Consider the following 55812-nt stretch of genomic DNA (forward strand, 5'->3'; position numbering starts at 1 on the left):
TCAACTCCAATGTCCAGATGAACAGTCGCCCCAACGGCCTGTTCGCCGCGGACACCTACATGACGGCGCTGGAGAACGGCGTCTTCAACGTCGACTGGTGGAACGTCCACAACGGGCCCACCAAGGTGGAGACGGTGGACGGCGACACCGACTTCAACGACTTCGGCCTGCTCTCCAGCGGCGGCTGCGTCGGCGACGTCTGCCAGCCGGCCGTGAACACGCCGTTCCACCCGTACTTCGGCATCAAGTCGCTGACGAAGCTGGGTCGTCCCGGTGACACGATGGTCGCCTCCTCCACCGACAGCGACCAGGTCTCCGCTCACGCCGTGCACCGGACCGACGGCACCCTGAGCGTCATGCTGATCAACAAAGACCCACTGAACTCCCGCACTGCGGACATCAGTTACAGCGGATACGCGCCCAATGCCCAGGCACCGATCGTGCACCGTTACGGCCGCGGCGACACCGATGTCACCCGGGTGCCCGCCACCGCCGGGGGCAATCAGGTCCTGCCCCCGTACTCGATCACCACGATCACCGTCGCTCCACACGCCACCACGGCCTCGGTCGGCGCACCCGGCACACCGAAGACCACCGCCGTGGGCAGCTCAACCGCCACAGTGAGCTGGACGGCTCCCGCGAACGGCAAGGCGGTGCGCTACGAGGTGTACGAACGCCTGGGGGCGAACTCCCAGTTGCTCGCCACCTCGACCTCCACCTCGGCGACGCTGAACAACCTGCCGCCGGGCTCCGAGCACATGGTCAACGTCCTCGCCCGGGACACCGACGGCCGCCTCTCGCGCCCCTCCGAGCCGCTGACCTTCGCCACCACGGCTCCGCACGACAGCAGCTGCCTGGTCAACTACCGGGTGGACAGCGGCTGGGGCAGCGGATTCGTCGCCACCGTCACGGTCTCCAACGTCGGTGACGCCCCGATCAACGGCTGGACCCTGGACTTTTCCTGGCCGTCCACCGGCCAGTCCGTGCAGAGCTCCTGGAACGCGAACGTCACCAGCTCGGGCAAGCGCGTCCATGTGACCGACAACGGCGCCAACGCCGAGCTGGCCCCGCGCGGTGGCTCCACCGCCACCTTCGGCTTCGTCGGAGCCAACGACGGCGCCAACCCCACGCCGACGACGTTCACCCTCAACGGGACGGTCTGCCGCACCCTCTGACCACCACCCGCGGCCCGGCCCGCATTCCGATTCTGGAGCAGCCCAGGCCTCTGATCACCTGGACCTGACCGGCACCTGCGCTGGAAGCACCGGGTCCGGCCGCAGCCAGTGACCGCCGGTGCTCCAGCCCAGCAGCATCCGTCCCTCGCCCTCGCGCGCCGAGCCGCCCTCCGCGACCTGGCGCAGGCCGGCGAGCGCGGGGACGAGCCGGGCCGCGACATGCCACGGGTGGCGGGCCGCCTCCTCCGGCAGCCATGCCAGGACGCGGGACCGCCCACCCGGCGTGCACAGCGACAGATGAAACAGCATCTGCCGCCAGGCGTAGGCGACGTCCTTGATCCCGCCCAGCGGCCGCGGGTTGTGGTGCAGGCGCGCGGTCAGCCGACACACGGTCGTGAAGGACCGCCGGGCCAGGTCGTCCCAGCCCGCCTCGGGGGCGATGCCCACCCGGTGCGCCAAGGTGGCCAGGTTGTGCGTGGTAAGGATCTGTGCCTGCTCGATCACCGTGCCGTTCGCGGCGACCCAGGAGCCGCCGCCCGAGCGGTTCCGCGCGCCGCTGTCCACGCCCGGCTGGAGCTGCGCCGCCCGCCGCTTGCACAGCTCGGCGAACCCCGGTGACGGACGCGCCCCGGACGAACTCCGGGCCGCCTCACCGGCCTCGACGATCGCGAGGTTGCGCAGGGCGCGGTAGTCGACGGCGTAGTAGCGCGCGTACAGGGACCCGCCACCCAGCAGCTCCGCGGCCACGCGCGCGGCGGCGAGAAACTTGGGCGCGAAGGTGCCCATAAAGATGTCCGAGGCCAGCTCCTCCACGAGGGGCGCGCCGAGGTCCGCCTGCCGGGCCAGCACGGACAGCTCCCTGACCAGCGGGTTCGGCAGGACCGTGGCCGGGAACGCCTGCACGGCGAGGCCGCCGAGTTGCCGCAGCGCGGCGGCGGCGACGTCCTTGGCCTCCCCGGAGACGCGGTGTGCGGCGACGGCCCGCACCCACAGCAGTTCCTCGGTCCGCACCTGCCGCTCCAGGTTGAGCAGCAGCAGCGAGCGCCGGTTGCGGAAGGCCCGATAGTGGGCGGTGGCCAGGGTGCGCAGCGCCGGGTCCGGGTAGGCTTGTGCGGTGGTGGTGGCCACGAGCTGCGGCACGAACGTGGCGAGTACCTCCGCCGACGACACGACGCCGCGCTCGACGAGCGTGCCGAGCGGCGCGCTCAGGGCGGCCTCCACAGGATGCCGTACCGCGGCTGGGACAGTCGTGCCGGCGGGCAGCCCGGTGCGGGACGCCTCGGGCTCGCTCACCTCCGCACCGACGAGATCGGTTCCCGCATCGAGGCCACGGCACCGCGCGTCGAGGCAGTCCTCGACGAGATCCACGCTCGCTCCCCGCACGCCCGGGTGCTGGTGGTCGGATATCCGGCGATCTTCCCCGACGACGGCACGGCCTGCCGGGAGACGGTCGCGCTCGCCGAGGGCGACTTTCCCTGGCTCCGGGACAAGGCGAAGCAGCTCAACACCACGCTCGCACGCCAGGCCGTACTGAATGACGCCTCATATGTCGACGCCGACGGCCCTTCCGTCGGGCACGACGTGTGCCGGCCGGCGGGCGTGCGCTGGATCGAGCCCGAGGACACCGCCGCGGCGGCCGGGTTCCACCCCAACGCCGCCGGGCACCGGAGTACGGCCGATGCGGTGCTCGCCGCACTCACCCGCTGACGCCCGCCTCCCGCACACCGCCGTCCGGCTCGAGACCCAGCCGGACCAGATAGTCCCGCACCAAATCCTCCATCGCCACGGCTTCCGGCTCCAGCAGCCACTGCGTCTGGAGCCCATCCATCAGCGCCAGCAACTGCCGTGCGACGACCGCCGAATCCACGGCGGGCGGCGGGTCGGCCGCCGCCCGCAGCGCCTCGACGAGCACGGTCAGCTCCTCCCGCAGGATGCGGTAACGCTTCTTGAAGTAGTGGTGGGCGGGGTGCCCCGGGTCGGTGGCCTCGGCCGACAACTTGGTGTAGAGAGCGACCAGGCCCGGGGTCGCGCTGTTACGGGCGACCAGCCCGACCAGCATCCGCAGCCGCTCGGCCGGTACCGGCTCGGGCGCGCCCGGATGCGTGATGCCGGGGAACACCGACTGGGCGTCCGTCCGGTCCCGGTGGCCCAGCACCGCGGTCAGCAGGGCCTCCTTGCCGGCGAAGTGGTGCAGCACTCCGGCGTGGGTCAGCCCCGCGTGCGCGGCGATGTCCCGCACCGATACGGCGTTGAAGCCGGCGCGGGAGAACAACTCGGCCGCGGATTCCAGGATGCGGGCCCGCGTCCGCTCGCCCTTGGAGAGGCGACGCGGGGCGTCCTCGGGTCGTGCGCTCACTGCGGCGGTCTCCTCCCGTCGTCACCGGTGGATCGCGGGGCAGCACGGCCCCGTGAGGATCCCCGGAAATTACCAGCCGGCCGACCGCACCGCGAGAAAAACCTACCAAGTGGTTAGTTCTGCGGTTAAGCTCACCGCCCATCTCGTCCGGGACGACCCACCCCCGGCCCTCCACACGAAGTGAACCTCATGACCAGAACCATCCGAACCGGGGCCGTGGCCGCCTGCGTCGCGGCATCGCTCGCCCTCGTGGGATGCACCGACTCCGGCACCGCCGCCACCGGCTCGTCGGCCCTGAACATCGCGACCATGACGTTTCCGCAGAGCCTCGACCCCGCCCAGGCGGTCGGCAGTGCCCTGCCGTTCTTCCAGGCCACGTACGACACCCTCGTCAAACGTGAGCCCGACGGCGAGTTCCGCCCCATGCTGGCCACCGCGTGGATGTACAACGCCGATCGCACCGAGCTCGCCCTCACCCTGCGCAAGGACGTGAAGTTCGCGGACGGCACCCCCTTCGACGCGGCGGCGGTGAAGGCGAACATGGAACGCTTCGCCAAGGGCGGCGGCGCCGACGCCAAGTGGCTGAAGGACCTGGAGTCGGTCGAGGTCGCGGACGCCTCGCACGCGACGCTGAAGCTGAAGCAGCCCAACCCCGCGATGATCTTCTACCTGAGCGACGCGGCCGGTCTGATGGCCAACCCGGCCGCCTTCGCCGGGGGTGACGCTCTCAAGACGACTCCCGACGGCACCGGCCCCTACCGTCTCGACAAGGCGAAGACGACCGTCGGCACCAAGTGGGTCTACCGGCGCAACCCCGACTACTGGGGCGATCACCTCCCCTACGAGACGCTGACCATGAGCTTCTTCGACAACGAGACGGCCATCGTCAACGGCCTGAAGACCGGCCAGGTGAACGCCGCTCTCCTGCAGAGCGCCGACCAGCAAATCAGCATCGAGTCCGATCCCCGCATGAAGACGACGAAGCAGGAGTTCGACTTCCAGGGACTGCTGCTCTTCGACCGGGGCGGCAAGCTCACCCCGGCGCTGAAAGACCCCCGCGTCCGCCAGGCACTCAACCTCGCCATCGACCGGAAGACGATGCTCGAGGTCACCTCCCAGGTCTTCGGCCCCGACACGCACGGGTACGACAAGACGCTGGACACCTATTACGCCCACGACCCGGCCAAGGCGAGGGAGTTGCTGCGGGCGGCCGGGTACGCCGACGGTTTCACGCTCAAGCTCCCCCGTATCGCGGCCATCGTCAACGACGCGCTCGCCGCCTCGCTGGCCGGCGACTTCGAGGCCGTCGGGGTGAAGCTGGTCTGGGACGACCTCGACGGTGCCTCGGCGGTGCAGAAGGTCTTCACCGACCGCGCGTACTCCGGGATGGTGATGAACATGGGCCAGTCCTCGTCGGACTGGGTCGTGGTCGACGAACTGGTCAACCCGGGTGCCTTCAACATGTTCGGCACCACCGACACCACCGTGCGGGAACTGCCCCCGCGGATCCAGTCCGGAACGGCCGGACAAGCCGGAACGGCGGTGCGCGAGCTGGGCGAGCATCTGGTGAAGGAGACGTGGTTCGTGCCCTTCTACCGGATGAGCTACCTGCACGTCTCGGACGGATCGGTAACCATCCGCCCGCAGTCCGGCATGGCCGTCCCGTCGATCTACAACTACTCCCCCGCCAAGTGACCCAAAAGTGCCCGGAGCGGTGCGGGCCGCCGACGCCCGCACCGTCCCTGGCGGCCCGTCACGGATACCGAGTGCCATGCTGAACTTCATCGCCCGCCGGATCGCCTCCGGCGTCCTGCTCCTGGTCGTCATCTCCCTGCTCAGTTACGTGCTGCTGTCGATCCCCGGCACCGACGTCGGCCGGCAGCTCCTCGGCCAAGGCGCCGATCAGGCCGCCGTCGACGCGAAGAACGCCGCCCTCGGCCTGGACCGGCCGGTGCTCCGCCAGTACGCCGACTGGCTGGTCCACGCCGTCCGCGGCGACCTCGGCACCTCGTGGTTCACCAGCGAGCACGTCACACAGGCGGTGCTGGGCCGGCTGCTGGTCACCCTCAGCCTGATGACCGGCGCCACGCTGGTCACCACGGTGGTCTCCTTCCTGCTCGGCATCCTGGCGGGAGTGCGGTGCGGCGCCGTCGACCGCTTCGTCCAGGTGCTGGGCGTCGTGCGCTACGCACTGCCCGGTTTCCTGGTGACGCTCGTCCTCGTGTTGGTCTTCGCGGTCCGGCTGAACTGGTTCCCGGCCATCGGCTACATCACGTTCGCCCCTCCCCCGGCGGCTGGCTGTCCACGGTCACGCTGCCGGTGCTGTCCCCGTCGGTCGCCTCCGTGGCCGGCGTCTCCCAGCAGGTCCGCGGCGCGGTGATCGACGTCCTGCGCCAGGACTACGTCCGTACGCTGCGCGCCCGCGGTCTGCCCGCCTCCCGGGTCGTCTTCCGGCACGTCCTGCGCAACGCCTCCGCCCCCGCACTGTCGGTTCTCGGCATGCAGTTCGTGGGCCTGCTCGGCGGCGCCGTCGTCGTGGAGCAGATCTTCGGACTGCCCGGCATCGGCAGCATGACCGTCACCTACACGACCCGCGGCGACATCCCCGTGATCATGGCGCTGGTCATGCTCACCGTGGTCGGGTCGTCCTGATCAACCTTCTGGTCGACATCATGATCGGCTGGCTCAACCCCAAGGCGAGGGCCGCATGAGCGAAAACCTTCCGGCCGACGTGCCCACCCCTGTCGCGAGCCCTCCCGACAGCGCTGCACGAGCCGCGGGTCCCGGGGCGGCGTCCGGTCGCCGCGTGCTGCGACGCCTGCTGCGCGACCCCCTCGGCGCGGGGTCCGCCGCCGTGCTCCTGCTGCTCGTCGCCGCGGTCCTCCTGGCGCCCTGGCTCGCACCGCAGGATCCCTCGGCCGCCTCGCTCGGCCAGGCCTTCGCCGACCCCGGCGGAGCGCACCCGCTGGGCATGGACTCCGCGGGCCGGGACATCCTCTCCCGCATCCTGTACGGCGGGCGCAACACCCTCGGCGGAGCGCTGATCGCCCTCGGCATCGCCCTCGCCGTCGGCGTGCCGGCCGGGCTGTACGCCGGTTACCGCGGCGGCCGGTTCGACTCCGCCGCCAACTGGACGGTCGACCTCGTCATGGCACTGCCCGCGATGGTGGTGCTCCTCGCCTCCCGCGCCATTCTCGGTCCCCGTGTGTGGGCGCTGATGGTCGTGCTGGGCGTGCTCGCCGCACCGAGCTTCTACCGCCTGGTGCGGGGCATCGTCACGGGCGTGCGCAAGGAGTTGTACATCGACGCCGCGAAGGTCTCGGGCCTGTCCGACACCCGCATCGTGGCCCGTCACGTCCTGATCGTCGTGCGCGGACCGGTCATCATCCAGGTGGCGCTCGTCGCCGGCGTCGCGATCGGCCTGCAGGCAGGCCTGGAGTTCCTCGGCATCGGCAGCGGGTCGACGGCGACCTGGGGCGCGATGCTCAACGAGGCCTTCCAGAACATCCAGCGCGCGCCCCTGCTGATGCTGTGGCCGGGCCTTGCCCTGGGGCTGACCAACGGTGCCCTCGTCCTGTTCGCCTCGGCCCTGCGCGACGGCTTGGAGGACCGCGTTGGCCGGCCGGCCGCCACCCGCCCGCGGGCCGCGCGCCGGGTCCAGGCGGAGGTCCTCGACCTGTTGCGCCGGCTGCAGCAAGACCGCGGACTCGGCGTCCTCCTGGTCACCCACGACCTCGGGGTCGTCGCGGATCTGTGCGACCGCGTCGCCGTGATGAACGGCGGCCGGATCGTGGAGACAGGCACCGTCGAACAGGTCCTGCACTCACCCGAGGACCCCTATACCCGCACTCTGCTCGATGCCGTCCTCGACGAGGCTCCGGCACGTGGCCCCTGGCAGCCCCGGGAGGCGAGGAGCACCGCCGTATGACCGCCGCCGACGTCACCGAGACCGCCGATCCCGCCGTCGCGGCGGACCCCCTGCTCCAGGTGCGGGACCTGCGGGTGTCCTTTCCCGGCCGCGGCCGGCGCGCCCCGCGGACCGAGGTGCTCATGGGAGTGTCCCTCGACATCCGGCCGGGTGAGACGCTCGGCCTGGTCGGGGAGTCCGGGTCGGGCAAGACCACCATCGGACGCGCCGTGCTCGGCCTGGTGCCGGTGCGGTCCGGCTCGATCAGCTTCGACGGAGAGCTCGTCCACGCGGCCGGCCGCGCCCGCCGCCGCGCACTGAGCCGAGACATCCAGGTCGTCTTCCAGGACCCGTATACCTCCTTGAACCCCTCGCTCACCGTCGGGGACACCCTCGCCGAGCCGCTCGTCACGCACGCTACGGGTCCGCGGGAGGCCCGGGACCGGGTCCGTGACCTCCTCGACCGCGTCCACCTGCCCGCGGACGCCGCCCACCGGCTGCCCCGCGAGTTCTCCGGGGGCCAGCGGCAGCGCGTCGCCATCGCCCGGGCGCTGGCGCTGCGTCCCCGGCTCATCATTTGCGACGAGCCGGTATCCGCACTCGACCTGACGACCCAGCGGGCCGTGCTCGACCTGCTGCTGGACATCCAGGAAGAGACCGGGACGGCGTATCTCCTCGTGACGCACGACCTGTCCGTGGTGCGCTTCATGAGCCACCGGGTGGCGGTGATCCACCGCGGGGAGATCGTGGAGACGGGTGACGCCGCCGATGTCACCCGGGCTCCCCGGCACGCCGACACCCGGGCACTGATGCTCTCCGCGCCCGTGGCGAACGTCGCCGCACAGCGCCGGCGAAGGGAGGCGGCGGAGAGCCTTGCCGACTGACGGGGGCGCCGAAGGTCCGGAAATCACTTCGACCGGGCTCGCCCGTCAGGTACCGGTCGCGGATGTTTTCACTGCTGGGAGCCGGTGAGCTTCGCGCGTGACCTTCCCGACGGTTCCCCGGCCGGAAGCAGGTTTCTTACGGCATGTCGTACCAGTGAGCTCGTGCTCGGTTGCCGTGACCCCGAGTTGCTGGCGCGGTTCTGGTGCGAAATCCCGGACTATGTCGTGCTGGATCGCGAGGAGGACGGCACGCTGGAGATCGGACCGCGCGACTCCAAGGGCTGCAGCGACGTATCGCCCTGCACCGGCGACGCCTGGGCTGATGTGATCTACCGCGGCGAGAACCCGTCATCGGCGCGGACGACCATCGGTTGGGGATGGGTCGACGGCGGCATATCACTCGACGGCATCAACCAATACGGCGTGACCTCAACGGCGCCCGCGGACACCAGTGCCCCGCTCCAGTCACGGTGGAACCGGCGGGCGCGTGGGTCGAGCCCGGCGGTGCCGGGCGGCGCGGTCGCACCAGAGGGGGCTCGTGCGGGGGCGCCCCCGGCTGAACGCAGCATGTAGCAGGGGCCGGTTAGCGGCACAACCCCGCCCCGCTGCTGGTGTCTTCCACGGTGCTGTACTGCGTCCGAGTGGCCCGAGCTGCGTGGGCGCCGGCCCCCGCGGGGCGCGCACGACCGGACCGCGGTGCGGCTGGGCATCGGGCACGGGCTGACCGTCATCGAGACCGCACTGGCGTTCCTGCAGGACGCCCCCCGCCGCGGCGGCCTGTGCCACCCCCTCGACTGGATCCCCGAAATCCACCACCCTCTCAGCGGCGGCGAGGGCGTCATCCCCGACGTCCCGCTCTACTACCGCAGCCGCAGCACCAGCAGGACGGACAACAGCGGAGACGGCGAGGACGGCGGGGCGATGCTGCGGGCCTTCGTGGAAGTCGACGGCGCCACCATGAGGTCGAGCCGTGCTGGATCGAGTCCGGGGCGGGACAAGGCTGGGTACTGGTCGCCGAAGCGAAGCTGCAGGAACACGTGCTCCCACTCGGCATCGAGAGAACATCAAGCCTTCGATGTCGATCATCGGCACACAGTTACACCAACGAGCCCCTTACCACATCCGTCACGCAGATGCGGTAGCAGCATTAGGCTGACCGGATGACAGCTGATCGCACAGCAGCCAAGTGCCGCCGCATCCTCGCCCTGGTCGGCGCGGCCGGGATCGCCGTTGCCGGCAACGCCTGTTCCTCGGCCGGGAGTTCCGGTGGGGCCGCCTCTGGCGGTGAGAGGCTGTCCTACGACCGGGTCGCCTCGACGGCGAAGCAGCTGACTGATACGTCGGCCTGCCCGTTCGCCCTCGACCCAGCGGCGGCGCTGAAGGCGGCCGGGGCCGAGCGGACCGTCACCCCGGCGGCTACCGGCGGCGACCCCGCGGCTCAGGGGACCGTCGACCCGGGCCGGCCGGCCCAGGCCTGGCCCAGCGGGCAGCCCACGCCGTCCGGGGTCCCCTCCATCCCCGCCGTCCCGCCGAACGCGTCCGTCGTCTGCAACTTCACGGCTTCGCAAGCCCCGGTGGAGATCGACCTCGTGGCCGTGTCCGAGGGCGGGGTGGCGGTGAACCTGGCGCTGCCGCAGATCGCCGCCCTCGGCAACCTCGGCGCCGACGAGGTGATGGCGTTCTCCAAGGACGAGCCCGGGATCGGCCAGACCAGGGTCACCCCGGGCCGGGGCACGGTCGCCGTCGCACGGGTGGCGGTGGCGGGCAAGGGCGACTTGGTGCTCGTGGTCTCCCAGGGATCGACCGTCACCAAGGCGGACCCGGCCCTGGCCGGCGAGTCGCTCAGGAAGGTCGCCGAGGCACTCGCGGCCCAGCTGGGGCCGTAGGCGGGACCTACGGTTCCTGGCTGAACTGGATCGAGGCCGAGTTTGCGGCCTTGCGCTACTTCGCGCTCAACGGCGCTGTTGTGCACCGCTCTCTGCCGGGGCAGCCGGTGGACCTGACCGAGTCCTCGGGCCAGATCCTCGAAGAAGTTCCAGGCCTCCAGCACCGCACCCGATGGGACGCGCCGGCGCATCGGATCCTCCAGCCAATGCTGGACACGGACGAGCTCCAACGTGTCGGCCTCAGAGGTGGCCAGTCCCCGTCCCCGCCGGCTCACATACACCCGTGCCTGCCGGGCCGGATGCCGAACAGAGCAGGAGTGAACAGGCCGCACGGGCCCATTTGAGCCTCACAACCGGTGTATCCCGTACGGCCGTTCTCGTGTCGCGGGCAAGTGGCACGGCACGCTTGATCGTCTTCTGAGCGGCGCCTAGGCTCCCATGCCCATGGAGATGGGGGAACCAGAGCGCGGGCGACGGGCATGGTATGGCGGGCTGGTCGGGCGGCGTGTAGTTGCAGCTCTGCTGGCCGGGGCGGGGCTGGTCGTTCTGGGCACGGTGTTCGTCGTACTGCCGGGGTTGGTGGTCGACCACGATCTCGCCGGGGCGAGCGTCGCCGCGCAGGATCGGCTGAAGGCGGTGAACGATGTGCGTACGACGCTTCTGCAGGTGGTCGGCGGCCTGGTCGTGCTCTTCGGCGCGTATGCCACCTGGCGGCAACTGCGGGTGAGTCAGGATGGTCTGCGCGCCACCCAGGAGGGCTACGTCACTGACCGATTCAGCCGGGCGGTCGACCAGCTCGGCAGCGACAAGCTGGATGTGCGCATCGGCGGGTTGCACGCGCTGTGGCGGATCGCGGAGCAGTCCGACCGCGACCGGGAGGCCATCATCTCCATCCAGGCCGCGTATCTGCGTACACACCTGCCCTGGCCGCCCGCCGGACCCCAATCACCGGCGGCAGACGTGCCCATCAACGACATCGCGCCCCTGGAGACCCGTGCCGCCGACGCCCAAGTGGCGCTGACCGCGCTCGGCGTACTGTGCCGGCACAGGGAGCAGTCCTGGGTGAATCTCAGCATCACCGACTTGCGCCGGGCCGACTGCGACGGTCTGTGGTTCCCCGAGGTCAACTTCGACCGCACCTGCATGGAGGCGGCGGGCCTGTACCACGCCAATCTGACCCAGGCGTCCCTGGTCTCAGTCAACCTGCGCCACGCCGACCTCACGACGGCGATTCTCCGCCGGGCTCGCTGCATTCTGGGCGACCTACGGGCCGCGAAGCTGGTCGGAACCGATCTGCGTGACGCCGACTTCACCGAGACCGACCTGCGCGAGGCAAACCTGCGTAAGGCCGACGCCCACGGCGCCGTCTTCCACCGCGCCGACCTCCGCATGGCCGACTTGCGCGGCACCGACTTGAGCACCGCCGACCTTCTCGAAGCCCGCCTGACCGGCGCCCTGGCCAGTGAGCAAACCCGCTGGCCTGCCGACTTCGACCACACGGCCGCCGGAGTCGTCGACACCGATGACCCCGGACCCGAGCCCTCGCCCCTACTCCAGCCACCCGGGATGACGTGGCAGGCACCGCCGCTGAGGTCCACTTCTTGACCAAGACGCGCCGGTCATGACCACGGCGACCGCAATCCGCCTGACCGGCTTCTCTCCTCGTCAGCGACATCCTCCCCCAACACTTCGGCGGCGCTCCAGCAGCTTTTCTCGAGCGGGTCGCTCCATGAACAACTCAAGGCTGCGACGAAATTACCCGGGCCGCCGCCTCCCTCATCCGCGACGCCCGGCGAGCCGCATACGGCCAGACCTGCTCAGCGAACGCGACATAGCCGCACACTTGCCCCACCCCGACCGTCACAGCCAATTGCCCGGACGGTGGCCCCGGGGCCGCGGGAGCACGGCCCGGCGCAGGCACGGATTCAGTCACCTCTCGACAGGGGGGTTCGCCGCCACCGACTGGCACACGGTTTTCAATCGTCAGCGACGTGCCGACGCCGTCCCTGAACGGCGGTCTTCTGCAGGCTCTCTTCCGCCACCGCCTGGCGCTCAAAGCGTCGGTCACAAAGCACGCATTTCGCCACCGGAAATCTGGCCGCCTCCATAGTCCGAGTTCTCGGCACCACTCAAGTCAGCGCGCAGGGCACCGCGTCCGCCCCAGCGTCACCCCCACCGTGGGGCGCCGACCGCACAGTCCGAGGTCCTGATCTCGTCAGCGATCCTTCTGAGGAGTGCAGGCGGCCGTGTCATAGCCGGCGTCAGAAACTCCTACACTGCCTGCGGTTGTCTCAACCAAGGGCCAATCCCTATCCACGGCGGCCTGTGGCCATGAGCGCGATGACATCGACGTGACCGCCGTTGCCTCCAACAGCCAAGCTCTCCAGTGCACACCACGGTCGTGGACGTGGCTTGTCCCCGCCTCGTCCGGCCAAGCCTGCCCGGCGTTTGTTCCGGCGGGGCGGAACGCTTTCGTGAGCGGGTATCTCTGCGCAGGACGAAGGGGGAAGGGTTGATGAGTGAACTGACGGCACCTGTCACGAGGCGGCGCCTTCCGGCAAAGCCTGTCTGGCGGCGCCAACCTCCCGTGCTCGAGTCACGCCGCTCAAAGAGTCTGGCCCCTGCACCCGCACCGGGCTCACCCTCTACCAGACCCTCGATGCCCTGGAGGGCATCGAGGGTCTGGACCGGCATCTCCACCACCTGCCACCAGCCCCTGCCCAGCAGACCGCACACGACGCCAAGATCCAGACAGACCTGACGGAGTCCTAGTAGGAGGGTGACGGTGTCGTTGGGGTGGCAGTCGGCGGGACGAGCACACCGTCGACGATGTATACCGTCGCGTTCTTCGTGGGGATGTTGCCGCAGGCGATCGGTACGCTGCCGTTCACCTTGAAGGAGTCACCGGAGCCAGTGGTGGTGAGGGTGCTGCCCTCAAGCGTGGTGAACGTGCCGTGAGGCAGTTGCGCCTTGGTGATCTTCTTGTGCTCGACCACATGGTAGGTCAGCACCCTTTTGAGCTGAGCGCTGTCGTTGAGAAGCGCGTCCCTCTTGGCGGCGCCGAGTTTGTTGAACGCGTCGTTGGTGGGCACGAAGACGGTGCTGTCCTTGAGACCATGCAGAGTGTTCGCCAGGTCGGTCTTCTTGATTGCATCGGCCAGCATGGACAGGTTCGGGTTGTTGGCCACTGCGGTTGTGATGTTCTCGTGCGCCATCTGTGCGGCACTTCCGTTGCCGCTCTGCGGCAGCATGGAACAGCCTGCGCCGAAGGGTTGCTCGCTCGGTGCCGGCGACGCTGTGTCGGGGGCACTCTGCGACGAATCGGAGGCCGACGCCTGGGACGCCAGTACGCCCAACGACAGCGGGAGGCTCAGCGCTGCTGCCGCTGTGACAGCGGTGCTACGAATGCGCACGGACTTCATACCAATTCCTCGTTCCCTATGAAGGAGGGCTTGGGCCTGGGGTCGACTGATCTACCGCGAGCCACCTGAAGAGGGCTTCGCGCGCCGGTTGGGAACACGCACCACACCGGCGGACCCATCGTTCCCATCTAAGCGCACATTACGTCACCCGGCACCTTCGAACCGGTACGGCTGACCTCAGCGGTTCGGGACAAGCGTGAAAGGCGTTGGACGTGCACCCGTCCGTCCAGGCTGCCATACGCCTCGCACCAGACCTGCCGGGTGCTGTCCCCGATTCGAGGGCCGCCCGCGAAAACGACATCGTCCACCCTCTCGCGGACTCCGGCGTCCTGCTGCATCAGCCGGGATACCAGCACCTCCGCCGCGTCCAAAGATGGCTCGCCTCATCGTTGCTCTTGCCTGCGTCGCTACTCTCGGAGGCCTCTCTCGCGCAAACTGGACACCGGTCCGGCCGCCGGTGCCGCTGCTGCCATTGGATCCGCCGGTGCGTGCGGTTGGACGAGCCCTCACCGCGTGACACGTATGCCGGTCAGGTGGCGGTGGGCCAGCCGCGGAGCACAGCGGCGATCTTCCCGGCCGTGCAGGCGGGGTCCACGAGCACGTCCTTGAGGGCGACGGCGTCCTCCCGGGCGGGTTTGACGGTGATCCCGGCGGCTTCCAGGTACATGACGCCGGTGGCGGCGGCGACCGCCAGGTTGGACCGCTCCAGCCAGCGGCAGCGCCCCAGCGTGTGCACCAGCGCGGCGGCCTTGGCGTACGGGCCGTCGTAGACGGGCTGCTCGAACAGCTCGGCCCGGTGCCGGGCGACCGCCGCGAGGGGAACGCCGTAGTCGTCGGGGGCCGGATCGTCCGCTCCGGCGGCTTCGGCGACCTGCAGGATCCAGGGGACGTCGATGTTCAGGTCCATCAGGCCGCGTGTGCTCCCCGAGCCGTTTCCGCCTGCCGGGCGTCCTCGGCGTCGTCGAAGACGGCCTGGTGTTCGGCCAGGAAGCGGGCGGCGGCGTCCACCGCTCGCGCACGCAGGCCGCTGGCGTCGTCCTGCACCAGGCGGGCGAGGTAATCGCCGACGCTCAGTCCAAGGTCGGCGGCGCGCTTCTTCGCGAGGTCAGCGATGTCCTCGTCCACACGGGCACCCAGTTGTGTCTTCGCCATACCCGGCATGGTAACAGCTGTTACCGGCCCGCCCCGAGGTGTGTCGGCTGCGCCAGGCCGGCCGAGGGCTCACCGCGCGGTGCGGGGACCGCGGGCGGCCGGTGTGGCGAAGGTCGCGGCCACCACGAGCGCGAGGACCAGGAGCAGGGCGTTGCGGAGCCCGAAGTGCTGGCCGAGGTGACCGAGCGAGGGCGGTCCGACAAGGAAGGCGACGTAGCCGACGGTGGCGGCGAGGGAGACCCGCGCGGCGGAGTTGTCGCCGGAGTCGCCGGCCGCGGAGAGCGCGACGGGGAACCCCAGTGACGCGCCGATTCCCCACAGGACGGCAGCGCCGGCCGCGACGGCCTGGTTGTCGACGAGGATCACGAGCGCGATGCCGAGGGCGCCGATCAACGCACTGGCACAGAGCGCGGCGGCGCGTCCGTAGCGGTCGACGAACCGGCCGCCCGCGAACCGTCCGACGGTCATGGAGGCCGCGAAGACGGCGTACACGGCCGAGCCGAGCGCGGCATCGAAGCCGTGGCCGTCGACCATGACCAGGGGCAGCCAGTCGTTCGCCGTCCCCTCCGCCATGGCGAGGGCGAGGATGACGCAGCCGATGAGCAGCAGCCGCGGTTCCCGCCACATCGCGGACCGCACCGCGTCCCGTCCCTGCTCCTTCGCCGCGGGGCCCGTCCTGCGCCCGACCCCTGCGGGCACGTACCGGATCACCACTGCCAGCACGGCCAGGACGACGACGGCGACGATGACGAGGTGCCACAGCACGGAGAAGGAAGCGGCGGTGAGGAGCATGCCGCCGACCGCTCCGACCACCGTGCCGAGGCTGTAGAAGCCGTGCATCGCGGGCAGGGTGGACCGGCCGAGCAGTCGCTCGACCTCGGCTCCCTCGATGTTGAGGGCCACCTCACCGCCTCCCATGCCCAGGCCGATGAGCGCGAGCCCGAGGGCCACGGCGAGGTCCGAGCCCGCCCCCGCACCGAGGCCTACGACGCCCGAGCCCGCGGCGGTCGCCAGCGTTCCGGCCGCGATGACGGGCCGGGCGCCCCAGCGGGTCACGAGCGGCCCCGAACACAGGATGCCCACCATCGACCCGACCGAGAGACCGAAGAGGACCAGCCCCATCCGGCCGGTGGACGCACCGAGCAGGTCCCGCACGTCGGGGGTGCGCGTCACCCAGGACGCCATGGCCAGGCCGGGCAGGAAGAACAGGGCGAACGCCGCGGTACGGCGCAGGCCGGGGCCGACAGTCACGGGAAGGTTCCTCCGGAGGACGCCGAGCAGAGTCTGTACGAGCGTACACACTCGCGGAAAGCGGCCCTGTGGCACATTGGGGCCGTGAGCGGCACACGGCGCGAAGTCCCCAACGACCCCGGGCGCAGGGACCGCATCCTGGACGCCGCCCTGGACGTCGTCGCCGAAGGCGGCGTCTTCGGGACGACCCATCGCAGGATCGCCGCACGGGCCGGGGTTCCGCTGGGCTCACTGACGTACTACTTCGACGGCATGGACGACCTGCTGGCCCAGGCCTTCGCCCGCCTGGCCGACACGATGTCCGCGCTCTACCGCCGTACCGTCCGGCGCGCCGGCTCCGTCACCGAGGCCGAGGAGGCGGTGGTCGAGCTGATCTGCGGGCCCGCCTACGCCACCGACCGCGACATGACGCTCATCTTCGAGATGTACGCGTACGCCAACCACAACCCCGCGGTACGGGCCACCACCCGTTCCTGGGCGGCCCGCAGCCGGGAGAGCCTCGCGCTCCACTTCACCCCGGGCGTGGCCCGCGCCCTCGACGCCCTGATCGAGGGCTGGCCCATGCACCGCCACTTCGACGACACCCCGCTCGACCGTCGGCTGGTGGCCGGCGTCGTACACGCCGTCGTCGCCGCCGCACCCCGCCTCCCCGACGTGGCGCCCTGACCGCTCCCCCGGAGGGCGGCGCCCGGGTGTCTCGGCGTGCCTTCGCTTGTCGGCGATCGACGGAATACTGTCGGACATGTGAGTACGCATGCCCCGGGCAGTGGCGGTGACGTGGCGTCCCTGGACGAGGCGCTCAGCGCCACGGTGCGCAGAACGGGGGCTCTCGCCGGTGGCGTGTACATGCTGTCGGCGCGGGAGCCGGTGCTCGTCCTGACCGCGGTCTGCGGCATGCCGGTGACGACCGTGGCGCCGTGGGCGCGGGTGGCGGTCTCGGCCGCGGGACCCCTGTCGGAGGCGTTGAGGGAGGACCACCTGGTCTGGGTGGGCCGTCAGGAGGACATGGCCCGGCTGTATCCGAACGCCGCGGCCGGGATGCCCTACCAGTTCGCGGTGGCCTTCGCTCCCCTGCACGGTGCCCGCCGCTACGGGGTCATGGCACTGGTGTGGTCGAAGAGCCACCCGCCCTCCCTGACGCTGCGCGAACGCGGGCACATCCAGTCCAGCGCGGGGCGCCTCACCCAGGTCCTGGACCAGGGGCCCGGCTCCTGGACCATGCCGGACCAGCCGCGTGCCGTACCCCTGCGCCGGCCCGGTCCGGCTCCGGACCAGGCCGGCCTCGCGGCCGTCGACCTCGTCCAGCGCCTGCCCCTCGGCGTCCTCGGCCTCGATCTGGAGGGACGCATCACCTACCTCAACGAAACCGCCGCCCGCCTGCTCGGCCGCAGCACCGACCGTCTTCTGGGCAACGCGCCGTGGCAGGCGGTGTCCTGGCTCGACGCCCCGGTCCACGAGGAGCACTACCGCGCGGCAGTCTTCAGCCGTGAGCCGGTCGCCTTCACCGCGCTCCGGCCTCCCGACCGGTGGCTCGACTTCCGGCTCTACCCCGACGAGAGCGGCATCAGCGTCCTCGTGGCCCCCAACCAGGACCAGCACCCGGCCGACGCCCCGCCGCCCCGGGTCACCGCCCCCCTCGCGACGCCGAGTGGGGCCGGCACGGGGCGAATCCACCAGCTGATCCACCTGTCGGCCGCGCTGAGCCAGACCGTCACCGCCTCCGATGTGATCAATGTGGTGGCGGACCAGATCCTGCCCGCCTTCGGCGCCCAGGGCATGGTCCTCTCCACGAACGACTCGGGACGCCTGAGGATCACCGGGCACCGGGGGTACGACCCGCGCGCCCTCACCCGCCTCGACGGCCTGCCGCTGGACACCGAACTCACGCCGGCCGGACATGTGCTGCGCAACGGTTCCCCGGTCTTCTTCTCCGATCCCGAGGAGATGGCCCGCGAGTACCCGAAGGCCTCCGGACTCAGCGACAAGCAGGCCTGGGCCTTCCTCCCGCTCGTGGTGTCCGCCGGGTCGGCTGCTGCGTCCTGTCCTACGACCACCCGCGCTCCTTCGGCGCCGGAGACCGCGCCGTCCTCGTCTCCCTGGGCGGTCTGATCGCCCAGGCCATGGATCGCGCCCTGCTGTACGACGCCAAGCACGATCTGGCCCACGGCCTGCAACAGGCGCTGCTGCCGACGACGCTGCCGCACGTCCCCGGGCTCGAGATCGCCGCCCGCTACCTGCCGAGTGCCCACGGCATGGACATCTGGACATCGGCGGTGACTTCTACGACCTCATCCGGCTCGGTGACACGACTGCCGCCGCGGTCATCGGGGACGTGCAGGGGCACAACATCAACGCCGCCGCCCTGATGGGGCAGGTCCGCACCGCCGTCCACGCCACCGCGGGCGCGCGCCCCGGCGACGTGCTGTCCCGCACCGATCGCGTCCTGGCGGACCTGGAGACGGACCTTTTCGTGTCCTGCCTGTACATCCACATCGACCTAGCCGAGCGACGCCTGCACCTGGCCAGCGCGGGACATCTCCCTCCGCTCCTGCGCACCTCGGTGCCCGCGGCGTCGACCGCCGTGCTCGACGTGGAGCCCGGCCCCCTGCTCGGCATCGGCGCGGCGGCCGACTACCCGGTCACCACCGCACCGCTGCCGGCCGGGTCGACCCTCGCCTGTACACCGACGGCCTCGTGGAGACTCCCGACTGCGACATCACGGAGTCGATCACCGCCCTCGCCCAGCACCTCACCGGGGTGGGCGACCGGCCGGTCGACCAACTGGCCGACGACCTGGTGCACCACGCCCTTCCCCGGCACACACACCGACGACATCGCTCTGCTGCTGTTGCACAGCCCGGGCGAGGGCGACGGGACGGCGCCGGGTGACGGACGCCGCCCGGGGTCACGCCCCGCGTGACGGTGCGGGCGCCCCGGCGTCCTCGCCGGCCGTGAACGCCTCGCCGCCCGAGGGCACCCCGACGCCGCGCCAGCGGAACGGCACACCGCGCGCCGTGTCCAGGTCCGGCCCGTCCATCAGCTGGAAGTGCACGTGCGGCTGGGTGGAGTTGCCGGAGTTGCCGCAGCGGCCGAGCACCTGCCCGGCGACCACCCGGTCGCCCGCCCGGACCCCGAGCGAGCCGCGCTGGACGTGCGCGTAGAGGGCATACGTCCCTTCACCCAGGTCGAGGACGATGTGGTTGCCCACGACACGGCGGGGCCCGCCGATCATCCTGCAGGCGCCCTCGATCAGCCAGAAGTACAGGACGCCGACGAGCGAGCTGCGGCTGAGGTGGTCGCGCTGGCCGTCCTCGGCGTGGGCGACGACGGCGTCGGCCACCGCGTGCAGGGGCGCCCCGAAGGCGGGGTAGGCCTGGTTGCGGTGGGCGACGGGCCAGAACCAGACGGGGGCCGGGCGGGCGGGCCCGTCCTCCGGCTCGGCGACGATGTCGATGGCGTAGGTCTGCCCGAGGTGGTGCGTTCCGTGGCTCGGCACCTTGTCGGCGGGACTGTTGAGGGCGGACCAGCGGCCGGTGACCGGGGGCGCGACCTCGACCGGCGCCGGGGGCCGTGTCACGGCCCGCCGACGGGCGGAGCGGGAGACCACCAGACCGACGGCGATCGCGCCGAGCGCGGGCAACCAGCTCACCCAGTAGCCGTACGGCAGGTCCACGAACGATCTGACGACGATCTGGACGAAGAAGATCAGCCACAGCCCGTGCCGGACCCTCGCAGCGATCTTACGTCGACCCTCGGACATGCTTCCCCCTTGTGCGGACAATGGTCAGGTGCCGGGGCGCGCGGCCGTGAGCACGACGAGCAGCGGAACCACTCGCCCCGCGGGGACCTCGTACCGGCCGCGCTCCGGCGTGTGCAGCCAGCCCGCGCCGGTCAGTTGGCGCAGGTGGTGGTAGATCTGGCCGGTCGTGCCGACGTCCTCGAGCGCGGCCAGCTCGGCCGCGGTGCGCAGGCCGCCCAGGATCTCCCGCAGCAGCCGCAGCCGAACGGGGTTGCCGAGGGCGGCGAACGACTCGGCTGCCTGCGGCCAGTCGTCCGCGAACAGCGTCTCCGTGAGGAGGCCGTACTGCCACTCGTACCGGTGTCCCGTGGGCACGCGCACCGCCCCGGTGAACAGCACCGCGCCGTCCGCCTCCCGCGTCACCGGGTGCCGAGCTTTCAGGGCGTCGAGAGCCCAGAAGTCGCCCTCTGCGACCGGGGGCGCGGCCGGGCCCGTGCTCTCCAGTTCCGTCACGCGTCGTTCGAGCGCGGCAACGCGCTCCTCGAGATCCATGTTGATGAGATTACGTAATTATGTAATTGCGTGCAAGGCTGCTCGCGCCATGCGAAGCCCCGTCCACGCGGCGGGCGCGGACGGGGCGGCTCGTGTTGTCGGGGCCGGACCGAGTCAACGGGTGCGACGCGGGACGCGGCGGAGACGGGAGCCCCCGCCACCGTCACGTACCGCTACGCGCGTCCCTCGAAGTCCCGGCGGACCGCGGCCCCCTGGTCCTCCGTCAGTCCGGCGTCGTCCGGGAGTTCCAGGACGGCTCCGCAGTGCTCGCACAGCTTTCCGTCTCCGGCGGGAGTGCCGCAGGCCTTGCAGAAGCGGTTGTGGCTCCGGTCCTCTGGTGTCTTCGTCATGATCTCTTCCGCGCGTCGGGACAGGACGGCGGACGAGTTCCCGCAACGGCCTCGTCGATGCCCGGCGCGCCTCACCGGACTCCCTGAGCGGGACCGGCCTCCTTATCGATGCGGCCGTTCGCCCGCGTCGGTGTGCGCAGCACCAGGAGGGCGACGTCGTCCAGGCCCGGCGGCTGAACCCGGCGCAGGAGTTGGTCGGCGAAGGACGGCAGCGGCCGGTGGGCGAGTGCCGCGGCGTGCTGGCGCAGCCGGTCCAGACCCTCGTCGAGGGTATGGCCGGGTACTTCGATGAGCCCGTCGGTGTACAGCAGGAGGGTGCTGCCCGGCGGCAGCAGGACCGTCGCGTCGGGACGGGACGTCCTGAGTCCGGTGCCGAGCAGGAGACTGTGGCCGTCGGTGAGGTATTCGGTCAGGCCGTCGCGGCTGACGAGCAGGGGCGGGGGGTGACCGGCGTTGGTCCAGGACAGTTTCCAGGTCCCGTCGTCCGTCTTGACGAGGCGGGCGAAGACGAGCGTGGCCATGGAGACGTCGGTGATGGGCATGATCGCCTCGTCGAGGCGCTCCACGACGCGACTGGCGGGCTCCTGCTGGGACCATGCGTAGGCACGGAGCATGTTGCGCAGCTGGGCCATTCCGGCCGCGGCCTCCAGGTCGTGGCCGACGACGTCCCCCACGGCCAGCGCGGTCGCGCCGTCGGACAGGGAGAAGGCGTCGTACCAGTCCCCTCCGACCTGGGAGGCGTCGGGAGCGGGCAGGTAACGGACGGCCATCTGCAGTCCGGGTACACGCGGCATCTGGGGCAGGAGGTGATTCTGCATGGTCTCGGCGACAGCTCGCTGGCGCTGGTACAGGCGCGCGTTCTCGAGTGCCAGGCTGGCGCGGCGAGCGATGTCCTCGATCAGGGGCAGGTCGGAGGTGGAGAAGTCACCCGGCTTGTCGGCTCGGCCCAGGGTGAGGGCTCCCAGGACCTCCCGGGTCCCCCGCAGGGGAACGATGGCGGCGGAGCGGATGCCGGTGGCGTCGAACAGGCGACCCTGTTCGACGGCGATGCCGGAGTCCGGGGCGCGCTGATAGGTGCCGGGTCCGGCCAGGGCGGAGGCGACGCCGCGCAGGGCGCGGGACAGGGGCATGGGTGATTCCTCGGGCACGGGCGGCATGGGCCCTTCGAGCTCCTCCCGGTGCACCAGGCGGCCCCCGTCGACGTGGACCACGGCGGTCCGCCACACTTCCTCGTGCTCGGTGATCAGGTCGATCACGGCCCAGTCCGCCAGCCGGGGCAGGACCAGGGCCACCAGTCGGCGCAGCGTCTCGTCGACGTTGAGGGTGGAGGCCACCTGCGTGGTGGTCTCGGCCAGCAGGGCCAGGCGCTCGAGTTCACTCATGGGTTCCGCGGACGGTTCCGTGCGCGGTCCGACGGACTGCGCCTCCTCACGCAGATGGAAGATGACGAGCGTGCCCGTGTCGTGGCCGTCCACGGCGTAGGGGACCATGAACCAGGAGATGGGCAGGACGGATCCGTCGGCACGGGCGAAATAGTCGTCCTCGCCCTGTGCCGGGTGCCCGGCGTGAAAGGCCAGCCGCATGGCGCACCGGGTGGCCGGCAGTTCCTCGCCGCGAGGTCCCCGGTGCAGCAGTTCGTGGGCGTCGTGGCCGGCCATGTCCGCGGCCCGGCGGCCCAGCAGCTCTTCGGTGCGTTTGTTGACGGCGACGATCCGGCCCTGCTCGTCGACCACGTACGCTCCGGCCCTGATGCCCTCGAGGGCCTCGACGACCTGTGCATGAGGCGCTTCCCGGAACTGCTCGTTGCCGGTGCCCGCTTCTTTCGCGCCTGCCATGTCCGGTCCTCCTCGTGGCCGCGCCGCCTCGGTCCCGCTCCTGCTGTGCGGCTGTCCGGCGGCGCCTGCCGGTCTGCTTGTCCGTATGCCCCATGGTGACGGACAACGCTCACGCCGTCCGTCGGATCACGTGAGCACCGCTCACTCCAAGAATTGCAGTGGCCTGCCGATGGGGCGACGCTGGGAACGCACAGCCCGAAGTGGAGCAGCCAGCTATGGGCAATCCGGTCGTGGTCGGGGTGGACGGCTCGGCGACGAGTCTCACCGCCGTGGAAGCAGCGGCCGCGGCGGCGGTACGGCGCGGTGCGGAGCTGCGTGTGGTGCATGCCGACAGACCGGTCAAGCCCAGATACATGGTGCCGGACCCGGCTCTCGGGGTTCTCGTCCACGAAGCGGCGGCCCACGCCTATCGCGTGGCGTCCGAGGTCGTGGTGACCAAGGCCGTGGTCACGGGTGACCCGGTGCACGTGCTGGAAGCCGAGTCACGGGCCGCGGACCTGATCGTCGTCGGCTCCCGGGGCAAGGGGGGCGTCGTGGGCCTGCTGCTGGGCTCCACCCCGACGGCCCTGGCCGCCCACAGCCACTGCCCGGTGATGACGGTCTGCGAAGAGCACCGCCCCACCGCCGACGCGGGGCCCGTCGTACTGGGGGTCGACGGCTCCCCGGACAGCGACAGGGCCGTCGACGTCGCCCTGGCCGAAGCCGCGCAGCGCCGGACCGAGCTGGTGGTGGTGCACGCCTGGCAGCCGGACGGGGCGGCCGGCGCAGACCCCGGGCCCGCGGCGCGGAGGCTGACCCGGGCCCTGGACGGCCGCCCGGACATCACCGTCCGGCGCGACCTGGTGCAGGGCAAGGCGCGTGACGTGCTGCTCGAAGCGAGCAGGACGGCTCAGCTGCTGGTCGTCGGCTCCCGCGGACGCGGCGGCATCGCCGGGCTGCTTCTGGGCTCGGTGAGCCAGGCCCTGATGACGCACGCCCACTGCCCTGTCGTCACCGTGCGCCGGGCGGCATGAGCGGACACGCGCGTCCGGCTCTCCGGTTCCCCCGCGCGTCGGGGCTCCTGCACCCGTACCGCGGCCGGGTGGCCGTCAGCCGGTCCCGGCCGGGACCAGGTGATCGCCGGGGATACCGGACTTCTCGGGGCGGTAGTAGTCTCTGATCCCGTCCGCCCAGGTGGACACGCGGATGCGGCCCTCCGCGTCCGGGCCGAAGGCCTGGAACAGCGCCTCGATGTTGGGCCGCGCGAAGCCGATCGCGAGCATCAGCGCGAGGAACTCGGGGCGGGCGACGAAGCCGTCGCCGTCCGGATCGCCCATCTCGGCGAGTGCGTCGGCGAACTCGTCCACGGTGGCGTCGAAGCGCTGCGGATTCAGGACGACGGAGGTGAACTCCGCGGGGCTGACGCGGCCGTCGCCGTTGGCGTCCAGTTCGGTCAGGAGGGTCTCACCGTAGCGGCGGAAGGCACCGGACAGCCTGGTCTTCGCGGCCTCGCCGGCTGCTGGTACGGCGGCCACGACGCGCGCGCTCATCAGGTCGAAGTCGGACTGCTCCAGGTATCCGTTCCCGTCCGCGTCGAAGAGGGAGAAGACCAACTCGACGCGGTCGGTCGCCTCGGTGGTGGGCGTCATGCGGCATCCCTGCCTTCCTGGTGGAACGTCACCGTCGGAATGCGCCGGGGACGGTGCCCGGCGGTTGCCCCACTATCCAGACGTTCCGACCACCGCGACGGGGAAGCCCGGTACTTCACACACGATCGGAGGGAATCGGTCCGTCCGTGCATGAAGCGGGGTCCGACGGGACAGCACCCCGCTCCGGACGCCGCGGGCGACGTCCCTGCCGGACGCCCGCCCACGGCGCGGAACTCGCCACGGGGCCGCCCGCGGCGTCCGTCATCCGGCGATCGGCACGGCGTGACCGGTGACGCGGACGCGGTGATCGTGCAGGTCCGCACGAACGGTGAGCTCGCTGGGCCGGCCCATGTCCTCACCCTGCCGGACGGTGAGCACGCCGGAGGCGGGCAGCGCGCCGATCGTGCGCAGGTAGCCGCCGAACGCGGCCGCGGCCGCTCCGGTGGCCGGGTCCTCAACCACACCTCCCACCGGGAACGGATCGCGCGCGTGGTACAGGTGCTCGTCCTCGCGCCGGACCAGGTGCACCGTCGTCCAGCCGTTCTTCCGCATGAGGGCGGCGAGCGCCTCGAAGTCGTAGTCGAGATCGGCCAGCCGGTCCCGGGAGCCGGCGGCGAGCACCAGGTGCTCGTTGCCCCCGAAGGCCACGTGCGGCGGCAGTTCGGGGTCGAGGTCGGCACTGTCCCAGTGCAGGGCCGACAGGGCCTCCTCGACCTCGTCGGTCCGCGCCGGCCGCGACCGGGTGGGCACGCTGGTGAGCGTCGCCCGCACCGCGCCGTCGGCGTCCGCCTCCGTCGTCACCGGGATCTCCCCGGCAGGGGTGTCGAAGACGAAGTCCCCGACGCCCAGACGTTCGGCGAGCGCCACCGCCGTCGCCACGGTGACGTGGCCGCAGAAGGCGACCTCGGCGAGCGGGCTGAAGTACCGGAGCGTGAACCGGCGCCGCTCCTCGTCCCGGGAGGTGACGAACGCCGTCTCGGAGTATCCGACCTCGGCGGCGACAACCCCCATGCGGTCGGGGCCGAGCAGCCCGGCGTCCAGGACGACACCGGCCGGGTTGCCCCCGTCGGGGCGGGAGGTGAAAGCCGTGTAGCGCAGCACGTCGACGACAGGCGATGAAGTGGTCATGCCCCCATCATTCCGCTCCGCGCTCATGGAATCCAGCGATGGTTTTTCATCACTGCCATTGGGTAATTCGATGGCACGGGTAGGGTGCCGTCATGGACACCCGACTGCTCCAGACCTTCGCGACGCTCGCCCGGACGGGCAGCTTCACCGGCGCCGCCGTCGAGCTGCGCCTCTCCCAGTCCACGGTCACCGTGCAGATCAAGTCGCTGGAGAAGGCGCTGGGCGCCCGGCTGTTCGACCGTATGCCGCGCGGCGCGCTGCTCACCGAAGCGGGACGCCGTCTCGTGCCGCTGGCCGAGGACGTCCTGGAGGCCGAGTCGCGCCTGCTCACCGCGGCCGGCGGCGAGGGTCCGGTCACGGGCGGCGTGACGGTGGGCGCCGGTGAGACCCTGTGCTCCGCCCACCTCCCCCAGGTCATAGCCTCGCTGCGCCGCTCGCATCCGGGGATCGAGGTGCATCTGCGGGCCTGCGGTACGGACACCGCGGTGGACGGGCTGAGGGCGGGCGTGATCGACTGCGCGCTCCTGCTGGAGGACCGCGTGGACCACCCGGACGTCGTCGAGGAGCGGATCGCGGGCCAGCCCCTGGTGCTGCTGGCCGCGCCCCACCACCCGCTCGCCGGACGTGAGACCCCGGTGGGCTGGCCGGAGCTCGCCGGGGCGGACTTCTTCCTCCACGAGCAGGGCTGTTCCTACAGCGACCGGCTCGCCGGCCGGCTGCGGGCCGTCGCGGGAGCACAGCCCCGCCTGACCCGGTTCGGCAGCATCGAGGCGGTCCGGTCCTGCGTCGCGGCCGGGCTGGGACTGACCGTGCTCCCCCTCGCCAACGCGGCCCCTTCGCTCCGCGACGGCACGCTCGCCGCCGTGACGGGCCCCGCCCTCCCGGACGTCCCGGTCCTCCTCGCCCGGCACCGGCGCCGTGGCCCCACGGCCGCCGCCGACACCGTCGCCGCGGCGCTGCGGCAGCACTTCCGCACCGCCTGACGGGCGGTCACGCGGTCACCGCGGCGCCCGGCGTCGGCGCCGCTCCGCCCGGCCGGGCGCCCGCCCCGACGTGGACGGCCCGGCACCGCGGGCGTGCGATGCCGGGCCGTCGGTCCGTCGTGTTGCCCCGTCAGCCCTGCCGGGCCTTGAAACGCGGGTCCTTCTTGTTGATCACGTAGGTCACCCCGCGCCGGCGCACCACCTGGGCGCCGGGCTTGGTCTTCATCGAGCGCAGGGACTTGCGTACCTTCATCGCGGTGCACCTCCGGGGAGCCGGGCGGGACCCGCCGTCAGCGGCGGGCGGGAGCGGCGGTGCCGTAGCGCCGCTCGAAGCGCTCCACACGGCCCGCGGTGTCGACCACGCGCGAGGTGCCGGTGTAGAACGGGTGGCTCGCCGACGAGATCTCCACGTCGACGACCGGGTAGGTCACGCCGTCCTCCCACTCGACCGTCCGACGCGCGTCGAGTGTGGAGCGGGTGAGCATGCGGAAGCCCGCCGCGCGGTCGCGGAAGACGACCGGACGGGAGACGGGGTGGATTCCGTGCCTCATTGGGTGCTGTCCTTCCTGGAGGCCGCCCACCGCGGGGCGGCGGGCGGGTGGAGCGGGAACCGCGATCGCCCGGGTCAGCGCGACTCGCGGAAGAGCACGTGCCCGCCGACGACCGGGTCGTACTTGCGCAGGACCAGTCGGTCGGGGTCGTTGAGACGGTTCTTGCGGGTCACGTAGGTGACGCCGGTGCCGGCCGTGGAGGTGAGCCGGACGACCGGACGCGTGGTGCTGCGTGCCATGGAGTGCTCCTGTCGCCACCGAGCGATTGACTCGGACATGTCATACGTGCGGTACAACGCCCGCGGCGGGTTCCGCATTCCCGACGAGGGTGGCGTGGAGGGCGGTCGCCTACGCGGCGGGAGGCTCCGCGGGGCTTCAGCCGGACGATCGTCCCCGCAGGCTTGAAGTGAGGCCCGGGGACACTGTCCCCTCCACGCTCACGGTGGCCACAACACGGCCGGACGCGCCGGCATTCCCGGTCCCGCGGGGGTCCGCCGGCGGGACCGGCGGGCGCGCCCGGACTCAGTGCGCCGCGTGCTCCGCCGGCTCGTGCGGCCGCGTCTCGGTGAACGAGTACGGCGGCCAGGGACCGAGGAATCGGACGCGCAGCCCGGGCCGGCCGGCCTGCGCGTCGCTGAGGACGGCACCGACGGCGTCGATGTCCTCGTGCCGGACGAGCAGAGCCGCGCACAGCACGTCCGTCTCGCCTGGGGCCCGGTGGGCCGGTGCACGGTCGCGGAAGTCCTCGGCGACCGTCAGCAGGCGGCGCCGGATGCCCGCGTGCAACGTGTCCGCGAGCTGTCCGGCCGCGTTCTTCTCGCGCTGCTTCCGCTGTTTGGCGAGCAGCCGGCGCAGGCCGGGCGACCGGGTGTCGCCCTCCGTCCCGCCCGGGTCGGCGGCCGGGCCGTCGGCCGTGGCGGCGGCCGCCCTGTCCAGGGTGATCTCCACGCGGAGTTCGCACCGTCCGGAGAGCGCCCTCAGCTGACCGGTGACGTCCTCCTGCTGTTCCCTGATCCAGTCCCCCAGCCGCTGCTCGGCGCTCCGGCCGGACGCGGCGTCGCCGTCGACCAGGACGTTGAAGGTCATCGGCAGCAGGCTGCCGGCGCGCTCCCAGACCGTGGTGACCGCTTCGCTCTGTTCCGCCACCCATCGCCGCACCTGGTCGTCGGCGCCCTGGAAGGGGGCCGGATCGGCGTCGTGCACCAGCGCGGCGACGCCGGTGCCCTCGACTGCCACCAGTCGCAACGGACGCCCGTCGAGTCCGGTGACGCCGTCGGCGGCGCCCTGCCGGTCCGGGAGCAGGGCGTACACGTACAGGGCGGTGTTCTCCTTCATCGTCCGGCCTCCTCCGCCCAGCGCTGCGGGTTGATCAGCTTGTCCACGACGTCGTCGACCACGTCGTCCAGCCCGCGGTGCAGGTCGGCGACCGAGGTGACGATGCCGTGGTCCTCCTTGATCTGTTCCATCGCCTCGTCCAGTTCCAGCAGGGCGTCGGCCAGGCGTTCGGCCTCCTCCGGGTCGAGGTCGCCGCCGTCGATGCGGCGCATGGCCTGGCGGTCCAGCGCCTCCTGGATCACCTCGACCAGCGTCACGACGAGGGACAGCACCCCGTGCTTGAGGCTCTTCTCGTCGACGGTCAACGGCATGTCGTCTTCCCCTCTGTCCACAGCACCGCTCGTCCTCCGTCCATGCCGCTCACGCGGTGGCCGCCACCGGGCCGGCAGCCGCGAGCCACCGTGCCCAGCGGTCCGGGTCGCCGGCGGCGAGCCGGATCTCGTCGCCCCCGGTGGTGAGGAGCAGCAGGACGCTCCCCTCGCCGCCGGGTCCGTATCCGGGCACCCGCCTCACCCCGGCCAGTTCGCTCGTGGGCAGCGCCAGCGCGGGCCGTGCGTCGACGGGCGACTTCCAGGTCAGCCGGCCGGCCGTGAGCCGTGCCCGGCCGCCGCGCCACAACGGGCCGGACCTGCGCGGTTCCTCGTACCACAGATGCCCCTCGGCGATCGGCGGCTCCTCCTCGGGGGCGGCCCCGGACGGCAGGGCGGGCGCGAGGCTTCCGGCGCGGGAGCGGACGAGCAGGTCGTGCAGTGACTCCGGCTCCCTGGCGGAGAGCAGTTCCCGCCGCCCGTCGGCCAGCGACACCTCCAGGCGCAGTCGTTCCTCCCCGCCGACCGTCCGCTCCGGCTTCAGCCTCACACCGCGTACGGCGTCCAGGCCGGTCTGCCAGAGCACTTCCCGGGGCTCCTCGCGCAGGACGACGAGGCGCTGGTCGGTGAGGTACACCGTGCCCGGCCGCCAGCCGCGGTACACGCCCTCGGTCAGCAGGTGGCCGCCGCTCATCCGGCGGACAACGTTCTCGCCCTCGCGCAGGTCGAGGGCGCGGCGAGCGACGGAGCGCTCGGCCCATGCGCGGGTGGCCTCGTCCCAGTGGCGCATCATGCCGTACTCCAGCATCGTCTCCATGCCGGCGATGGCCGCCCGCACCGAGACGCCGATCAACGGGACGTCGGCGACGGCGACGATGAGGTCCAGGTGCAGGACCGCGCCCTTGTTGAGCAGGACTTCGACGAGGTCGTCCAGGGTGACTCGCGGTTCCCGGGTGGGCCGCATCGGGGGCCGTTCAGTCACCGCTGCCGGCCTTCCGTCCGGCCTCGGCCCGATCGCGTGCTCCGTCGGCCTCGTCGTCCCCGCGGCCGTCCACTTCCTGACCACCCGTCAGCGCGGCCTGCCCGGCGCCGTCCCGCATCTGCGCCTGGGCGCTGCGCCAGCCGCACCACGGGCACCACTGGTTCAGCAGTTGCTCGACGGCAGCGCGCTTGCCGCAGGCCGGGCAGGTCTCTTTCTCCTCGCGGGCCTCGCGCCACGCGGCGGTCTCGGTGTCCGTGCCGGAGGGGAACTCCAGTCCGTAGCGGGCCGCCGTCTCGAAGGAGGCGAGCGCCGCCCGCAGCCGGATGCCCAACAGCTCGACCCCGGCGACCGAGACCATGATGTCGGCGTTCAGCACCAGTCCCTTGTCCAGCAGGGTCTCCACCACGTGCGCGAGGCTGCCCTCGCCGTCCCGGCGGGGTTGCATGGGGGCCGCGCTCACCGGTCGAGCCGACGGCTCACGTCCAGGGGCCACGGCGGGGAAACCGCCCTCGCTCGCCGTGGTGCTTCCGGTAAAGCTGCTCATTCCAGCCGCCTTGCCGCTCCTGGGACATTCACACCCGGCGGCCGCGCTACTGGATCAGTGAGTCCGCGGCGACGACGACGAGTCCGATCAGCATGTCCACCACTCCTGCCCGGCAGGAGGTCAGCCAGCCGAGGCCCGCGGTGCGGGCTGCCGAGGCTCCCAGGCAGAACAGGGCGGCGGTGTTGAACACCAGAGCCACCTCGACCGCGGTGTCCTCCGACCACCACCCGGCGACCGCCACGACCAGGAGCAGCACGGTGGGCAGCACGGCGACGGGCAACGGCCACTCGGCGGCCACCGCCCGCAGTCTGCCGGGGCCGGCCGTCCCTTCGGCGGCCGCACGCCGGGCGACGACGTGCGCGTACCCGTGGGCGGCGCCCGAGGCCAGCGCCGTGAGAAGCACCCACAGCGCGTCCTGACCGGGGTCGGCGGCCTCGCCCGGTACGTCCAGCGCGGACACCATGGCGCTGGCCAGCACCAGGCCGTAGATGCCCCGGAACAGCCACCGGTCCGCCAGCTCGGGCCGAAGGCCTCCCCTCGGCGCGTGGCCCCCGGGGCGGACGTTGTGGGCGCGGTCGGGCATCTCATCGCCTCGGTGCGGGAGGAGAACGGGGTCGCCCTATGCTCACCCGCGCCTCGTCCGCGGACGAGGCGCCACGCGGGTCGGGAGGGCCCGCGGCCCGTACCCGAGCGCGTCGCCGCTCCCCCGGCGCGGACCGCTCACGCGTCGCGGGCACGGTCACGCCCGTTCGGGCCCGGCCGCGATGACTTTCCGGTGCGGCCCCGGTCATATCGGGTAAGCACGCCTTGCGCACAGGAGGGACAGCTCGATGTCAAGCCTCATGGTGGACTTCATCATCTCGCTCGACGGTTACGCGTCCGCGGACGGCTGGCCCGGGCTCTGGGGCATGGGGGGACCGGAGTACCTCGCCTGGCTCGACCAGGAGGGCGAGAAGCGGCACACCACCCTCATGGGCGCCACGACGTACCGGCTGATGTCCGGGTTCGCCGAGGAGATGCCCGACGATCCCGGTTTCGCCGGGCTGACCGCGATGCCCAAGGTGGTGTTCTCCTCGACGCTGGATTCACCGCTGCCCTGGAAGAACAGCGAACTGGTCCGCGAGGACCCCGTCCGGGCCGTGCGGGACATGAAGCGGCTGGACGCGGGACACCTGCGCACCCTGGGCAGCCTGACCCTCTGCCGGTCGCTGCTGGCCGCCGGTCTGGTCGACCGTTTCCGCGTGGTCGTCTTCCCGGTCATCACCGGTGCCACCGGCAAGGAACGCATCTTCGACGAGTACCCCGACGTCGCTCTCGATCTGATCGAGAGCCGCACCTTCGACGGGCGGCTCCAGTTGCTCGAGTACGTGCCCACCGTCCTCGACGGACCGCCCGGAACCGGCGACTAGTGCCGCGGACCAGGACGACGGGGTCGCTACCGCTCCGGGCCCGGCCTGGACGCGAACACCCACCGGTTGCCCGCCAGTGCGTCGTTCCTGTTGTCGGGCAGCGGACCGCGTCCGTGCCGGTGTGTGAATTCGAAGGGGGTGTGGACCGAGGCGGACCAGCCGCTGCTCGCCAGCCGAGCCGCGGAGTCGGGCCGCTGCTCCCTGCTGAACAGGCTCAGCAGGTCGATGCCCAGCTGCTCGCGGGTCGACGTGTAGAGCGGGCTGGCGCGGTATTCCATCAGGTCCTTCTCGAGCTTGACCTCGTACGCCAGGGCGCTGCCCGCCGGGCTCAGCCGGTCCACCGTGCCGATCAGGTCGGTCTCGGCCGCGCCGGGCAGGTAGAACAGCAGCCCCTCGGCCAGCCAGGCGGTGGGGACCGCCGGGTCGAAACCGGCCGCTCTCAGCGCCCCGGCCCAGTCGGTGCGCAGGTCGGCCGCGATCGGCACACGGGGCGCCCTCGGCGCTGCCGACAGCGCCCCGAGCACTTCGTGCTTGAACGCGAGGACACCGTCCCTGTCGATCTCGAAGATCACGCAGTCTGGCGGCCAGTCGAGCCGGAACGCCCGCGCGTCCAGGCCCGCCCCGAGCAGCACCACCTGGCGGGCACCGCCGGTCCGGACCGACCGCAGCAGGAAGTCGTCGAGGACGCGGGTGCGCAGACCGAAGTAGCGGGCGAAGCGGCCCCACAGCGGGCTCGCGTCCCCGTCCGGGGCCTGGTCCAGGTGGACCGGCCAGTGCGCGGACGCCGGGGCGGAGCGCACGAAGTGCTCCGCGTAGACGTCCTGGGCGAGGCTGTCTGGGCGGTGGGTCTCGATCGCCCGTGCCGCGGCGACCAGGAGGGCGGTCAGGCCGACTCCTCCGTCCACGCCGTTCGCACCGGTGCCGCGCGGTGCCGTGTCGACCATGCGTTCTCCCTGGTTCGGGGGCCGGCGTCGCCCGGCGACGGCGGCTCGGGTGGGTGGTGTCGTGGAGCGCCGCGGTCACCGCCGCGTGGTGTCCGGGATCAGGACGGGTTTGACGACGCGGCCCGTGTCGCAGTCGTGTTCGGCCTTGTTGATGTCCGCGAGCGGATAGGTGCGGATCAGCTGGTCGAAGGGAAACCGCCCGGCCCGCCACAGCGCGATCAGCCGCGGGACCAGCAGTCCGGGGACGGCGTCGCCCTCGCAGATGTGGGAGATCCTGCGCCCGCGGTCCAGCGTTCCCGTCTCCAGCGGCAGGGCGGTGCGGAGCCGGGCCACGAGGCCGAGGTGGCCGGTCGGCCGCAGCGAACGGAGCGCGTCGTTGATCAGCCCGGCGGACCCGGTGGTGTCCAGCGCGTACATCACTCCGCCTCCGGTCAGCCGCCGGATCCGGTCGGGCAGGCCGGCCGGTGCGGCGGGGAGCGGACGGGCGCCCAGCCTCTCGGCGAGGGCCAGCCGTCCGGGATGCCGGTCGACGGCCACGGTCACCGCCCCGGCGGCGTGTGCCGCCATCACCGCGGCCAGTCCCACCGCTCCCGCGCCGAAGACGGCGAGGGTGTCACCGGGGCCTGCGCCGAAGGAGTTGAGGACCGCTCCGGCGCCCGTGAGGAAGCCGCAGCCGAGCGGTCCGAGCAGGTGCAGCGGCAGTGAGGGGTCGACCCGGACGGCGTTGCGGGCCGGGACCACCGCGTACTCGGCGAAGGAGGACTGGCCGAACCAGCGAGGAGCCAGGGCGGCACCGGTCGTGTCGGCGAGGCGTGCGGCGTGCTCCGTGCGCCCGCCGAAGAGGTTCAGCGAGGCGAAGGAGTCGCAGTAGGCGGGGGCCGCGGCCCGGCAGCTGTGGCAGTGTCCGCAGGAGTCGAAGCTCAGTACGACGTGGTCGCCGGCGTCCACGCCGGTGCCCGCGCCGCCCGTCTCCACCACGACTCCGGACCCCTCGTGCCCGAGGACGGCCGGCAGGGGCGAGCTGCCCGCCGATCGCCGGACCGCGAGATCGGTCCGGCACATGCCGCATCCCGCGATCCGGACCAGGATCTCGCCCTCGGCCGGCCCGTCGGCCAGCGTCACCTCCTCGATCGTGAAGGGGTCCCCGTACGAGCGCAGTACCGCCGCGCCGAACCGCACGTCAGGCCTCCTCGGGTCGGTGCACGACGAACGGTCCGAGGTTCCCGTAGAGCCCCCACGGTCCGCCCGCGACGCCCACTCCGCTGTCCTTGACACCCGCGAAGGGCTGGGCGAGGGACAGTTCGGCGTGGTGGTTGATCCAGGCGGTTCCGCACTCCAGGCGGTCGGCCACGGCGGCGGCCCGGTCGACGTCGGCACCCCATACCGAGCCGCCCAGGCCGAAGCCGGTCCCGTTGGCCGCCCCGACGGCTTCGTCGAGGGTCCTGTACGGCAGCACCGGCAGGACGGGACCGAACTGCTCCTCCGTGACCACCGGGCTGTCGGGAGGCACGTCGGCCAGGACCGTCGGCGCGAAGAAGTACCCCGGCCGGTCCAGGCGGTGCCCCCCGGCGGCGGCTCGGGCACCGTCCGCCAGGGCCCGGGTCGTGTACCGCTCGACGCGGGCCAGCTGAGAGGCGTTGCTGACCGGTCCCAGCCGGGTGTCCGGGGCGAGCCCGGATCCGACGACGGTCGTCCTCGCCCGGTCCGCGAGCGCCTCCACCACCCGTGTGTAGTGACGGACCGGGGCGTAGACGCGTTTGACCGCCATGCAGACCTGCCCGCAGTTGCGGAACGCCGCCCAGAACAACCGGTCCGCGATCTCCTCCACGTCGGCGTCGTCCAGCAGGACGGCAGCGTCGTTGCCGCCCAGCTCCAGGGTGACCCGCGCGAGCGAGGCCGCCGCGCCCGCGGCGACCTCCCGTCCCGTGGCCACTGAACCGGTGAAGGTCACGTGGCGGATTCCCGGATGCGACACGAGACGGGCGCCGAGCGGTTCCCGCCCGGTGACGACTGTCAGTACGCCCTCGGGCAGCGTGCCGGACAGGACGGACCCCAGTAGCCGGGTGGCGAGGGGCGTGTGCGGAGAGGGCTTGAGCACCATCGTGTTGCCCGCGGCGAGGGCCGGCGCGAACTTCGCCGACGCGAGTTGCAGCGGGAAGTTCCACGGGACGATCGCGGCGACGGGCCCGAGCGGTCGCCATCGGAGCTCGCTGTGCACGGGGCGGCCGTCCGTGATCGGCTGTGTCCCGGCGTCCAGTTCGGCGAAGTAGCGCAGCCGGGCGGCCGTACGGGCCACCTCCGCGTACGCCTCGGTCACCGGCTTGCCCTGCTCCCGGGTGAGCAGCGGGGCGAGATCGGGGGCGGCCTCCTCGACGGCGTCCGCCGCCGCGAGCAGCGCGTCCCGGCGGGCGTCCGGGTCGGCCCGCCAGCCGCGCCAGGCCTCGTGGGCCCGTTCGACGGCCGCGTCCAGTTCCTCCGGGTGCTGGTCGGGAGCCTCGTCGAAGCTCTCGCCCGTCGCCGGATCGACGACGTCGAGGTGCCCGCCCCGTCGTCCTGGCCCGGGACGGGGATGTCCGGTCGTCACGGTGCCGGTCAGCTCGCCGCGGCGGCGGCCGCGCGGTCCCGGACGTGCCGGTCCATCTCCGCCCGGAAGGCGGCCACCAGGTGCGGCTGGATCCGGCCCGCGTTGCGGTCCCCTCCTTCGCACACGGCCCCGCGCACCCCGACGATGTCCGTCCTGATGCGGGCCAGCTCGCCCAGGTCGCCGGGCTTCACACTGCCCGCCAGGGCTGCGAGGAGGCCGGACTCGTGGGCCCGCCGTACGAACTCGGCGCACACGTCGGGCGGAACGTGGTCGAAGAGCCGTGTCCCGTCCTTGACCGCCGTGTCGAGCATGGCGGCGTCGGCGCCGGAGCGCGCGGCGATGTCGGGCAGCGCGAGCGGGTTGACGCAGCCGACGCGGTGGGCGTCGGCATAGCCGGACGCGACGACGAAGGCGTCCGCCCGGTGCTCCTTCACGGCCCGGACGACCCCGCGCATGACCTCGACGGCCTGTTCGGGTGTCGTGCAGCCGTAGAGGCCGACCTTGATGTAGGTGGCGCCGGACACGGCCGCGCCGAGCGCCGCCTGGGCCACCGTGCCGGGCTTGTACGGGACGTCTCCCACGGTGGCGGAGACGGGTTTGTCCGCCGGGACCGCGTCGCGGATCTCCCGGATGACCCACGGGAAGTTGGCGCCGAGCGAGCCCTCGTCGGGCTTCTTGACGTCGACGATGTCGAGGTGCTCGGCCGCCTTGGCGCATTCGCGGGCTTCGTCGACACCGTCCGGAGAGATGAGAAGCAACAAGGTGGAATCCTTCCCCAGCAGGCCCACCTGCCGACAGCAGATGCGCGGATTCGCCTGGCTCACATGCGGTCCGCACATCATTTCCACGCTGGGCGGGCCCCGGCAGGGCGCGCGGCGTGACGAATGGGTCGTTGCCGCGAGGTGCCCGCGCCCGGCGCAACGCGCCGTCTGCGCTGACCCGGCCGCGCACGACGCACCGGAACGCGACCGGCCCGGTCTCCACGACGCCCGGCCGGCGGTCCGCCGCGGTGAGGCGGCCGGCGGGGTGCGCCGCCGGTCACCCCTGCGCGGTGGGGCGTACGGCGATCTCGCCGACGTCGACCTGCTCCGGCTGGCCGACGTCGTAGGCGATGGCGTCCGCGACCGAGGACGGGCAGCCGGCCGGCTGAGCCTCGCGTACGGCACGGCCGACACAGACGCCCCGATTCCGCTGCCCCGTGTTCGTACGGACGCACCGTGAAGATTCAGCGGCCGGCCGGGCGCCGGAAAGGAGGGTGCATGGCACGGTGCGCTGCGGGAACCCCTCCCCGGGCGGCGGAACAAGGCCGCGGTCCGTGGTTGCGTTCGTGGCACCCGCTGAGAGACGGTTGTCGGATAGCGACCGTGTCGCCCTTGAGGAAATTTGAGGGTTCTCCTCGGAGGTGTCCCTCGCATGTCAGCGTCCCCGGAAGATTCCCATATCGGCACCACCAGTGTGGTCGGTGCCGTCCCCTCCCCGTTTCCCGTGGTCGTCATGGACGCGGCCGGGCACGTGGTGGAGCTCAACGGTGCCGCGGGCGCTCTGCTGCCCCACGCCCGCGTCGGCGAAGCCCTGCTGTCACCGGACTGGCTCGCCGCCGCGCACCGCGACCCGGGCAACGGCCCGGTCAGCGGCACGGTGGGAGAGGCGTTCTTCTCGGCCCATCCGTCCGTCCTGTCCGGCGGGAGTACCGCGTGGTGGCTGATCGAGGAGACCGCCCACCGGACGACGGTGAAGGAACTGGCGGCGGAACGCGAACGCACGGACTTCCTGGCCGAGGCCTCCCATGCCCTGCTGGCGTCGCTGAACCTGGAGCGGTGCATGGAGGTCACCGCCCGCCTGGCGGCCGACCGGCTGGCCGACGCTGTCCTGGTCATCTCCCCGACCTCCGCCATGAAACTGCTCATGGTCCTCTGCGACCAGAACGGACGCCTGGTCCACGGCTCCGTCCCCGGTGCCGTGCAGCAGGTGCCGGGGCTGCCGGAGGCACTGCGGGGTTTCCCGCCCGCGCCTCCGCGCCGGATCGACCCCGCCACCGCTCCCGAGTGGCTGGTTCCCGACGGCTTCGGTGAGGTCGGCTCACTGACGATCGCGCCTCTTCCCGGCCACGGCGTGCCGGCCGGAGCCCTGATCCTGCTGCGCCGGGCGCCACAGGCCGCGTTCAGCAAGTCGGAGGAGGCCCTCGTCGGCCTGTTCGCCGCCCGGGCCGGCGCGGCGATGTCCGCCGCACGGCTGTACGCCGAGCAGAGCACGATCACCGACACCCTGATGCACGACCTGCTGCCGCCGCCTCTGCGGCAGGTCGAAGGTGTCGAGTTCGCCGCCGCCTACCGGGCCAGTGTCGACACCGAGCGCATCGGTGGTGACTTCTACGACGTCCACCCCGCGAGCGAGGACTGCCCGGAGTCCCTGACCGTGCTGGGTGACGTGGCCGGCAAGGGCCTGGAGGCGGCGGTCCTCACCGGCAAGATCCGCAACACCCTGCAGGCCCTGCTGCCCATGGCCGGCGACCACGGCCAGATGCTGCGACTGCTCAATAACGCCCTGCGCAACAGTCACTCCACCCGCTTCGTCACCCTCGTCCTGGCTTCCGCCCGCCGCGAGGACCGCGACCTGGTGCTGCGTCTGACCGCCGCCGGTCATTCCCCGCCGCTGATCGTGCGACAGGACGGCACGGTGGAGGCGGCCGACACCGGTGGCTCCCTGATCGGTGTCCTGCCGCGCATCACCACCCGGACCGCCGAAGTGCGGCTCGCGCCGGGTGACACCTGCCTCCTGTACACCGACGGCGTCACCGAGGCCAGGGGCGGCCCCTTGGGTGACACCATGTTCGGGGAGGAACGCCTGCGGCGTGCCCTGCTCGAGTGCGCCGGGATGCCCGGCCAGGCCGTCGTCGAGCGCGTGCAGATGCTCGTGGACGAATGGCTCGGGGACGGCCGCCACGACGACATCGCGGTGCTGGCCATCACCGCCCGCCGCGGCGCACTTGTCAGTGCCGCGAACGGGACGACTCCGGGCAGATTCACAGCATGACGGACATCCCGGCTCCCGGCCCCGGCAACGGACCCCCCAGGCATCGCGTCGGTGCCCGGTTCGCCCCCGCCCTCGGCGACGAGCGTGCCGGGGCCTGGGCGGACGAACTCTGGACGGCAGTCCGGACGGCGGACGAGTACGCGGCGCTCGACGTCGTCACCGGCGCCCTGGACGCCGGGCTGGAAGCGGAGACGGTCCTGCTCGAGGTGATCGGCGCCGTCCAGCACAAGGTGGGCATCGAGTGGGCCGCCAACCGCATGAGCGTGGCCGAGGAACACGCCGCGACGGCCATCAGCGACCGTCTCGTCGCCGCTCTTCCCGTGCAACGCCCCCAGAAGTTCCTCGGCAAGGTGACGGTCGCCTGCGTGGACAAGGAGTGGCACGCGCTGCCCGCACGCCTGCTCGCCGAGACGCTGCGGCTGCGCGGATGGCAGGTCGGCTACCTCGGTGCCCAGGTCCCCACCGCCCACCTGATCAGCCATATCCACCGCACCGGAGCGGACGCCGTCTGCCTGTCCGCCGCCCTGTCCACCCGGCTGCCCCTGGCCCACGCCGCGATCACCGCCGTCCAGGCCGCCGGCACACCGGTCATGGTCGGCGGTCTCGCCTTCGGGCCCGACGGGCGCTACGCCCGCCTGCTGGGCGCCGACGCCTGGGAACCCGATGCGCGCGCCGCCGCCGACCGGCTGGCCGCCGGCCCCCTGCCCCGGCCTCGCCCGCCGCACCGGACACTCGAAGTTCTGCCGCACCTGGCCGACCAGGAATACGCCCTGGTCGCCGAGTCCGCCCGCAACCTGGTGCGCGAGACCTTCGAGCGCCTCGAAGAGCGCGTTCCCGCCATGGCCGGCTACGACGACGAGCAGCGTGAACGCACCGCCGAGGACATCTCACACATCGTCGACTTCCTCACCGCCGCCCTGTACGTGGACGACCCCGACCTCTTCACCAGCTTCCTCACCTGGACCGGCGACATCCTCGCGGCCCGCGGTGTACCGGCGCCCACCCTGGTGCCGGTGCTGGACCTGCTGGAGGAGCGGCTGCACGACTTCCCCCGCACCCGACGTTTCCTCGACGCCGGACGGACCGCCCTCACCACCGGCCACTGACCCTCGAAACGCTGGAAGAACACCGTGACCGTCTCGCCCGACACGCCCGTTGTGGTTCAGCCGACCACGCATCCGCACACCGTGCGCCTCGCCCTGCTCGGCGACCTCGACTACGACAACGGCGACTGGGCGCTCCGCATCGCCCAGCAGGCCGTACGTGAGCACCCGGACGCGCGGGAACTGCGGCTGGGCTGCCGGGAACTGGGGACGATCGACTCCACGGGGCTGTTCATCCTGCTGCTGACACACCGCCTGGCGTGCCAGGACCGCATCGGCTTCCACCTGGACAACATCGGCCCGGCGCTGAGGCGCCTGCTCGACATCACCGGGACCCACGAGCACCTGACGACTTCGTACCCGGACGAGTCGGCGACGGAGTCCTCCGCGGAAGCGACGTCCGAGTCGTAGGGCTCACCCCTGGGCTCAGGTGGTGCTGGAGGACGGTCGCGCGTCGTCCGTCCGGTACTCGAGGTGCTCGGCGACCGAGACCACTCCGTCGACGCTCCGGCACAGCCGCTCGATGACGGGGATCAGGCTTCTCTGCTCGACCGAGCCCCTGAGGTCGACCCGCCCGTCCCGCACCTCGGCCGTCACCTCGGAGGGAGCGAGCCGCATCGTGCGCCGCAGCACGTCCCCGGTGATCTCGTCGCGGATGGCGTCGTCACGGCGCAGGAAGACCCGTAGCAGATCGCCCCGGCTGACGATGCCGAGGAGCCGGTCGGTCTCGTCCACGACGGGCAGCCGCTTGACCTGCTGCGCCTCCATCAGGCGCGCGGCCTCCACCACGGTCCACTCCGGACGCGCGCACACGGCGGGAGCCGACATCAGTTCCTCGGCGCGGGAGCCTTCGGCCTTGGCCCGCTCCCATGCCTCCAGGTGAGGAAGGGGGACCCTGCCCGACGGGTCGGCCTGGTCGGCGCTCTTGCGCAGCAGGTCCGCCTCGGACACCACACCCATGGGGCGGTCCAGGTCGTCGACCACGGGCACGGCGGTGACGTCGTTCTCCGCCAGCAGCCTGACGACCTCCTTGAACGGCAGGTCGCGCCGCGCCTTGACAACGTTCCGGGTCATGAGTTCCGCCACCGTTCGGTGCTGCATGTCAGCTCTCCCGTCCGGGTCGTGGCCGCCGTTGGGCACAGCACCATTCTGGGGAGAGGGCGGCGAATGCGCGAACGCACCTGAGATCGAGGACCTGACGGTGTCGGATACGCCGCTGCCGGGACCTCCGGTGCCCGGAGCGGGGCCTTCCGGCACTGGGACAGCGGCCGGATCGCGCGGAGAATGGACGCAGGAAGCGATTCTGCGAGGAGTGATGGTCGTGGACGCGAAGCAGTGGACCGTGCAGGTCTACATCACCGAGGACGGAGACGACACACGGGCTCGCGCGGTGCTCGCCACTCGGGACACGGCGCGGCTGACCGGTCACGGTGTCGCACGACGCAACCCCCTGGACAGGTCCGTGCCGGAGATAGGCGACGAGCTGGCCACCTGCCGGGCTCTGGAGGACCTGGCCGTCCGTCTGCACGACGTGGCCACCGAGGACATCGTCATGCTGACGGGGCGGGTGGACGCCTGACGAAGGGCCGGCGTGCCCGCCGCCGACCGTGCGTGGTGCCCGGCCGGGGCACCACGCACGGGTCTCAGCGCCTCGGGCACCGGTGTTCTGGGCGCGTGATCGAGCCGGGGTCGGCCCACGGGGACGTCACGAGCCGGACGGGTCCGGTCGCCCGTAGCCACCGCCACCGGGAGTGAGCAGCACGAACACGTCACCCTGCTGTACGGCCATGGAGCCGCAGCCCGTCATGGGCAGGACGGCACCCTGCCGTTCCACGTGGTGACGCCCGAGGTCCCCCGGCTCCCCTCCGGCCATGCCGTAGGGAGGGATCCGCCGGTGCCCCGACAGCACGCTGATGGTCATCGCCTCGCGGAAGCGCATCCTGCGCACCACGCCGTCGCCCCCGTGCCAACGGCCCGCGCCCCCGCTGCCGCCGCGCACGGAGAACTCCTCGACGAGCACCGGCATGCGCATCTCCAGGATCTCCGGGTCGGTCAGGGAGGAGTTGGTCATGTGCGTCTGGACCGCGGAGGCACCGTGGAATCCCGGGCCGGCACCGGCGCCCGAGGCGACCGTCTCGTAGTACTGGTGGCGTTCGTTGCCGAAGGTGACGTTGTTCATGGTGCCGCTGCCCTCCGCCTGGGCGCCCAGCGCGGCGTAGAGCGCCCCGGTCACGGCCTGTGAGGTCTCGACGTTGCCGGCCACGATGGCGGCCGGCGGAACGGGAGCGAGCATCGACCCCGGCGGGACGACGATGCTCAGTGGCCGCAGACAACCGTCGTTCAGCGGGATGTCCTGGGCGATGAGGGTGCGGAAGACGTACAGCACGGCGGCCGTGACCACGGACGTCGGCGCGTTGAAGTTGGAGCCGAGCTGCGGGGAGGTCCCGGTGAAGTCGACGGTCGCGTCGCGCCGCTCGTGGTCCACGGTGACGCGTACGGCGATCACGGCCCCGGAGTCGGTCTCGTACCGGTACGCCCCGCCGGTGAGAGTGCCGAGAGCCTGCCGGACGGCCTCCTCGGCGTTGTCCTGCACGTGCCGCATGTACGCCTGCACCACGTCGAGGCCGAAGTGCCGGATCATCCGGCCGGCCTCGTCGACGCCCTTGGCGTTGGCGGCCACCTGGGCGCGCAGGTCGGCCAGGTTGGTCGCCGGACTGCGCGAGGGATACGGCGCACCGGTGAGCAGGTCCAGGGTCTCGGCCTCACGCAGACGGCCGTCCTGGACCAGCAGCCAGTTGTCGAACAGGACGCCCTCCTCCTCGATGCGCCGGCTGCCGGCCGGCATCGAGCCGGGGGTCAGACCGCCGATCTCCGCGTGGTGCCCGCGGGAGGCGACGTGGAACAGGACCCGGCCGGCGTACGGAGTGCCGGCCTCCCCGAAGACGGGCGTGATCACGGTGACGTCCGGCAGGTGGGTTCCCCCGTGGTACGGGTCGTTCACGGCGTACGCGTCTCCCGGCCGCATGGTTCCGGCGCGGCGTCGGACGATCTCGCGGACGGCGGTCCCCATGGAGCCCAGATGGACCGGGATGTGCGGTGCGTTGGCGACGAGGCGGCCCTCGGGGTCGAAGAGGGCACAGGAGAAGTCCAGCCGTTCCTTGATGTTGACGGACTGGGCCGTGGCCGCGAGCCTGGCGCCCATCTGTTCGGCTACGGAGACGAACTGGCTGTTGAAGATCTCGAGCAGGACCGGGTCGGCTTCGGTCCGGACCCTGTCCCGGGTCACGGCGGCCGTCCGGGTCAGGCGGAGGTGGCCGCCTTCCGTGACAGCGGCCTGCCAGCCGGGGTCGACGACGGTGGTCGCGTTGTCCTCGGCGATCACGGCGGGCCCTCGCACCACCGTTCCGGGGCGCAGCCGCTCACGCTCCCTGAGCGGCACGGTCCGCCACTCGCCCGCGAGGTGGAGGCGGGTCGTGGGTGCGGTCGCCTCGTCGTACGGCGTGCCCTCGCCCCCGAGGCGGCCGAGGTCGGGCCGGGAGGTCAGTCCCCGGGCCTCGACGGAGAGGGCCTCGACCACGACCGGGCGCTCCAGCAGGAACGAGTAGAGCGCGCGGTGCCGTTCGGTGAACGTCCGCGCCATCTCGCCGGCCCCACCGAGCGGTACGGTGACGGACGTGTCGGTCCCGTCGTAGCGCAGGCGCGCCGTCCGGGTGATGCGCACCCGCTCGTCCGGCGTCCCCTGGTCGGCCAGCTCCGCCCGGGCGCCGGCCTCGAGCCGGTCCGCGGCCGCGCGGATCTCGTCCATGTGGGCGTCGTCCAGGATCAGTTCCGACGACTGCTCGCGCACGCTCGTGACGTCGGCCAGCCCGATACCGAGGGCGGACAGCACGCCGGCGAGCGGCGGCACGAGAACGGTGCGGATACCGAGCGCGTCGGCGACGGCGCACGCGTGCTGGCCGCCGGCCCCGCCGAAGGACGTCAGAGCGTATGCGCGCACGTCGTGGCCGCGGTGCACGGAGATGCGCTTGACGGCGGCGGCGACGTTGGCGACCGCCACCTGGAGGAAGCCCTCGGCCACCTCCTCGGGGGTTCTCCGGTCACCGGTGGCCCCGCGGATCCGGGCCGCGAGCTCGGTAAATTTCCGCCGCACGACGCTCTCGTCGAGCGGCTGGTCGCCGTCGGGACCGAAGACGTGCGGGAAGTGGGCGGGCGGGATGCGTCCGAGCATGACGTTGGCGTCGGTCACCGTCAGCGGCCCGCCCGCGCGGTAACAGGCCGGGCCCGGGCGCGCCCCGGCGGAGTCCGGGCCCACTTGGTAGCGTCCGTGGTCGAAGCGCAGGACCGAACCGCCCCCCGCGGCGACCGTGTGGATGTCCAGCATCGGTACCTGCAGACGGACCCCGGCGATACGGGTGACGGGTACCCGGTCGAACTCACCGGCGAAGTGGGACACGTCGGTCGAGGTGCCGCCCATGTCGAAGCCGACGACGCGGTCGTGTCCGGCCTGCCGCGACAGGCCGGCCATGCCGACGATGCCGCCGGCCGGGCCGGAGAGCACCGCGTTGGTGCCGCGGAAATGGTCCGCCGCCGCGAGACCGCCGTTCGACTGCATGAACATGAGCCGGACACCGGCCAGCTCACGGGAGACGTCGTGCACGTACCTGCGCAGCCCCGGGGACAGGTAGGCGTCGACGACGGCGGTGTCGCCGCGCAGGACGAGACGGGTGAGCGGCCCCACCGAGGAGGAGAGGGAGACCTGGTCGAAGCCGACGGAGGCGGCCAGCCGGCCGATGGCGCGCTCGTGCGCGGGGTGCAGCGCGCTGTGCAGACAGACGACGGCCACCGCGCGGATGCCGTCCGCGTGCGCACGCTCGAGTTCGCTCGCGAGAGCGTCCACGTCGGGCGGCCGCAGCACCTCCCCCTCGGCCGTGACGCGCTCGTCGACCTCGATGACGCGTTCGTAGAGGGCTTCCGGCTGCCGGATCTCCCTGGCGAAGAGATGTGGGCGGTTCTGGTAGCCGATGCGCAGGGCGTCACGGAAACCGCGCGTGATCACCAGTGCCGTGCGTTCCCCGGCGCGTTCCAGCAGGGCGTTGGTCGCCACGGTCGTGCCCATGCGGACGCTGTGGATGGCATCGCCCGGAATCGATGCGCCCGGGACCAGCCCGAGCAGGCGTCGGACGCCCTCGACGGCTGCGTCGCGATAGCGGCCGGGATCCTCGGACAGCAGCTTGAGCGCCCGGATGCGGCCGTCGGGCGCCTGGGCCACGACGTCGGTGAAGGTGCCGCCTCTGTCGATCCAGAACCGCCAGCCGGAAAGGGCACTGGTGGGCATGTCCGCGTCCTCCTCCCGAACCGCCGGTGCCATCGCGTCCCCTGCGTCCCAGCATGAGCGATTCACCCCAGGACGCCAGATGATCATGCGCGGACCGGGCTCGTCGTCGGATCAGCGGCGGGCGGCGGCCTCGCGCACCTGCAGGTCGGTGCGGGCCAGGGCCACGGTCCGCCAGGCGCACTCCTCGTGACATCGGCCCAGAACCGCCGCATCCGCGGCATCCCGCACGGAGCAGGCCAGGTCGTCCGTCAGCAGCGCTCGGCTCAGGCGACGTTGACGTGCGGTGATGTCCGCCAGACCCTGGTCCAGCACAGCCGGGGGGCCGGACAGCCGAAGGACGTCGTGAGCCTGGGCCATGAGGTGCAGACAGGCATCGCCGAGTTCCCGCACCGGCGCCCTGACGGGCTCGGCGAGCGGCTGTGCCCTCCGCCCCACGGCGATGTCGCCGACCTGCTCGATCAGGAGGGCCATGCGTCCCGTGTCGCCCCGCACGTACAGCGCGGCCAGGACGGAGCGTCGGTCCGCTTCCCGGGACGGGCCCCCCAGCGCCAGGGACGTGATGTCCTCCGTCTCTCTCCACAGGGCGGACAGGCTCCTGGCGTACGACGTCACCCGGATCTCGGTCTCGGCGTCTTCCGGCACCGTGACGAGGCGAGTCGCTTCGCGCAGGGCGTCGTACGCCTTGAGCAGGAGCGCCGGCACTCCGCCCGTCTCCCGGCCCGTCCGGGTACCTGCCAGGTCAGCGGTGCGATGCTCCACCTTGACCTCCTCGCGAGAACGCCTGTCCGGCGCGCCTTCCGGAGGAGCGCCGGACAACGTCCGCTCCCGCGCCGCTCACTACCCAGTATTCTCCCGCCGGGCCCGATCGCTCGGTGCGGAGGAACGGGGCGACCGGTTCGGCGTCCTACGGCCGGAAGTACTCCGACATGAGGCGGCCGACCCATTCCGGCTGTCTGACGTTCACCGGAAGGAACTCCTCCATCGTCGGCTTCAGGTCGATGACCGGGGTGCCCGAGACGGCGTCGAGGCCCACCACCGTGAGTTCGCGGCCTCGGACGGATTCGATGGCGCAGGACGTCACCCCGATGCGGTTCGGCCTGCGGGGACCGCGGCCCGCGAAGATACCGACGGGAGGGAGGTCGGGGCGGCCGCGGGAGGGCCGGGGTTCACGGTGGTCGTCGCGGTCCGGGAACTGGTCGAAGATGAAGAGGACGTCCACGTGCGAGAAACCCTCCAGGCCCTGGAGGCAGGCGTCGCCGAAGCGCTCGTCGACGGTGATGGTGCTGCGGACGGCACCCCAGTTGTCCGTGTGCTGGACGTCCGTCCGTTCGTTCCGGACCGTACCTATCGGTGTGATCTCGAAGCTCGGCATGGCCAGAGGCTATCCCCGACGCTTCCACGTCGGCATCGAGTCCGTCGACGCGGCCCGTGAGGCCTCGTCGCGCGCCTCACGCGTCCGCGGGGCCGGTCCTCGCGGCAGCCTGCGCTGCTACCGCCGCCTTCAGCAGGGACCAGCCGTCGATCTCCAGCGTCCGTCGGCCCTCCGGCTGCCGGCCTCGTGCGACCGCCGCGTCGAGCAGGGCCCGGACGGCTCCGGGTTCATGGAGGTTCATCGAGCCTCCCCTGGTGAACCCGACGTCCCCGGATCCCAGGGGGTAGCCGCCCGGCACGTACCGGCCCGGCCCCTCGGCGAACACGATGCGCAGCGCGCCGCCGGCGTCCGCGTCGTCCTGGTACAGCGTGAGGATCTGCCGGCATCGGGGGCGACCACTGCCGTCCAGGACACGGTGGCTGTGGCGCAGGGTCCACAGGTAGGTCCGTCCGTCGGCGACGAGCCGGCGGGGCTTGTTCGGATGGCGGGGCACAGGGCCGAGGGTACGCGGCGGGGTCCGGGGACCGCCGTGATTTTCGGACCGGCCCAGGATCGCCGTGCCGCACGGGGCGCGGGCGGGGACGGTGGGAGGACGCCGGTCCCGGCGCCCGTCGGGGCGCCGGGATCGGTCGGGGCGGCGTCGCAGGGCGGCGCGGAACCCTCAGGCGGCGTTCGTCGGCGCGGCGGACCGCCGGAAGTCCTCCCACAGCCCGTCCGGGACGCACTGGGCCGCCAGATCCAGCAGGCGCAGGGGCTGCCATCCCAGGCCGGTGACGGTCAGGGTGCGGCTCGCGGTGCGGCAGTCCTGCCGCTGCCCGGTGAGCAGACGCAGCCCGGCGGCGTCCATGAAGCCGACGTGCCGCAGGTCCCAGGTCACCGTGGTGACGGACGCCGGGAGTTCGCGGACGGCGGCGAGCAGGCCGGGCAGGGCATCGGCGTCGATGTCGCCGGGAGGAGTGAGAACAGCGGCGGTGTCGTCGATCGCGACGGTAACGAGCATCGTGCGCCCCCCTTCGGGGGTCGGACGAGTCCGCAAACGCCGAGGGTTGCCTCTCGGGCCATTCGGCGGCAATGGCGGGCCCGGCTGCCCGTGATGGGGGCGATGCCCGGGCCCGTGAAACGGCTCCCGCAGGTCCAGCAGGGCACCGGTCAGACTCTCGTCCGGCCATCCTCCCACAGCAGTCAACCCCGGACAGTGCCAGAACAGACAATTAGCAACAATTGCCATTCCGTCGGCCCGGGGTGTCACCGTGTCGCGGCGGCGTCAGTGGGCGACCGCCTTTACGGCGGCCAGGTCCTCGCCGGTCAGTTCCGCGATGCGGTGCGCCGGCACGCCCGCTGCCAGCGCCCGGGTGAGCAGCGCTTCACGGCCGTCCGTCTGCGACCGGTAGGCGAGCAGTTCCTCCTCCAGCCGGGCGACGTTCTCAGGAGCGGCATGGTGGCGCAGAAGGCTCAGCTCCTCCTCACCGAGGGGAACGGGCAGCCGCTCGGCGCCCTCGGGGATGGACTGTGTCTCCTCCGGCGGCAGCAGCCGCAGAGCGGGGGACGTGGCGGTGACGCCCTGCGCGTCGAGCCAGGCGCGTACGGCGGGAGTCTGCATGCAGGCCAGATCCCCCAGAGCCGTGGGCGGTGTCCCGAGGGCCTGGGCCGGGCCGTTCAGCAGGACGAGGTAGGCGTCGTCGGTCATTCTCGGTTCCTCACAGGGAGACGGGTCGGGTCCGCAGGCCTTCCCTGTACCCACCGAGGGCGGTCTCACCGGCGCGTTCGTTCCGGAGTGTCACCGGTCGTGCGGGTGTTCGGCGGACCGTGTTCCACGCCTTCCGGACCGGCGGCCCTAGCGCTCCTCCAGCGGCCGGATGACGCGGCCGCTCACCTTGTGCGGCAGGACGCGGATCCACAGGTCGCGCCGGCCCCCGGCCCACGGCGTCGACCCGTGACGCCGCGACAGGGCGTCGAGGGCGTCGGGATCGGCGGGGTGCTCCGCGGTGCCCGTCACCAGGACACTCCAGCCCAGGCCGGTCGCCTCGTCGACGTGGTCGGCCTCGAAGGCGACCCGCGTCCCGGCGCGGACCGCCGCAGCACCGGCCGGGTCCGTGCGGTAGACGACGCTCCGTGCGTCCACCAGGAAGTTGACCGGCACGACCAGCGGGGCCCCGCCGGCCGTGTCGGTCGTGCGGGCGATGCGGCCGATGCCGTGCGTGCCCAGCCGCTGCCAGCACTCCTGCTCGGACAGCCGCATCAGGACCGGGTGGGCGGTCGGCCCGCCCCGCCCCTGCGGTGCGTCGCGGCGGCCGGTCGTCAGCTCCTCGTACGGCATGTCCAGCACGGCGGCGAGCCTCCTCAGCGCGCCCGGGTCGAAGCCGGTCGCCAGCTCCTCGACCTGGCGCAGATAGGCCGTCGACATCCCGGCCCGCACGGCCACCTCCGCGCGGGACATCCCCAGCTGTTCCCGCCGCAGCGCGATACGGGTGGCGATGCTGTCGCCCCCGTCGCCCCGGGAGGAGGCGTCGGCCGCAGGTCCGGTCCGGTCCCGATCGCCCTGCACGACGGTTCACCCCACTTCATCCGGCTTGTTCTCAGGGGAGCAGACGGTCCGCCGTTCCGCCAGCGCGGAGCCGTCGCCGATGTCACGGGCCGGTGCCGGTGCCCGTCCCGGTACCTCGCCGGTCACCGGATGTCGCTCGCGTCCGCGGAATCCGGCAGAGCGGCCCGCCCGGCCTCCAGTCGGGCCGCCGGAATTCGGAAGGGCGAGCAGGAGACGTAGTCCAGGCCGGCGCGGTGGAAGAAGTGGATCGAGTCCGGGTCTCCCCCGTGCTCACCACAGATCCCCGTCCCCAGGCCGGGGCGGGCCGCACGCCCCTCGGCCACGGCCAGTTCCACGAGCCGGCCGACGCCGTCCCGGTCGATCGTCTCGAACGGGGACACCGGGAAGACACCCCTCTCCAGATAGCGCGGGAAGAAGGACGCCTCGGCGTCGTCGCGGGACAGTCCCCAGGTGGTCTGCGTGAGGTCGTTGGTCCCGAAGGAGAAGAAGTCGGCCGCCTCGGCGATCCGCCCGGCGGTGAGGGCGGCACGGGGCAGCTCGATCATCGTGCCGATCGGGCACGTGAGCGGTGTCCCGGTCTCCGCGGCCACCTCGGCGAGCACCCGCTCGGTCTCGGTCCGCGCCAGGCGCAGTTCCTCGACGGCTCCGACGAGCGGGACCATGATCTCGGCGTACGGCCGTCCGCCGTCGCGCAGCCGGTCCACCACCGCCTCGGCGATCGCCCGCACCTGCATGGCCATCAGTCCCGGCACGGTCAGGGCGAGCCGCACCCCGCGCAGGCCCAGCATCGGGTTCTCTTCGTGCATGCGCTCGACGGCGTCGAGCAGGGCCCGGTCGCGTGGGTCCGGGTGCGCGGCACGGGCGAGGCGGACGGCGAGGTCGACGCGATCCGGCAGGAACTCGTGGAGCGGCGGGTCGATCAGCCGGATGGTGACCGGCAGGCCGTCCATCGCCGCGAGGATGCCGGTGAAGTCGGCCCGCTGCAGGGGCAGCAGGGCGGCCAGGGCGGCGTCCCGCGCGGTGTCGTCGGGTGCCAGGATCATGCTTTCGACCAGTGCCCGGCGTTCGCCGAGGAACGTGTGCTCGGTGCGGCACAGACCGATGCCCTGGGCGCCGAACGCCCGCGCCCGGGCGGCGTCCTCGGGGGTGTCGGCGTTGGCGCGCACCTGGAGGCGGCGCACTCCGTCGGCGTGGGTCAGCGTCGTCAGGACCGCTTCGGTGAGCGGGTCGGTCGCGATTCCGGAGTGCAGGGCACGGCCGACGTCCGAGGCCGTGAGCGGCAGGGCGCCGCGGTGCACCGTGCCGGCGGTGCCGTCGACGGAGACGGTGTCGCCCTCGTGGACGGTGACGCCGGAGGAGGTGGTGAAGAGCCGCGCCTCGGTGTCCACGGTGAGTTCCTCGGCACCGCAGACGCACACCTTGCCCATGCCGCGGGCCACGACGGCCGCGTGGCTGGTCTTGCCTCCCCGGCTGGTGAGCACCGCCTGCGCGGCGATCATTCCGGGCAGGTCGTCGGGGGTGGTCTCCCGGCGCACCAGCACCGTCCGGTCGCCCGCCGCGGCACGGCGTACCGCCTCCGCGGAGTCGAACACGGCCACGCCGACCGCCGCTCCCGGGGAGGCGGGCACACCGCGGGCGAGCGGGATGTCGGTGGGACCGGTGTCGAAGCGGGGGAACATCAACCGGGTCAGTGCGGTGCCGCCGACCCGGTGCAGGGCGTCGCCCGCGGTGATGGCGCCCTCCCGGCGCAGGTCGTGGGCGATGCGGAAGGCCGCCTCGGCGGTGCGCTTGCCGACCCTGGTCTGCAGGATCCACAGTTTCCCGCGTTCCACGGTGAACTCGATGTCGCAGAGGTCGCGGTAATGGTCCTCCAGGGTGCGCATGTGATCACCGAGTTCGGTGTACACGCGGGGGGCGAGCCGCCCGAGCTCGGCGAGCGGCAGGGCGTCGCGGACGCCGGCGACGACGTCCTCGCCCTGCGCGTCGGGCAGGTAGTCGCCGTACACGCCCCGTTCGCCGGTGGCGGGATCGCGGGTGAACGCCACGCCGGTACCGGAGTCGTGGCCCAGGTTGCCGAACACCATGGCCTGGACGGTGACGGCGGTGCCGAGATCGTCCGGGATGTGTTCGCGCCGACGGTAGATCCGGGCCCGCTCGACGTTCCAGGAGTCGAAGACGGCGCGGACCGCCCGGGCCAGCTGCTCGGCAGGGTCCTGCGGGAACTCCTGGCCGGTCCGCGCGCGGATGATGTTTTTGTACTCGTCGGTCAGCAGCATCAGTTCGCCGGTGTCGAGGTCCGGGTCGTCGGACACTCCCCTGCGTGCCTTGTGTGCCGCCAGGGCCCGGTCGAACAGCTCGCCGTCCACGCCCATCACCGTGTGACCGAACATCTGCACGAGCCGCCGGTAGGAGTCCCAGGCGAACCGCTCGTCGCCGGACACCTTGGCGAGCCCGGTGACCGAGCGGTCGCCGAGGCCGATGTCGAGGATCGTCTCCATCATCCCGGGCATGCTGAACCGGGCGCCGGAACGCACGGACACCAGCAGGGGGTCGTCGGGGCTGCCCAGTGACCGTCCCATGGCCCTCTCAAGCTCGGCCAGGGCGTGCGCGGCCTGCACGCCCATGTCGGCAGGCTCCTGACCGGTGGCCAGATAGACACGGCAGGCATCGGCGGTCACGGTGAAGCCGGGCGGCACGGGAAGTCCCAGGCGGGTCATCTCGGCCAGTCCGGCTCCCTTGCCACCGAGCAGCGCGGCCATGTCCCGGCTGCCCTCGGCGAAGGTGTACACGTACTTCGTGGGAGTGGTCATGCGATCGGCCCTCGCTCGTCGGAGGCGACGCCCGTGCGGCAACGCGCATGGCGGGCCGCGGGATCAGTGGTGCGGCCCGGTTTCCAGTCTCGTGCGCCACGACCGCGCGTCACCATGGGCCGCCGGGCCCGCGCCAGGGACGTTCGGCCCTGTGTCCGGCGGGGCCGCGCCGACGGCAGGGGGAGGCCGCGGCGCGGAGGCCGTTCGCCGGGGTGGGTCAGGTCTTCACCGGGGTCCCGATCTCCCGGGCGACCCGCGCCGCCCACCGCTCGATAGCGGGGAAGTCACGGAAGTCGCCTCCCCTTCCGTTCCGCAGGATCATCCGGGCGACGAACCCGTCGGCCCCCTCCTCCAGGCAGCCACCGAAGGTGACGTGCTCCTGGGCGTCGATCCACGCCACGACGCGCCGTACCCCCGGCACCGGGGGAATGTCCCGTTCCGAGGCCGACGGATCCAGCGGCCCGCTGCTGAACAGCCACACCGGACGCTCCGACAACGCGCGCCGGTGCCGCCGGACGAAACGACGGGCGTCCTTGTGCCAGCGCCCCGCGTACAGGGCACCGCCGATGACGACAGCGTCGTAGGGAGTCACGTCGTCGACCGATGCGGCGGGCGCGGTGTCCACGGTCGTGCCCTCCTTGCGGAGGACATCGGCCACGGTCTCCGCGATCCGTGCGGTCGATCCGTTGGTCGTCCCGTAGGCGACCAGTACCTTCCTGTTCATTGCCGTCTCCGTCCCGTTTCTTCCGGGCCCCTGGCCGCGCCACCGGCGTGCGCGGCGGCCTGCGGTCCCGTCGGCGCGTCACATGTGCCGCACGACGGCCACAGGGCAGGTGGAGTGGTGCAGTACCGCCAGCGTCACCCGGCCGAGCTGGAGCCCGTACTGACCACGGTGGATCCGCGTTCCCACGACCAGCAGGTCGGCCTCGCGGGACGCGGCCTCCAGGACGCTCCGGGCGTGCCCCTCCACCGCGTGCCGGTGGACCCGCACCTCGGGCGGGACACCCGCCAGCGCGGCGTCCAGGACCTCGGCCGCCTCCCGCTCGTGCGTCCCGGCCGGCTCTCCCGTCGTCGGATCCGCCGTCTCGTGCGCGGGGCGCCGCCACGCGCGCACGGCGTCCAGCGTGACACCGCGCCGCAGCGCCTCCTCGGCGGCGAAGCGGACCACGGCCGCGTCGGCGGCGCCTTCGCCGATGCCCACGACGACCCGCCCCCGCACGGCGCGTCCGGCCTGGTTGTCGTGACTGCCGCGGAGTACGACCACCGGGCAGTCGGCATGCCCGGCGACGCCCAGGCTGACCGAGCCGAGCAGGAGCTCGGTGAGGCCGCCGCGGCCGCGGGTGCCGACGACGAGCAGGGAGGCGTTGCGCCCCTCCCCCACCAGGGCGCGCTCCGCCTCCTCAGGCAGGATGCCGGTGGTCACCCCAAGATCCGGCCGGCGGCGTACGGCCCGCCGCGCGGCGGTGTCGACGATGTCCTGGGCACGCACCTCCTCCGGCGGCTTGGCCAGGTCCTCGGCGAGGTCCGTGCCCTCGTACCGCTCCCACAGCGACGCGTACACGATGCGCAGGGGCAGTCCGCGCAGCGTGGCCTCGTCGGCCGCCCACTCCGCGGCGCGAAGACTGGCCTCGGAACCGTCCACGCCCACGACGACAGGCAGTTTCACGGCGCTCACCGCCCGGCGCCCGGGCCGACGGGGGCGCGGGAGCCGCCCGGCCCGCGCGACGCCCCGGCGTCGGCGGGCAGCGGACGGAACGCGTGGCCGCCCACGGTGCGGACGTGCACGGGCTCCACCCGCGTGTCACGCGTGGCCCTCAAGGCCACTGCGCGGCTCTCCGCGGGACCGTCCCGGCCTGCCACGAGAGTTCGGACCATGATCGATCCCTTCGCCGGACACCTGTCTCCAGCCTCGCAGCACCCTGCCTCAGGTCTCCAGGGGCCGCAGGTCCCGGGTGGCGACCGACCGGCCCCGGGCGGACGGACGCGGCCGCCGGTCGGGCCGGGCCGGGGACCGAGCGGCCCATGGGCCGCTCGGGTGACACTGTCCAGACTGGTGGTGGTACTCCCGTCACCCTTCCGGAGGCGTGCCATGAACGCTCCCCTCACCACGATGCTGCAGCGTGCCCTGTCCCCCGAACACCGGCAGCGGCTGCTCGAGGCGGCCCACGAGACGGCGTTCCCCCAGGACGCCCGCCTCTTCGAGGAGGGCGGTCGTGCCGACCGGTTCTGGATCATCCGGACCGGCACGGTCGACCTGGACCTGCGCGTCCCGGGCCGGCGGGCCGCTGTCGTGGAGTCACTCGGGCACCAGGAGCTCGTGGGCTGGTCGTGGCTGTACCCGCCGCACGTGTGGCACTTGGGCGCGGAGGCGGTGACGCCGGTACGCGCCTTCGAGTTCGACGCCGCGCGGGTGCGGGAGATGTGCCGTGAGGACACCGACCTCGGCATGAACGTCGCCCTGTGGGTCGGCGGTGTCGTCACCCGCCGGCTGCACGCGGCACGCACCCACCTGCTCGACCTGTACGCGCCCCACGGCAGCGGGAGCCTGTGATGATCCCGGCCGGTGTCCCGCACGTCGTCGGTGACGTGATGACACGGGAGGTGGCCACCGTGGGCGGGGCGGCGGCGTTCAAGGACATCGTGCGGACCCTGCGCGACCGCAGGGTCAGCGCTCTGCCCGTGGTGGACGGCTCGGGCCGGGTCCTGGGGATCGTCTCGGAGGCCGACCTGCTGCCCAAGGAGGAGTTCCGCGACAGCGACCCCGACCGGGCCACCCAGATGCGGCGGCTGGCCGACCTGGCCAAGGCCGGATCGGTGACGGCCGAGGAGGCGATGACGTCTCCCGCGCTCACCGTGCCCCCGGACGCCACTCTCGCCCTGGCGGCGCGGATCATGGCCCGGGGCCACGTCAAACGTCTGCCCGTCGTCGACGGCACGGGCCGGCTGGTGGGCATCGTCAGCCGCACCGACCTGCTGAAGGTGTTCCTCCGGGACGACGAGGACATCGCCGAGCAGGTACGGCGAGAAATCGTGGCCCACCTCTTCCCGCTTCCCGACTCATCGGTGTCCGTGCGGGTGGACGACGGGGTCGTACGGCTCGGGGGCCGGGTGCGGGACCGGGCGCTGGTGCCGGTGGCGGCCCGGCTGGCACGCGCCGTCGAGGGTGTGGTGGACGTGCGGTTCGAGTTGTCGGGAGCCGACGGCCCGAGCGGGTGAGGACACCGGCCCGGCGCGTGTCCCCGCGGCCGGGAGCCCCGAGCTCCTTCGGCGACGGGGCACGCACCGGGGCCCGGGTCACTCGACGTGCGGGACGACCGCGACCGGACAGTCGGCGTGGTGCAGCAGTGTGTGCGCCACCCGGCTCAACTGCAGCCCGACGGGCTCACGGCGACGCCGGGCGCCGAATGACGGCGAGATCCGCGGCCGCCGACCGGTGGAGCAGCACCGAGCGGGCGGGTCCCTCCACGGTGCTGCGGCGGACCTTCACCGTCGCATGGGCGGCCTCCGCCTCGCGCAGTGCGGCGTCCAGCGCGGCCGCCGCCCTCTCCGCGTCCGTGTCCGTGGGGCCGGCCGTTCCGCCGGCGTCCTGTCCGGCCGGCCGCCGCCAGGCGCGGACGGCGTCGAGGGCACAGTCGCGCGCCTCGGCCTCGCGGAAGGCGAACCGGACGGCCTCGTCGCCGGCCTCCGCGTCACCCACGCCGAGGAGGATCCGCCGATGGGAGCCCGCCAGGCCGGCCTGGTCGCCACGGACCACGACGACCGGGCAGGTGGCCCGCGCGGCCACCGCCAGACCCACCGATCCGAGGAACAGGCCCTGGATCTCACACGGCCGCGTGAACCGGTCACCACGGCGAACGCGTCGCGGCCCCGCTCCAGCAGGGCGTGCGCGGGGTCTTCGGGGACCACCTCGGTGGTGATCTTCGCCTCCGGGCTGCGACGGCCGGCGCGTTCGGCGGCGACGGCGACGACGTTCTCGGCCATCACCTGTCCCGACGGCCGGGCGAGGCCGGAGGGGACGGCGCCTTCGTAGCGTTCCCAGAGGGAGCCGTACACCAGGTGCAGCCGCAGTCCGTGCCGGGCGGCGCAGTCCACCGCCCAGTCGAGAGCGGCGTAGCTCGCGGTGGACCCATCAACTCCTACGACCAGCGGGAACTCCACCGTCCCCACCACCTTTCGTCGGGCTGCGCGGAGAGCAGCACGGGGCACCTTCCGTCAGGCTCCCACCGTGGCCGTGGCGCGGCTTGGGTGTTTCGGCCCCGATCCGGGCCGATGGGCCCTGTCCGTCCGCCCGCACAGCCCCGGGCTGCCGCACCGGTGGTTCCGGCCGGTCGGGCCGCGGGTCCTCCGGGGCCCGCGCCACGGCCAAAGGTCCCGGCATCCCCGCGGCGCCGGGACCGACCGCCGCGGGCCGCGTCACGGAGCCAGGGAGAAGTAGTTCTCCTCCTCCTGGGTGAAGTGCAGGCGCAGCACGGTGCTCAGGCCGTAGAGGCAGGAACGCAGGTCGTCCGTCTGCTCGCCGGCCAGGCCGCCGGCCGCGCGAGCCAGTTCCAGGTGGGTGGCGATGCGGCGGGAGAGGCGTCCGATCTCGGCGTGGGCCCGGCTCATGGTGGCGGTCGCCTCGGGACCCCCCAGAGCCGGGGCGAGGGCCGGGTAGAGCTGGTGCTCCTCGGCGTACTCGTGCGGCAGCAGCCGTTCGGTGAGCAGTCGGT

The 55812-nt window shown here is 72.3% G+C and carries 54 protein-coding genes and 4 pseudogenes (2 of these 58 running past the window's edge); 20 read left to right on the forward strand and 38 right to left on the reverse strand.

The features are described from left to right. Positions 1-1175, forward strand: the 3' portion of a protein-coding gene (locus AC0VYN_RS18230) for a cellulose binding domain-containing protein (RefSeq protein WP_475531770.1). The gene continues 985 nt to the left of window position 1, outside the view; only the last 1175 of its 2160 coding nucleotides appear in the window; its start codon lies beyond the left edge, outside the window; the stop codon is at positions 1173-1175. 54 nt (positions 1176-1229) lie between these two features. Here the strand turns inward: AC0VYN_RS18230 and AC0VYN_RS18235 are convergent. After that, positions 1230-2468: pseudogene (locus AC0VYN_RS18235) on the reverse strand (hypothetical protein); the annotation flags it as partial. Between AC0VYN_RS18235 and AC0VYN_RS18240 the strand changes: the two are divergent. Continuing rightward, entirely contained in the window at positions 2400-2882 is a 483-nt protein-coding gene (locus tag AC0VYN_RS18240) for a GDSL-type esterase/lipase family protein (RefSeq protein ID WP_475531771.1), read from the forward strand. The pseudogene AC0VYN_RS18235 and the gene AC0VYN_RS18240 sit on opposite strands and share 69 nt — an antisense overlap. Here the strand turns inward: AC0VYN_RS18240 and AC0VYN_RS18245 are convergent. Beyond that, positions 2872-3531 carry a TetR/AcrR family transcriptional regulator gene (locus AC0VYN_RS18245; protein ID WP_475531772.1) on the reverse strand — a complete coding sequence of 220 codons (660 nt, stop codon included), beginning with the start codon at positions 3529-3531 and terminating at the stop codon, positions 2872-2874. The genes AC0VYN_RS18240 and AC0VYN_RS18245 overlap by 11 nt on opposite strands. Positions 3532-3720: 189 nt before the next feature. Here AC0VYN_RS18245 and AC0VYN_RS18250 point away from each other — a divergent pair, with 189 nt between their 5' ends. The 5 genes and pseudogenes from AC0VYN_RS18250 (at position 3721) to AC0VYN_RS18270 (ending at position 8895) form a co-directional block, all read left to right on the forward strand. Further along, positions 3721-5226: an ABC transporter substrate-binding protein gene (locus tag AC0VYN_RS18250; protein ID WP_475531773.1), complete on the forward strand. Its 1506-nt coding sequence runs from the start codon at positions 3721-3723 to the stop codon at positions 5224-5226. A gap of 76 nt (positions 5227-5302) precedes the next feature. After that, positions 5303-6242: pseudogene (locus AC0VYN_RS18255) on the forward strand (ABC transporter permease). Continuing rightward, on the forward strand, positions 6239-7459 hold the full coding sequence (locus AC0VYN_RS18260) for an ABC transporter permease (RefSeq protein ID WP_475531774.1): 1221 nt from the start codon (positions 6239-6241) through the stop codon (positions 7457-7459). The pseudogene AC0VYN_RS18255 and the gene AC0VYN_RS18260 overlap by 4 nt, the downstream one beginning before the upstream one ends. Next, positions 7456-8322, forward strand: a complete 867-nt coding sequence (locus AC0VYN_RS18265) for an ABC transporter ATP-binding protein (protein WP_475531775.1) — start codon at positions 7456-7458, stop codon at positions 8320-8322. Before AC0VYN_RS18260 ends, AC0VYN_RS18265 begins: the two co-directional genes overlap by 4 nt. Positions 8323-8484: 162 nt before the next feature. After that, positions 8485-8895, forward strand: a complete 411-nt coding sequence (locus tag AC0VYN_RS18270; protein WP_475536913.1) for a hypothetical protein — start codon at positions 8485-8487, stop codon at positions 8893-8895. Positions 8896-9182: 287 nt separating this feature from the next. Here AC0VYN_RS18270 and AC0VYN_RS18275 read toward each other — a convergent pair whose 3' ends face one another. After that, entirely contained in the window at positions 9183-9359 is a 177-nt protein-coding gene (locus AC0VYN_RS18275; protein WP_475531776.1) for a hypothetical protein, read from the reverse strand. Positions 9360-9482: 123 nt separating this feature from the next. On the opposite strand from AC0VYN_RS18275, the gene AC0VYN_RS18280 reads away from it, so the two are divergent. Next, the gene (locus AC0VYN_RS18280) at positions 9483-10208 is read left to right on the forward strand and encodes a hypothetical protein (RefSeq protein WP_475531777.1); all 726 of its coding nucleotides are present in this window, start codon (positions 9483-9485) and stop codon (positions 10206-10208) included. A gap of 444 nt (positions 10209-10652) precedes the next feature. Beyond that, positions 10653-11813, forward strand: coding sequence for a pentapeptide repeat-containing protein (locus AC0VYN_RS18285; RefSeq protein WP_475536914.1), 1161 nt, complete (start codon positions 10653-10655; stop codon positions 11811-11813). A gap of 1163 nt (positions 11814-12976) precedes the next feature. On the opposite strand, the gene AC0VYN_RS18290 is transcribed toward AC0VYN_RS18285, so the two are convergent. The 4 genes from AC0VYN_RS18290 to AC0VYN_RS18305 form a co-directional block, all read right to left on the reverse strand. Next, positions 12977-13630 carry a fasciclin domain-containing protein gene (locus tag AC0VYN_RS18290; RefSeq protein WP_475531778.1) on the reverse strand — a complete coding sequence of 218 codons (654 nt, stop codon included), beginning with the start codon at positions 13628-13630 and terminating at the stop codon, positions 12977-12979. A gap of 529 nt (positions 13631-14159) precedes the next feature. Next, positions 14160-14537, reverse strand: a complete 378-nt coding sequence (locus AC0VYN_RS18295) for a fic family toxin-antitoxin system, toxin component (protein WP_475531779.1) — start codon at positions 14535-14537, stop codon at positions 14160-14162. Continuing rightward, the gene (locus AC0VYN_RS18300; RefSeq protein ID WP_475531780.1) at positions 14537-14782 is read right to left on the reverse strand and encodes a hypothetical protein; all 246 of its coding nucleotides are present in this window, start codon (positions 14780-14782) and stop codon (positions 14537-14539) included. Before AC0VYN_RS18300 ends, AC0VYN_RS18295 begins: the two co-directional genes overlap by 1 nt. Before the next feature lie 69 nt (positions 14783-14851). Beyond that, positions 14852-16033, reverse strand: coding sequence for an MFS transporter (locus AC0VYN_RS18305; RefSeq protein WP_475531781.1), 1182 nt, complete (start codon positions 16031-16033; stop codon positions 14852-14854). 84 nt (positions 16034-16117) lie between these two features. Here AC0VYN_RS18305 and AC0VYN_RS18310 point away from each other — a divergent pair, with 84 nt between their 5' ends. Both AC0VYN_RS18310 and AC0VYN_RS18315 read left to right on the forward strand, forming a co-directional pair. Continuing rightward, complete coding sequence (locus AC0VYN_RS18310) at positions 16118-16699, forward strand: TetR/AcrR family transcriptional regulator (RefSeq protein WP_475531782.1); 582 nt, start codon at positions 16118-16120, stop codon at positions 16697-16699. Between the two features lie 180 nt (positions 16700-16879). Next, positions 16880-18953: pseudogene (locus AC0VYN_RS18315) on the forward strand (SpoIIE family protein phosphatase). On the opposite strand, the gene AC0VYN_RS18320 reads toward AC0VYN_RS18315, so the two are convergent. The 4 genes from AC0VYN_RS18320 to AC0VYN_RS18335 all read right to left on the reverse strand — a co-directional run bounded on the left by AC0VYN_RS18320 (position 18939) and on the right by AC0VYN_RS18335 (position 22509). Further along, positions 18939-19793: a M23 family metallopeptidase gene (locus AC0VYN_RS18320; RefSeq protein WP_475531783.1), complete on the reverse strand. Its 855-nt coding sequence runs from the start codon at positions 19791-19793 to the stop codon at positions 18939-18941. The pseudogene AC0VYN_RS18315 and the gene AC0VYN_RS18320 overlap by 15 nt on opposite strands. 24 nt (positions 19794-19817) lie before the next feature. Further along, on the reverse strand, positions 19818-20324 hold the full coding sequence (locus tag AC0VYN_RS18325) for a helix-turn-helix domain-containing protein (RefSeq protein WP_475531784.1): 507 nt from the start codon (positions 20322-20324) through the stop codon (positions 19818-19820). Between the two features lie 173 nt (positions 20325-20497). Next, positions 20498-20674 (reverse strand): hypothetical protein, encoded by a 177-nt coding sequence (locus tag AC0VYN_RS18330; protein WP_385467626.1) that lies wholly within the window; start codon positions 20672-20674, stop codon positions 20498-20500. Positions 20675-20745: 71 nt separating this feature from the next. Next, entirely contained in the window at positions 20746-22509 is a 1764-nt protein-coding gene (locus AC0VYN_RS18335; protein ID WP_475531785.1) for a PP2C family protein-serine/threonine phosphatase, read from the reverse strand. A 215-nt stretch (positions 22510-22724) separates the two neighbouring features. On the opposite strand from AC0VYN_RS18335, the gene AC0VYN_RS18340 reads away from it, so the two are divergent. Further along, complete coding sequence (locus tag AC0VYN_RS18340) at positions 22725-23522, forward strand: universal stress protein (RefSeq protein WP_475531786.1); 798 nt, start codon at positions 22725-22727, stop codon at positions 23520-23522. A 75-nt stretch (positions 23523-23597) separates the two neighbouring features. Here the strand turns inward: AC0VYN_RS18340 and AC0VYN_RS18345 are convergent, their stop codons facing one another. After that, positions 23598-24137 (reverse strand): EF-hand domain-containing protein, encoded by a 540-nt coding sequence (locus AC0VYN_RS18345; RefSeq protein ID WP_475531787.1) that lies wholly within the window; start codon positions 24135-24137, stop codon positions 23598-23600. 261 nt (positions 24138-24398) lie between these two features. Then, positions 24399-25265, reverse strand: a complete 867-nt coding sequence (locus AC0VYN_RS18350) for a PhzF family phenazine biosynthesis isomerase (protein WP_475531788.1) — start codon at positions 25263-25265, stop codon at positions 24399-24401. A 92-nt stretch (positions 25266-25357) separates the two neighbouring features. Here AC0VYN_RS18350 and AC0VYN_RS18355 point away from each other — a divergent pair, with 92 nt between their 5' ends. Continuing rightward, positions 25358-26248 carry a LysR family transcriptional regulator gene (locus tag AC0VYN_RS18355; protein WP_475531789.1) on the forward strand — a complete coding sequence of 297 codons (891 nt, stop codon included), beginning with the start codon at positions 25358-25360 and terminating at the stop codon, positions 26246-26248. Positions 26249-26378: 130 nt separating this feature from the next. On the opposite strand, the gene ykgO is transcribed toward AC0VYN_RS18355, so the two are convergent. The 8 genes from ykgO to AC0VYN_RS18395 all read right to left on the reverse strand — a co-directional run bounded on the left by ykgO (position 26379) and on the right by AC0VYN_RS18395 (position 30551). Continuing rightward, positions 26379-26501: a type B 50S ribosomal protein L36 gene (ykgO, locus tag AC0VYN_RS18360; RefSeq protein WP_475531790.1), complete on the reverse strand. Its 123-nt coding sequence runs from the start codon at positions 26499-26501 to the stop codon at positions 26379-26381. 37 nt (positions 26502-26538) lie between these two features. After that, positions 26539-26799: a type B 50S ribosomal protein L31 gene (locus AC0VYN_RS18365; protein ID WP_386920957.1), complete on the reverse strand. Its 261-nt coding sequence runs from the start codon at positions 26797-26799 to the stop codon at positions 26539-26541. 74 nt (positions 26800-26873) lie between these two features. Next, positions 26874-27038 carry a 50S ribosomal protein L33 gene (gene rpmG / locus AC0VYN_RS18370; protein WP_386920959.1) on the reverse strand — a complete coding sequence of 55 codons (165 nt, stop codon included), beginning with the start codon at positions 27036-27038 and terminating at the stop codon, positions 26874-26876. Positions 27039-27321: 283 nt separating this feature from the next. Further along, positions 27322-28134 carry a GvpL/GvpF family gas vesicle protein gene (locus AC0VYN_RS18375; protein ID WP_475531791.1) on the reverse strand — a complete coding sequence of 271 codons (813 nt, stop codon included), beginning with the start codon at positions 28132-28134 and terminating at the stop codon, positions 27322-27324. Continuing rightward, positions 28131-28466, reverse strand: coding sequence for a gas vesicle protein K (locus AC0VYN_RS18380; protein ID WP_475531792.1), 336 nt, complete (start codon positions 28464-28466; stop codon positions 28131-28133). Before AC0VYN_RS18380 ends, AC0VYN_RS18375 begins: the two co-directional genes overlap by 4 nt. Positions 28467-28494: 28 nt before the next feature. Continuing rightward, positions 28495-29424 carry a gas vesicle protein GvpJ gene (gvpJ, locus tag AC0VYN_RS18385; protein ID WP_475531793.1) on the reverse strand — a complete coding sequence of 310 codons (930 nt, stop codon included), beginning with the start codon at positions 29422-29424 and terminating at the stop codon, positions 28495-28497. Then, a complete protein-coding gene (locus AC0VYN_RS18390; protein ID WP_475531794.1) occupies positions 29417-29869 on the reverse strand; it encodes a gas vesicle protein in 453 nt (150 codons plus the stop codon). The genes gvpJ and AC0VYN_RS18390 overlap by 8 nt, the downstream gene beginning before the upstream one ends. 145 nt (positions 29870-30014) lie before the next feature. Further along, positions 30015-30551: a hypothetical protein gene (locus AC0VYN_RS18395; protein WP_475531795.1), complete on the reverse strand. Its 537-nt coding sequence runs from the start codon at positions 30549-30551 to the stop codon at positions 30015-30017. Positions 30552-30798: 247 nt separating this feature from the next. On the opposite strand from AC0VYN_RS18395, the gene AC0VYN_RS18400 reads away from it, so the two are divergent. After that, positions 30799-31377, forward strand: coding sequence for a dihydrofolate reductase family protein (locus AC0VYN_RS18400; protein WP_475531796.1), 579 nt, complete (start codon positions 30799-30801; stop codon positions 31375-31377). A gap of 26 nt (positions 31378-31403) precedes the next feature. Here the strand turns inward: AC0VYN_RS18400 and AC0VYN_RS18405 are convergent, their stop codons facing one another. From AC0VYN_RS18405 to AC0VYN_RS18420, 4 genes are all read right to left on the reverse strand, one after another. After that, complete coding sequence (locus AC0VYN_RS18405) at positions 31404-32321, reverse strand: class I SAM-dependent methyltransferase (RefSeq protein ID WP_475531797.1); 918 nt, start codon at positions 32319-32321, stop codon at positions 31404-31406. Positions 32322-32396: 75 nt separating this feature from the next. Next, positions 32397-33500, reverse strand: coding sequence for an NAD(P)-dependent alcohol dehydrogenase (locus AC0VYN_RS18410; protein ID WP_475531798.1), 1104 nt, complete (start codon positions 33498-33500; stop codon positions 32397-32399). A gap of 1 nt (position 33501) precedes the next feature. Continuing rightward, positions 33502-34905, reverse strand: coding sequence for an aldehyde dehydrogenase family protein (locus tag AC0VYN_RS18415; protein WP_475531799.1), 1404 nt, complete (start codon positions 34903-34905; stop codon positions 33502-33504). A gap of 8 nt (positions 34906-34913) precedes the next feature. Beyond that, entirely contained in the window at positions 34914-35666 is a 753-nt protein-coding gene (locus AC0VYN_RS18420; protein WP_475531800.1) for a (5-formylfuran-3-yl)methyl phosphate synthase, read from the reverse strand. A 652-nt stretch (positions 35667-36318) separates the two neighbouring features. Here AC0VYN_RS18420 and AC0VYN_RS18425 point away from each other — a divergent pair. Genes AC0VYN_RS18425 through AC0VYN_RS18435 form a run of 3 tightly spaced genes read left to right on the forward strand, consistent with a single transcriptional unit; the run spans position 36319 to position 39452 of the window. Next, on the forward strand, positions 36319-37938 hold the full coding sequence (locus tag AC0VYN_RS18425) for a PP2C family protein-serine/threonine phosphatase (protein ID WP_475531801.1): 1620 nt from the start codon (positions 36319-36321) through the stop codon (positions 37936-37938). Then, positions 37935-39044: a cobalamin B12-binding domain-containing protein gene (locus AC0VYN_RS18430; protein WP_475531802.1), complete on the forward strand. Its 1110-nt coding sequence runs from the start codon at positions 37935-37937 to the stop codon at positions 39042-39044. The genes AC0VYN_RS18425 and AC0VYN_RS18430 overlap by 4 nt, the downstream gene beginning before the upstream one ends. A gap of 24 nt (positions 39045-39068) precedes the next feature. Further along, positions 39069-39452 (forward strand): STAS domain-containing protein, encoded by a 384-nt coding sequence (locus AC0VYN_RS18435; RefSeq protein ID WP_475531803.1) that lies wholly within the window; start codon positions 39069-39071, stop codon positions 39450-39452. 15 nt (positions 39453-39467) lie between these two features. Here AC0VYN_RS18435 and AC0VYN_RS18440 read toward each other — a convergent pair whose 3' ends face one another. Beyond that, positions 39468-40142 carry a CBS domain-containing protein gene (locus AC0VYN_RS18440; RefSeq protein WP_475531804.1) on the reverse strand — a complete coding sequence of 225 codons (675 nt, stop codon included), beginning with the start codon at positions 40140-40142 and terminating at the stop codon, positions 39468-39470. Positions 40143-40356: 214 nt separating this feature from the next. On the opposite strand from AC0VYN_RS18440, the gene AC0VYN_RS18445 reads away from it, so the two are divergent. Beyond that, on the forward strand, positions 40357-40620 hold the full coding sequence (locus AC0VYN_RS18445) for a DUF1876 domain-containing protein (RefSeq protein ID WP_475531805.1): 264 nt from the start codon (positions 40357-40359) through the stop codon (positions 40618-40620). A 126-nt stretch (positions 40621-40746) separates the two neighbouring features. On the opposite strand, the gene AC0VYN_RS18450 is transcribed toward AC0VYN_RS18445, so the two are convergent. From AC0VYN_RS18450 to AC0VYN_RS18495, 10 genes are all read right to left on the reverse strand, one after another. Further along, positions 40747-44376, reverse strand: coding sequence for a hydantoinase B/oxoprolinase family protein (locus tag AC0VYN_RS18450; RefSeq protein ID WP_475531806.1), 3630 nt, complete (start codon positions 44374-44376; stop codon positions 40747-40749). 111 nt (positions 44377-44487) lie between these two features. Further along, the gene (locus AC0VYN_RS18455) at positions 44488-45135 is read right to left on the reverse strand and encodes a hypothetical protein (RefSeq protein ID WP_475531807.1); all 648 of its coding nucleotides are present in this window, start codon (positions 45133-45135) and stop codon (positions 44488-44490) included. Positions 45136-45280: 145 nt separating this feature from the next. Beyond that, entirely contained in the window at positions 45281-45748 is a 468-nt protein-coding gene (locus AC0VYN_RS18460) for an SAM-dependent methyltransferase (RefSeq protein WP_475531808.1), read from the reverse strand. Positions 45749-45824: 76 nt separating this feature from the next. Next, a complete protein-coding gene (locus tag AC0VYN_RS18465; protein WP_475531809.1) occupies positions 45825-46241 on the reverse strand; it encodes a hypothetical protein in 417 nt (138 codons plus the stop codon). Positions 46242-46409: 168 nt separating this feature from the next. After that, positions 46410-46748, reverse strand: coding sequence for an STAS domain-containing protein (locus tag AC0VYN_RS18470; protein ID WP_475531810.1), 339 nt, complete (start codon positions 46746-46748; stop codon positions 46410-46412). Between the two features lie 264 nt (positions 46749-47012). Next, a complete protein-coding gene (locus tag AC0VYN_RS18475) occupies positions 47013-47435 on the reverse strand; it encodes a DUF6003 family protein (protein WP_475531811.1) in 423 nt (140 codons plus the stop codon). Between the two features lie 147 nt (positions 47436-47582). Then, on the reverse strand, positions 47583-48293 hold the full coding sequence (locus AC0VYN_RS18480) for a helix-turn-helix domain-containing protein (RefSeq protein WP_475531812.1): 711 nt from the start codon (positions 48291-48293) through the stop codon (positions 47583-47585). Between the two features lie 122 nt (positions 48294-48415). Next, positions 48416-51103 (reverse strand): pyruvate, phosphate dikinase, encoded by a 2688-nt coding sequence (gene ppdK / locus AC0VYN_RS18485; RefSeq protein WP_475531813.1) that lies wholly within the window; start codon positions 51101-51103, stop codon positions 48416-48418. Between the two features lie 217 nt (positions 51104-51320). Continuing rightward, positions 51321-51827 (reverse strand): flavodoxin domain-containing protein, encoded by a 507-nt coding sequence (locus tag AC0VYN_RS18490; RefSeq protein WP_475531814.1) that lies wholly within the window; start codon positions 51825-51827, stop codon positions 51321-51323. 78 nt (positions 51828-51905) lie between these two features. Further along, positions 51906-52769: a universal stress protein gene (locus AC0VYN_RS18495; RefSeq protein ID WP_475531815.1), complete on the reverse strand. Its 864-nt coding sequence runs from the start codon at positions 52767-52769 to the stop codon at positions 51906-51908. A gap of 423 nt (positions 52770-53192) precedes the next feature. Between AC0VYN_RS18495 and AC0VYN_RS18500 the strand changes: the two genes are divergently transcribed. Continuing rightward, positions 53193-53654: a cyclic nucleotide-binding domain-containing protein gene (locus AC0VYN_RS18500; protein ID WP_475531816.1), complete on the forward strand. Its 462-nt coding sequence runs from the start codon at positions 53193-53195 to the stop codon at positions 53652-53654. After that, a complete protein-coding gene (locus AC0VYN_RS18505; RefSeq protein ID WP_475531817.1) occupies positions 53654-54319 on the forward strand; it encodes a CBS domain-containing protein in 666 nt (221 codons plus the stop codon). Before AC0VYN_RS18500 ends, AC0VYN_RS18505 begins: the two co-directional genes overlap by 1 nt. A gap of 78 nt (positions 54320-54397) precedes the next feature. Here AC0VYN_RS18505 and AC0VYN_RS18510 read toward each other — a convergent pair. Further along, positions 54398-55270 (reverse strand): annotated as a pseudogene (locus tag AC0VYN_RS18510) (universal stress protein). 246 nt (positions 55271-55516) lie between these two features. Beyond that, positions 55517-55812, reverse strand: partial view of a heavy metal translocating P-type ATPase gene (locus tag AC0VYN_RS18515; RefSeq protein WP_475531818.1) — the 3' portion only. It continues 2035 nt past the right edge of the window; only the last 296 of its 2331 coding nucleotides appear in the window; its start codon lies off the right edge, out of view; the stop codon is at positions 55517-55519.

This window comes from Streptomyces sp. 63XJN7_1_ISO-PGPR-S23-121 (assembly GCF_056173025.1).

Bases quoted from the DNA above. Each gene is read 5' to 3' on its own strand.
- AC0VYN_RS18240 (WP_475531771.1), top strand. From the start codon at position 2,400: ATGCCGTACCGCGGCTGGGACAGTCGTGCCGGCGGGCAGCCCGGTGCG.
- AC0VYN_RS18250 (WP_475531773.1), top strand. From the start codon at position 3,721: ATGACCAGAACCATCCGAACCGGGGCCGTGGCCGCCTGCGTCGCGGCA.
- AC0VYN_RS18260 (WP_475531774.1), top strand. From the start codon at position 6,239: ATGAGCGAAAACCTTCCGGCCGACGTGCCCACCCCTGTCGCGAGCCCT.
- AC0VYN_RS18265 (WP_475531775.1), top strand. From the start codon at position 7,456: ATGACCGCCGCCGACGTCACCGAGACCGCCGATCCCGCCGTCGCGGCG.
- AC0VYN_RS18280 (WP_475531777.1), top strand. From the start codon at position 9,483: ATGACAGCTGATCGCACAGCAGCCAAGTGCCGCCGCATCCTCGCCCTG.
- AC0VYN_RS18285 (WP_475536914.1), top strand. From the start codon at position 10,653: ATGGAGATGGGGGAACCAGAGCGCGGGCGACGGGCATGGTATGGCGGG.
- AC0VYN_RS18290 (WP_475531778.1), bottom strand. From the start codon at position 13,630: ATGAAGTCCGTGCGCATTCGTAGCACCGCTGTCACAGCGGCAGCAGCG.
- AC0VYN_RS18295 (WP_475531779.1), bottom strand. From the start codon at position 14,537: ATGGACCTGAACATCGACGTCCCCTGGATCCTGCAGGTCGCCGAAGCC.
- AC0VYN_RS18300 (WP_475531780.1), bottom strand. From the start codon at position 14,782: ATGGCGAAGACACAACTGGGTGCCCGTGTGGACGAGGACATCGCTGAC.
- AC0VYN_RS18320 (WP_475531783.1), bottom strand. From the start codon at position 19,793: ATGTCCGAGGGTCGACGTAAGATCGCTGCGAGGGTCCGGCACGGGCTG.
- AC0VYN_RS18325 (WP_475531784.1), bottom strand. From the start codon at position 20,324: ATGGATCTCGAGGAGCGCGTTGCCGCGCTCGAACGACGCGTGACGGAA.
- AC0VYN_RS18330 (WP_385467626.1), bottom strand. From the start codon at position 20,674: ATGACGAAGACACCAGAGGACCGGAGCCACAACCGCTTCTGCAAGGCC.
- AC0VYN_RS18335 (WP_475531785.1), bottom strand. From the start codon at position 22,509: ATGGCAGGCGCGAAAGAAGCGGGCACCGGCAACGAGCAGTTCCGGGAA.
- AC0VYN_RS18340 (WP_475531786.1), top strand. From the start codon at position 22,725: ATGGGCAATCCGGTCGTGGTCGGGGTGGACGGCTCGGCGACGAGTCTC.
- AC0VYN_RS18345 (WP_475531787.1), bottom strand. From the start codon at position 24,137: ATGACGCCCACCACCGAGGCGACCGACCGCGTCGAGTTGGTCTTCTCC.
- AC0VYN_RS18350 (WP_475531788.1), bottom strand. From the start codon at position 25,265: ATGACCACTTCATCGCCTGTCGTCGACGTGCTGCGCTACACGGCTTTC.
- AC0VYN_RS18355 (WP_475531789.1), top strand. From the start codon at position 25,358: ATGGACACCCGACTGCTCCAGACCTTCGCGACGCTCGCCCGGACGGGC.
- ykgO (WP_475531790.1), bottom strand. From the start codon at position 26,501: ATGAAGGTACGCAAGTCCCTGCGCTCGATGAAGACCAAGCCCGGCGCC.
- AC0VYN_RS18365 (WP_386920957.1), bottom strand. From the start codon at position 26,799: ATGAGGCACGGAATCCACCCCGTCTCCCGTCCGGTCGTCTTCCGCGAC.
- rpmG (WP_386920959.1), bottom strand. From the start codon at position 27,038: ATGGCACGCAGCACCACGCGTCCGGTCGTCCGGCTCACCTCCACGGCC.
- AC0VYN_RS18375 (WP_475531791.1), bottom strand. From the start codon at position 28,134: ATGAAGGAGAACACCGCCCTGTACGTGTACGCCCTGCTCCCGGACCGG.
- AC0VYN_RS18390 (WP_475531794.1), bottom strand. From the start codon at position 29,869: ATGCAACCCCGCCGGGACGGCGAGGGCAGCCTCGCGCACGTGGTGGAG.
- AC0VYN_RS18395 (WP_475531795.1), bottom strand. From the start codon at position 30,551: ATGCCCGACCGCGCCCACAACGTCCGCCCCGGGGGCCACGCGCCGAGG.
- AC0VYN_RS18400 (WP_475531796.1), top strand. From the start codon at position 30,799: ATGTCAAGCCTCATGGTGGACTTCATCATCTCGCTCGACGGTTACGCG.
- AC0VYN_RS18405 (WP_475531797.1), bottom strand. From the start codon at position 32,321: ATGGTCGACACGGCACCGCGCGGCACCGGTGCGAACGGCGTGGACGGA.
- AC0VYN_RS18425 (WP_475531801.1), top strand. From the start codon at position 36,319: ATGTCAGCGTCCCCGGAAGATTCCCATATCGGCACCACCAGTGTGGTC.
- AC0VYN_RS18430 (WP_475531802.1), top strand. From the start codon at position 37,935: ATGACGGACATCCCGGCTCCCGGCCCCGGCAACGGACCCCCCAGGCAT.
- AC0VYN_RS18440 (WP_475531804.1), bottom strand. From the start codon at position 40,142: ATGCAGCACCGAACGGTGGCGGAACTCATGACCCGGAACGTTGTCAAG.
- AC0VYN_RS18445 (WP_475531805.1), top strand. From the start codon at position 40,357: ATGGTCGTGGACGCGAAGCAGTGGACCGTGCAGGTCTACATCACCGAG.
- AC0VYN_RS18450 (WP_475531806.1), bottom strand. From the start codon at position 44,376: ATGCCCACCAGTGCCCTTTCCGGCTGGCGGTTCTGGATCGACAGAGGC.
- AC0VYN_RS18460 (WP_475531808.1), bottom strand. From the start codon at position 45,748: ATGCCGAGCTTCGAGATCACACCGATAGGTACGGTCCGGAACGAACGG.
- AC0VYN_RS18470 (WP_475531810.1), bottom strand. From the start codon at position 46,748: ATGCTCGTTACCGTCGCGATCGACGACACCGCCGCTGTTCTCACTCCT.
- AC0VYN_RS18475 (WP_475531811.1), bottom strand. From the start codon at position 47,435: ATGACCGACGACGCCTACCTCGTCCTGCTGAACGGCCCGGCCCAGGCC.
- ppdK (WP_475531813.1), bottom strand. From the start codon at position 51,103: ATGACCACTCCCACGAAGTACGTGTACACCTTCGCCGAGGGCAGCCGG.
- AC0VYN_RS18490 (WP_475531814.1), bottom strand. From the start codon at position 51,827: ATGAACAGGAAGGTACTGGTCGCCTACGGGACGACCAACGGATCGACC.
- AC0VYN_RS18500 (WP_475531816.1), top strand. From the start codon at position 53,193: ATGAACGCTCCCCTCACCACGATGCTGCAGCGTGCCCTGTCCCCCGAA.
- AC0VYN_RS18505 (WP_475531817.1), top strand. From the start codon at position 53,654: ATGATCCCGGCCGGTGTCCCGCACGTCGTCGGTGACGTGATGACACGG.